Here is a 57,671-nt window from a genome sequence, read left to right on the forward strand (position 1 = left end):
TTTTGCAGGCCGCCGAGATCGGACAAGACGAGCGCTGCGGCTTTTGCGCGCGCGAGTGTGGCTCTTGCCTCCCCCAGAAACACCCGCCCCTCATATGTCAGCTCTATGCGGCGTCCGACACGGTGAAAGAGCTCGACGCCATAGGAGGCCTCGAGATTGCGGATGGCTGAACTGACGGCCGATGGCGTGAGGCCGATCGCCGAGGCGGCGTTGGTCAGGTGCTCGCGTTCCGCAACCGCGACGAAAATGGAGAGCTGTTCGAAGGTCATGATGCAATCATTCGATTTTATCGAATGAACTATATTAAACTATTCAATGGAAGTCGACAATTGAGTGTGGGACAGTACAGTCCTTCCGCAAGGTCTTGCCGATGCTCGTTTCCGTCTCACGTTCCCCGTCGCTTCCTGCCGTCCTGCCGGGGCTCATCCTTTGTGCGGCAGTCACGCTCCTTGCGCAGCTGGTTGAGCAGTTGCAACTGATGATTTTCGGCGCGCACTGGATCGAGAGCTTCGTGCTGGCCATTCTGATCGGTATTGCCGTGCGCTCCTCGGTCCGTCTGCCGCAGACTTTTACTCCTGGCATTCACTTCGCCGCCAAGACGCTTCTCGAGATTGCCGTCGTGTTGCTGGGCGCCTCGCTCAGCACGGCCGCCATCCGGCAGGCCGGATTGCCGCTTGTCGGCGGAATAGCCGTTCTGGTTGCTCTGTCCTTGGCCGGCAGCTTTGCTATCGGGCGGCTCTTCGGGCTGTCGACCAGCCTGGCGACCTTGGTTGCTTGCGGCAACTCGATCTGCGGCAATTCTGCGATTGCCGCGGCAGCGCCGGTGATCGGCGCCAAGCCGGACGATATCGCCGCCTCGATAGCCTTTACCGCGCTGCTCGGCGTTGGTGCGGTACTGACGCTACCGCTTCTGCATCTGCTGCTGGGTCTCAGCGCTGTACAGTACGGCGTTTTCGCAGGACTGACAGCCTATGCCGTCCCACAGGTCTTGGCGGCCACGGCCTCCGCCGGAGCCGTCAGCACCCAGGTGGGCACGCTCGTCAAGCTGATCCGCGTGATGATGCTCGGGCCTGTCATTCTTGTGCTCGGTGCGGTTCATGGTCGCCGTCCCGGCGGCTTCGCAGTCAATCTCCGCCATGTTCTGCCATGGTTCGTCCTCGGTTTTGCAGCCATGGCGACGCTTCGCTCCTTTGACGCGATCCCGGCGCCGCTGCTGACCGGGATGTCGGCTGTCTCCGCCGCTTTCACCGTCACCGCCATGGCCGCGTTAGGCCTCTCCGTCGATGTCAGGTCCATCGCCCATACCGGCGGCCGGGTCCTTGCAGCGGCGGCGCTGTCGCTGCTGGCTCTGGCGGCTCTTGGGCTATGTCTGATTGGGCTGCTTCACATCGGCTGATCGAGGTGATTGCCCAAAATACCGGCAAAGATTCCGGTTGCCTTCCAAACGATCGGCGGCTAGCCTGTATATACAGGTCGGGTGAAAGCAAAGATCGTCATGCGGGTCATCTCTTCACAGCAAGCTGCGGATCTCCTCGAAGACGGGATGACTGTGGCTGCTTCGGGTTTTGGAGGATGCTGCCATCCCGAAGCCATCACGGCTGCGGTCGAGGAGCGTTTCCTTGCCTCCGGAAAACCCCGCAATCTGACGCTCCTGTTTGCTGCCAGCACCGGCGATCGTCAGACGCGCGGCATGGGGCATTTTGGCTATGAAGGCCTCGTCGCCTGCGTGATCGCCGGGGGATGGCGGGGAACGCCGCGCCTTGGTAGGCTGGCGATCGAGGAAAAGATCGAAGCGCATTGCTGGCCGCAAGGCGTCATCGCCCAGCTCTATCGAGCGATTGCCGCCGGTCAGCCCGGGGTGGTCACTCATATCGGGCTCGGCTCTTTCATGGATCCGCTGCATGGCGGCGGCCGCATGAATGCGACGACGCCGCGTGCGCTTGTCGAGCGTGTGTCGTTGCGCGGCAAGGAATGGCTGCTTTATCCCTCCATGCCGCTCGACTGCGTGCTTTTGCGCGGAACGACGGCCGACGAAGACGGCAACATCACCCTCGAGGACGAGGCCTTCCCGCTCGACGTGCTCGCCATGGCGCAGGCAGGCCGAAATTCCGGCGGTATCGTCATCGTTCAGGTCAAGCGGATTGCCGAACGCGGCTCGCTGCAGCCCAACGATGTTCGCATCCCGGCGGCGCTAGTCGATTATGTCGTCGTCTGCGATGATCCGGCTCAGCACGGCGTCAGTTTCGCCGAGACGGACAATATCGCCTATACCGGGCGCGTCCGGATGGCGGTGAGCCGCCTGCAGCCGGCACCGCTGTCGGCCGATAAGATTATTCAGCGCCGTGCCTTCCTGGAGCTGGCGCCGCTCAATCGTCCGACGATCAACCTCGGCATCGGCATTGCGGCCGGGATCGGCCGTATCGCTAGCGAAGAGGGATTCGACGATTATACGGTGACGATCGAATCCGGCGTCATCGGCGGCGTGCCGGCCGAGGAGCTGTCCTTTGGCGCCGCCGTCAATCCGACCGCCATCGTCCCACAGGCTTCGCAGTTCGATTTTTACGACGGCGGCGGCCTCGATATCGCCTTTCTCGGCATGGCCGAGGTGGATCGGCATGGGGCGGTCAATGTCAGCCGCTTCAACAATTCCATCGTCGGGGTCGGCGGCTTCACCAATATTTCGCAGACGGCGGGGCGTGTCGTCTATCTCGGTACATTTTCGGCCGGCGGCGCGGAAATTGTGGTTGCCGACGGCAGGCTTGACATCATCCGGGACGGCAGAGTTTGCAAGATCGTCGATCATGTCGACCAGATCAGTTCGAGCCCCGCCTTTGCGCCGGAGGGGCAATCACAGCTCGTCGTTACCGAGCGGGCTGTCTTTCGGGTGATCGACGGATGCTTGACGCTGATTGAGTTTGCCCCCGGCATCGATCTTGCCGCCCATGTTCTCGACCGCCTGCCGAAGGGCGTCGCAGTGTCGGACCAGTTGAAGCAGATGGATGCGCGCCTGTTTTCGACCCACGCCATGAAGGACTTTGCCCCATGAAAATCGAGGGAGCCGTCATCATCGTCACGGGCTCGGCAACGGGCGTCGGGGCCGCATGCGTGAAGCAGTTCGCCGAGGGTGGTGCCCGGGTGGTCGTCAATTACAGCCGCAGCAAGAAAGAGGCCGATGAGACCGGCGATATCTGCCGCAGCCTGGGCGCGGAGGTGGAGATCGTCCAGGCCGATGTTGCCGATGACGCAGCTTGCCGCCGAATGGTCGCGACTGCCGTCAATCGATGGGGGCGGCTCGACGCCTTGGTGAACAATGCTGCAATGACGGTCAAATCCGATCCTTTCGATCTGGAGACGCTATCGGCCGAAGATTTCCAGAGTGTTTTCGGTGTCAACGTCATCGGCGCCTATCAGATGTGCCGGGCGGCGGTGCCTGCCATGCGTGACAGCGGCGGCGGTGCGATCGTCAATGTCTCATCCAATGTTGCCTTTACCGGCGGCGGCAGCTCGCTTGCCTATACGGCATCCAAGGGCGCGCTGAATGCGCTGACCTTGGCCCTGGCGCGCACCTGCGGCCCCGATATCCGCGTGAACGCGGTTTGCCCCGGCATCATCGATACGCGCTGGATGCGCGACACGCTCGGGCCGGATGCCTATGGAGCCATTGCCAAGCGATTTTCGGAAACCGCGCCGCTCGGCCGGGTCGCCACCCCGGAAGACGTTGCCGGCGCCATTGTCTGGCTTGTTCAGGGGGCTGACTTCGTCACCGGTGAATTGCTTTCCGTCGATGGCGGCATTCGCCTGTCCGGTGGCGTTCGCAAACCCGTGGCATCCGGCGGAGCCGCATCGTGACGCTGTCGGCCCAATCCATCCTCGATTTCCCGGTGCCGCAAGCAACACATGTGGTCACCGCAAGAGATGCGATCCTCTACGCCCTGTCGGTTGGCTACGGCACCAATGGGCTCGACGAAAGGGCATTGAACTACGTCTATGAACGCGATCTCGTGACCGCGCCGACCCTTGCCAATATCGTGGCGCATCCAGGCCCATGGATGCAGCAGACGGGCGTCGATTGGGCGCGTCTCGTGCATTCCGAACATCGCCTGACGATCCACCGGCCGGTCCCTCTCGATGTGCCGCTGATCTCCCGCTCGCGCGTCTTGTCGGTGGTCGATCGCGGCATTGAAAAAGGGATGTTCGTCAGCTTCGAGCGCCTGATCGTAACCAAGGACGGTGATGAGCCGATCGCGACGATCGTTCAGACGAACGCCTGCCGCGGCGACGGTGGATGCGGTTCGGCGGGATCTGCGCCTGACCCTCTGTCCAAAGTTCCGGACAGAGAACCAGATCTCGAATTCCATCTCGGCATCCCTGGTAACGCCGCTCTGCTTTATCGCCTGAACGGCGATCTCAATCCGCTGCATATTGACCCGCAGGCAGCCGGTAGGAGCGGGTTTGACCGGCCGATCCTGCATGGGCTGTGCAGCTTCGGTTATGCGGGCTACGCCATCGTCGCCGCCATCGATCCAGGCATGACTGTCGGCTTGAGAGCGATTGCGGCGCGTTTCAGCGCTCCGGTCTTTCCCGGCGAAACGATCACCCTGCAGATGTGGCGCAACGACGCCGAAATTCGCTTCAGGGGGATCGTTGCGTCACGGGGCACTATCATCCTCGACAACGGCGTGGCGAGGTTGTCATGATGAAAGCGGTCAAACCGGTCGCCGGCGAGGCGCACCATTATATCAGGATCAAGGAGCAGATCCTGGCCGAGATCGCCGAGGGCAAGCTTCAGCCGGGAGACCGGGTATCCTCCGAAAGCGAACTGGTGGCGGCATTCGGCGTCAGCCGCATGACGGCGAACCGGGCGCTGCGGGAATTGATGTTCGAAGGTGTCCTCAAGCGATCTGCCGGGATCGGAACCTTCGTGTCGCCAAAGCATCTCGATGTCGATCTGCTTCAAATCCGCAACATAGCCGACGAAATACTGGAGCGCGGTCACACGCATCAGGCGGCGGTCGTCAAGGCCGGCTTGATGCAGGCCGATGCCAACGTCGCCGACGCGCTCGAACTGACCCTCGGCGCTGAGGTGATGCATTCGCTGATCGTGCACATGGAAAACGACCAGCCCATTCAGGTCGAGGAGCGCTACGTCAATCCGCTGGTCGCGCCCGACTATCTATCGACCGATTTTCACAGCATGACGCCAAACGAATATCTGACGAAGGTGGCGCCGATAACGGCGTTCGAACATATCGTCCAGGCCGTCAAACCGGACACGGCGATCCGCAAATATCTTGGCCTGAAGAATGATCACCCTTGCCTGCGCGTCTTTCGAAGGACTTGGTCGGGCGAGGCCGTCGTGACCTGTGCGCTGTTATACTATCCCGGTGCGCAATATCGGCTGGAAGCACGGTCCACCAGGGGGCCTTCTAAACCCGTCGCCATTCTCGGAGAGAAACAGTGAGCGCCACCCATTCTCCATCGATCATCTTCAGCGCGGCGCCACCGACGATCGAGGACATCGCGGCAATTGCCCGTCGTCACGCCAGGATCGAAATCTCAGCCGAGGTCGAAGCCCGGATTGCGGCGGCGCGCGCCGTCGTCGATCGTTATACGGAAAAGGATCTGCCGGTTTATGGCCTGACGACAGGATTGGGAGCGGGGGTCGATACCCGACTTGCAACGGAAGATCTGGTGGCGTTTCAGATGCGCGTGCCGCAAGCCCGCGCGGTCGGCGTCGGCAAGCCGCTTACCCAGGAATCCGTGCGGGCGATGATGGCCGTCAGGGCCGCCGGCATGGCGGCGGGCGGCTCCGGCATTTCGTTGAATGTGTTCCGTGGTCTGATCGCCGCCATCAATGCAGGTGTCCATCCCGTCGTCCCGTCATTGGGCTCGATCGGTGCGGCGGATTTGGCTCCGCTTGCCCATATGAGCCGGGCGCTGCTTGGCTTCGGCGAGATCGAGCTTGGCGGCGACGTGCTGCCGGCCGCCGCCGCCCTTGAAAGGGCCGGCCTGAAGCCTCTCGAATTGGCGCCGAAGGATGGGCATGCGCTTGTCGTGGCCAACAGCCTCTCCATCGGCCTCGCCTGCCTGGCGCTTGAGGATATCGAGCGGCTCTTCGATTGGTCCCTGAAGGCGATTGCCGTTAATTTCGAAGCGTTCCGGGCCAATGTCAGCGTCTTCGACGATCGTGCTCTGGCTGCGAGACCGGCCTTCGGGCAGCGCCGCGTTGCCGCTCAGCTGATGGAGCTGCTTTCGGGAAGCAGCTTGCTTGCCGCCGATGCAGCAAGACGTCTCCAGGATCCTTTGAGCTATCGCTGCACGCCGCAGGTCTGGGGCGCGTTGAGACATGCGATCGATGAGGCAAGGCAGGCGACGGAGATAGATCTCGTCAGCTCCAGCGACAATCCGGTCGTGATCGCCTCCGAGGGCGTCATTCTTGCACACGGCAATTTTGACATGACAGCTTTTGTGCTCGCCTGGGAAAGACTGGGGCAGGCCATGGCGCATTGCGCGGCAGGCACCGCCTATCGGATCATGAAGATCATGTCGCCGGGCATGTCCGACCTCCCTCGCTTCCTGACCCCGATGGGCCAGAGCCGTACCGGTTTTGCGACGGTACAGAAGACCGTTTCGGCCATGGAAGCCGAAATCCGTCATCTCGCCATGCCGGTTTCGCTCTCGCCCTTTCCCGTCGCCGATGGTGTCGAAGACCAGGCGTCGATGGCCCCGAGCGTTTTGGCAAAGACGCAGGCGATCGTCGAGCGCCTGCGCTATCTGGTCGCCATCGAACTGATCGCGTCGGTACAGGCCGTCGAGCTCAGAGGCGTCTCGGGCGAATTGGGCAAGGGATCGGCGGAAGCCTATGCTTTCGTCCGCAGCCACGTTCCGGCGCTTGAAGAGGATCGCGCGCAGGGGCCGGATTTTGCGATGATTGCCGCATTGATCGGGCTCGGCCCGCAATAAGCCTGGTTCGCCACTGCTCCGGCAAGAAGGGCAGGGCGCTGACCGGTCATGCCGACGGTTATTCCGGGGAATGCCGGCGGTTCGTTCATTGAAAAGTCAACAAGAGGGAATGGTTATGAAAAAATGGACAAAAGGCATCTTTGCAGCGGGCATCATGGCAGCCGCCATGTTCCAGTCTGCATCCGCAGAGACCATCAAGGTCGGCAGCAAGAATTTCACCGAGCAGTTCATCCTCGCCGAAATGTATGCCGCCGTTCTGGAAAATGCGGGCTTGACCGTCGAGCGCAAGATCAACCTCGGCGGCACGCTGATTGCGCACCAGGCATTGGTGGCGGGCGAGATCGATCTTTATCCGGAATATACCGGCACGGCGCTGGCGTCCGTCGTCAAGGGTGAGATGTCGACCGACGCCGACAAGGTCTACACCCAGGTGAAGGACTTCTACTCCAAGCAGTTCAACCTCACCTGGCTGAAGCCGAGTGGCATCAACAATGGCTATGTCATCGTGGTCCGCCAGGAAACGGCGCAGGCCAACAATCTGAAAAGCCTGTCGGATCTCGCCAAGGTTTCCAAGACCCTGGTCTTCGGCGGCGGCGCCGAGTTTCCGGACCGCGCCGATGGCCTGCCCGGCCTGAAGCGCGTCTACGATGCCGAGTTCAGGGAGTTCAAGCAGTTCGCCAAGCTTGGTCTTCGTTATGACGCGCTGGAACAAAAGGACATCGACGTTGCCAATGGTGCAGCGACCGACTGGCAGATCGGCTCGAAGAACCTCGTGCCGCTGGCAGACGACAAGGGTCTGTTTCCGCCCTATTACGTGGCCCCCGTTGTCCGCCAGGACGTGCTGAAGGCCAACCCGAAGGTTGCCGAACTGCTGGAAGCGGTCGGCTCCCATCTCGACAATGAGAAGATGCGGGTCCTCAATGCCAAGGTCGAGACCGATCACGAGGAAGCCAAGGACGTGGCGGTGGATTTCCTGAAGGAAAACGGCCTGCTGCCGAAATAATTGTGCCTCCGCGGCCGGGTATCAATCCGGCCGCGGTCTGGCGTGGTGATCCTTTCACGGTATTTGTTCGAAAATCCGTCCGGTCAGCAGCCGGACAGGAATGTGGAGAAGCGGGAAATGCAGGAAATCTGGATCGATTATCTCAATGCCCTCGATGCCAAGGCGCTGGCGCTGACGAATGACGAGATTCTCGATGCGGTGTCGAAAGCGCTGGATGCGCAGGGCAGGGGCGAAACCGTCATCGAGCCGCGTGTTCATCTTGTGCCGGAGAGCTCCGATAAAGGCCATTTCAACGTGCTTCGCGGCTATGTCAAAGCGCTGAATTATGCCGGCGTCAAAGTCGTCGGCGATTTCGTCGACAATTACAAGGTCGATCTGCCCTCGGAGCTTGCGGTCCTCAACCTGTTCGACCCGAACACCGGCGTGCCGAAGGCCATCATCGACGCGACTGCCATCACCGACATGCGCACCGGCGCCGTGACTGCTCTTGGCGCAAAATATCTCGCCCGCAAGGACAGCAAGGTGCTCGGCCATATCGGTGCCCGCGGAACCTCTTACTGGAATGTCCGGCTTCTCGACCATCTCTTCGACTTCGAGGAAATCCGCGTGCATTCGCGCCGGCCGGAAAGTCGTGATGCCTTCGCCAAGCGTCTTGAGGCGGATCTCGGTAAGAAGATCGTCGTCACCGACAATTGGGAGGATTGCCTCAAGGGCGCCGACATCATGGTCGAGGCCAGCCGCCTGCCGGAACCGGCGCCGCTGTTCAAGACGGAATGGGTGAAGAAGGGTGCCTTCGTCGTGCCCTATGGCACGATGAGCGCGCTCGAATTCGATCTCACCGACATCATGGACAAGGTCGTCGTCGATGATTGGGGACAATGCGGCCCTGGCAAGCCTTTCGGAGCGCTTCGCCGTCACGTCGACGAGGGCAAGGTGACGGCCGAGAACTTGCATGCCGAAATCGGCCAGATCGTCTGCGGCAGGAAATCCGGCCGCGAGAGCGACGAGGAAACGATCCTGTTCTGGCATCGCGGCCTCAGCACGACCGACGTGGCGCTCGGCGCCGCCATGGTCGACAAGGCAAGAGAGATGAACATCGGCCAGCGGCTACGGTTCGCATAATTGCCATGGTGATGTCCAAGCCGATCGCCTGTTCGAGAATGTATAATCTCAGTCCGCGCATTCGCGGCCTGTGGGATGCGCTGTTTGCGCAGGTCAGCCTGCGGTCCGGCATTGAACTCGAGATCATCGCTCATGCAGCACCGGCACCGCTGTCGGAATTGTGGGCGAGGCCGGACATGGGCGCGGTCTTCATGTGCGGCTATCCGTTTTCACGCATGCCCGAGGCTGCGCGACCGGCGGTGCTTGCCGCACCCGTCTCGAGCGAGGCATGGTCTTTGGACCAGCCGCTCTATGCCAGCCACATTCTCGTCGCCTCCACCGGACCGGTGAATGCTGTGGCGGATCTCGCAGCGGTACGCTGGGGCTGGACCGTGCGCGATTCCCAGTCGGGCTACCACGCGGCGCGTTCCTTTCTTGCCGACCGGTTTGCCGGGAAAATGAAGCAGAGCATGACGGTCGGACCGCTGCTCAACCCGTCAGGTATCGTCGCCGCCCTCAAGGACGGCAGGATCGATGCGGGCGCGATCGACGCTTACGCCTTCCAATTATTGTCGATGCACGAACCCGACGCGATCGATGGTCTTCGTATTCTGGCGACGACCGATCCGCTTCCTGCGCCGCTACTGGTTGCAGCGCAGACATTGCCGTTGGACATCGCCGCAGCGTTGCAGCAAAGCCTCGTGACGTTGCATGAAACGCCTGAGGGAGCGGCGGTTTTGGTGCGGCTCGGCCTCAGGCGGTTTTCGACGGTCGTTCCCCCGGCCTACGATATTATGCCGCTGAAGGCCGACGACGCCGATCGCAGATTGGGGATCTCATGGTAGACAGGCGAATGAGCGCCCCGATGCGGAGGTCTCGACGATGAAATGGGTCCCTAAACATCTCGACCGGCTCTTCGAAGCGCTGTTGGAGCACCTGTATCTCGTTTTTTCCTCGGTCGGCATTGCCCTGGTGATCTCGCTGATCGTCGGGATATGGGCGGCAAGGCGGCCGCGGAGTTTTGCCGCCATCGTCATTTTCACCGGTATCCTGTTCGCGGTGCCGAGCCTGGCGCTGTTTGCGCTTCTCATTCCCATCATGGGCATCGGTGCGGCACCCGCCATAACCGGTCTTGCCGCCTACTCGCTGATGATCCTGATCCGCAATATCGGCATGGGATTTCAGGCTATTCCGCGTGACATACTCGAAGCCGCCGACGGCATGGGATACGGCACGGCACGGCGGATCTGGGAAGTCGAGCTGCCGCTGGCGATGCCCTATATCGTCGGCGGCATCCGCATCGCCATGGTGACGGTCATCGGCATTGCGACCGTTGCCGCCTATATCAATGCCGGCGGGCTTGGCGTCATCATTTTCGAAGGCATCGACCAGCGCTTTCCTGAAAAGATCATCGCAGGCGGACTGCTGACGTCATTTCTGGCGCTCTTTGCCGACTACTGTTTTGCATCGTTCGAAAAGCTGCTGCGCCGGCGCAGTGGGGGTAAAGCAGCATGATCGTAATCGATGCATTCAGCTGGATCTTCAACAACTCCGGGACCTTTTTCAACGCCTTCAATCGCCATCTTCTGATGTGCGTCCTGTCGCTCGGCATCGCCTTCGTCATTGCCGTGCCGCTCGGATTTGCCGTCGCACGGGCACCCCGCGCCGCCTTTGCAGTGGTCAATATTGCCGGCGCCTTGCGCTCCATCCCGAGCCTTGCGATCCTGTCGGCGACGATGCCTTTTCTCGGCATCGGATTGCTGCCGTCGGTGATCGCCCTCATCGTCCTGGCCGTGCCGCCGCTGCTGTTGAGCACGATCATCGGCATCCGCGAGATCGACGCCTCAGTGATCGATGCGGCCGACGGAATGGGCATGAGCGCCGGGCAGATGCTGTGGGAGATCGAACTTCCTCTGGCCGTTCCGTCGATTCTGTCGGGCGTCAGGACGAGCGCCATCCAGGTCATCGGCGGGGCGGCGCTGGCCTCCTTCATCGGCGGCGGCGGGCTTGGCGATTTCATCAATGCCGGCATTGCGATCATGAACATGCCGCGCCTTCTCGTCGGAGCGGTGCCGATAGCCTTGCTCGCAATCTTTGCGGAATTGGCCTTCGGCGCCCTGGAGCGCGTCTTCACTCAACGGCGCTAAGCGGCCGAAAGCGGATATCAGGATGATTCACCTCGATCATGTGACAAAGAATTACGACAGAAGCGGCCAGCATGCGGTCGACAATCTCGATCTCCTGATCGAGACCGGTACGACGGTTGCCCTGATCGGTCCTTCGGGCTGCGGCAAGACCACGACCATGCGCATGATCAATCAATTGGAGACACCGACGACGGGACGCGTGCTGGTCGATGGCAAGGATATCGCCCGGGTCGATCAGAAGGAGCTGCGCCGCAGTATCGGCTATGTCATCCAGCAGGTCGGTCTGTTTCCGCATATGTCAATCGCACGCAACGTCGCAACCGTCCCGCGGCTTCTCGGCTGGGAAAAGCCGCGCAGCGATCGCCGCGTCGACGAACTCCTGGATCTCGTCGGTCTTGATCCGGCCATCATGCGGCAGCGCCTGCCGCACGAATTGTCGGGCGGGCAGCGCCAGCGCGTCGGTTTCGCCCGCGCACTCGCAGCCGACCCCGCAATCATGCTGATGGACGAACCATTCGGCGCGATCGATCCGATCACCCGCGTCCGGCTTCAGGACGAATTCCGCGATGTTCTCAGGAAGGTGAAGAAGACCGTCGTCATCGTCACGCATGACCTCGACGAGGCGATCAAGATGGGTGATCGCATCGCGATCATGCGGGACGGCCGCCTCCTTCAATATGATAGCCCGCAGGAAATCCTCGCGCGTCCCGTCAATGAATTCGTCGAGAGTTTCCTCGGCCCCGACCGAGCCATAAAAAGGCTGAGCTTGATTGCCGTATCGACGATCATGACCGCGCCGGAACCGTCCAATGGCGATGCCCAGATTGCTGCTGACGCCACGGTTCACGACGCCTTGGCACTCATCCTCTCCGGTGAGATGCCAGGCCTGCATGTCAGAGCCGCCGATGGCACGCTTGCGGGATATTTGTCTCGTGACACCTTATTGCGTGCCAATCGGCTGTAGAGCTCACCTGCTACGCAGATGCGAGCGCGGCGCCGAGGGTTCGAGCGGTCGATATCGCGGCGCAACTTATTGACTCGCTCGCCGCGGCGCACACGCATACGAGGGGATCAACTACTAATGGTCCCCACGCGCGCTGAAAGGGATTGCCGATCGCCCTCCTCAGGTTGTAGATCGGTTTTACACAATGGGATTGTGCAAGCGGCCGGAATAACGTCAACTCCGCTGGTTCATTGCCGGCCGCTGTCTGAAGCTTTCCCAACGCACTGCGCTGTCACATGAGGGGTCCGACGCCATTGACTTCGCTTGTTATTCCTAGTCGCCCGCTCTCGTTGGCGCGCAACGTCATCTCCACCCCGAGCGCTTACTTCTGGTCAACGCCGATCATCCTGGCACTGTCTGTCTTTCTATTTGTCTCGGAAGCACCAGGCTTGATCCGCGATTTCCAGATCAGCCAGAATCCTTTGACGCTCGAAAATGGCGACGTGCAAAACGGGCGATGCACGACACGTAGGGCAGTCTTTACCGATTGCGAGGCACGCCTTGTCTACAGCTATGGCGGACGAGACTACGACACCGAGGTCGAGGTCATGTTCGTCGATTTCCATACTGGCGACTACGAAACCGGTCTTGTGATATCTGCCGATCATCCGGAACTTGCGACGATGAGCCTGGGCCTGGACATGCTCTGGAACCGGATCATCACGCTCACCGTGTTTGCGCTACTGTTTGGCGGCATGGGCTTGGGAATGATTTTCCTCGCGATGCGCATTTGGTGGGTCAAGGGCCAATTGCTTCGGCCTGCTATGCTGACCCCCGTTCCGGTCGAGGTCACCGCATTCGACCGCAGACGCGGCGTCTTTTCCATCACCTACAATGACAAGATTGCCAACGACAAAACGGGGCGATCGGCTTACACGCGCATGAAGAATGGAGAGGAGCCTCTGATCGTCGGGGAAGCCAATGGCAAAGCGATCGGACTGGCGGTTAGGCACGGCAATACTGCCCTGCCAGTGCTTCTGGACGATCGACTGCAGCGCGTGAAGCTTACCGATGATGAGCGCAACGCAGCTTTGCACCTTTCGCGTATCAGCAAGAAGGCGATCGGGGTGTGCCGGTTTTGATTGAAGACCCCAAGCAGGCGGGGGTATCGATCTGGAGGCGATTGCAGGTGTTCTTCGGTACGTTGCTTCTGATCCTCGTCGGTGTGGTCGGCTTCTGGCTTTGGTACGTCACGACCTCCACGACAGCATTCCAATCTCCTGGCATGGACATCAACAACCTCATGCCGGCGCCGTTAAACGAGTGGGGATGCGAGCAGCTCAAGAAGCGGTTTGGTCAGGATCGCGCGCCGCTTGGTTGCGTCGCAGAGGATTACACGAGCTGGAAATGAGGTTGCCCCTTTTTCGCCGAGTTCCGGTCTGCCAAGGACCGGTATCTTCGAACTTAGCCGTTTTCGTTGGCTGCACACTTGCCGGCAAAAAAAACTTGCGGATGGCAGGTAACACCCCGTTGCGGAACCAGGAGTGCTTCGGCAAATGTCACCTTACTTAGCGTGAGGTGAGTTTATGTCATTTCGGATCGAGCTTCTGGTTGCAAAACACGTCAGCGGCGCGGCCGATGTATTGGTAAACGCCTATGCCCTGCCTCCGTGGAACGAGAACTGGTCCCTTGAAGCGGCAGCTGAAAATGTGACCTATGTGCTCCAAACCCCTAGATCGGTTGCACTTGTGGCAGTTGATGAAGGCAAGGTGCTCGGGATTGCACTGGGCATAAGACAGCGGCGCCATACCGGCCCGGTCATTTACCTGGACGAGCTTTCAGTGCAGCCCGACGCACAGGGCAAGGGAATAGGGACCGCTCTGCTTTCTGCAATGTTTGAAACAGCCAAGGCTGAAGGATGTAGCAGCGTTTGGTTGATCTCACAGCGAGGAGGCGCGCTCTCGGAGTTCTATCAGCGTAGCGGATTTGCGATGAGAAGCGACCTTGGTATCTACTCAAGGTCGAGCGGATAACGCTCGATTGGGAATCTCCGATCCGCCGGCGAAAATCCTGGGCATGCATGGTGGAAGTGCGGGTGGCCGAGCATCGTTCAAAGGTTGCGCAACATCATCGGCGATCGCCGCTTTGGCTTGATGTGGATGGTGGAGCCTGCGGCGACTTCATGCCGCCACCGCGTATCGATCGAGAATTACGCCCTTCCGTACATCCGGCTCGCGCGCAGCAGGCGTTGCGAGTAGGGGTGTTCGACCGCACCTCTTCGGAGGGCGCCGACATCGACCTGTTCGACGATCTCGCCCGCTTCCATGATGGCGACGCGGCTGCACATGTGTGAGACGACAGCGAGGTCGTGGCTGACGAGCAGATAGGTCAGACCGCGATTGACGCGCAAATCCTGGAGGAGATTGAGGATTTCGGCCTGGACCGACACGTCGAGCGCCGATGTCGGTTCGTCGAGAAGCAGAACATCCGGATCCAGCATCAGCGCGCGGGCGATCGCCACGCGCTGGCGCTGCCCGCCGGAGAGCTGGTGCGGAAATCTGTAGCTCAGCGCCGGATCGAGACCGACCGATCTCAGGACGGCGTTCACGTCGATGGAATTCGTATCCAGGCCCTGGTTGCGCAGCGGTTCCTTCAGCTGCGAGCGGATGGTCTTGCGGGGATGGAGGGATCCGTAGGGGTCCTGGAACACCATCTGCACCCGGCGGAAGAATGGCCGACTGCGCCGTTGATTCAACGGCTCGCCTTGAAGCTCGATCCGGCCGTCATAATTGGCGTTGAGGCCGGAAAGCGCCCTCAGGACAGTGGACTTCCCACAGCCGGACTCGCCGACCAGGCCGAAAGCAGTTCCCTTTTCGATGGCGAAGCTTACGTCTCGAACGACAGGTCGCTGCCCGGGTCCGAAACGGACCGTAAGATTGTCGATTTTAATCACCGCGGCGGCTCCAATGCGAATTCTTCAAGCCAAGCGGGATCTCGTTTCAGGATCGGCAGCCGGGCAGGGGGATCTTCGATCGTCGGCAAGGATGCCAGCAACCCTTGGGTGTAAGGATGTCTGGCCTTGTCGAGATCGCGCGCCTCGAGCACTTCCACGACCCGCCCCGCATACATGATGAGCACGCGATCGCAGAAATTCCGGATGAGATTAAGGTCGTGGCTGATGAAGATCAGCCCGAGATTACGACGCAAGACGAGCTCGTCGAGCAGAGCCAGGATCTCGAGCCTCACCGTCACATCGAGCGCTGACGTCGGCTCGTCTGCGATCAGCACTTCGGGTTCGGCAATCAACATCATGGCGATCATCGCCCGCTGGCCCATGCCGCCCGAGATTTCGTGCGGATAAAGGCGGGCCACGCGCTCGGGATCACGGATCTGGACGGCTTCGAGCATATCGAGCGCTTGGCTGTAGGTCTTGCTCTTGCTCGCCCTCGGATGATGAAAGCGGTAGGTCTCGGCGATCTGTTCGCCGATCCGCATGACCGGATTGAGCGAATATTTCGGATCCTGCAGGATCAGGCCGATCCGCCGGCCCCTGATCGTCATCATCGCTTTTTCGTTCGCCTTGAGCAGATCGACGTCGCGAAAGCGCATTCTTTCGGCATTGACGATGGCCGTGGGTGGCAGCAGCTTCATGATGGCGCGGCCGACGGTCGACTTTCCCGATCCGGATTCGCCGACGATCCCGAGCTTTTCCTGTCCAAGCGAAAAGCTCACGCCGCGCACGGCCCGCACCTGTCCGCCGCCAAATGCGATTTCGAGATTTTGAATATCGATCAAGGGCTCTGTCATTCTGAACCTCGGGGATCGAGAACATCGCGAAGCGCGTCGCCGACGAGGTTGAAGGCGAGGCTGACGAGCGCAATGGCAATGCCGGGTGCTGCGATGACCCAGGGGCTATCGAGCATGAATTCACGTCCGCTGGCGGCCATTGAACCCCATTCCGGCCATGGCGGCTGCGCGCCGAGGCCGAGGAAGCCGAGGCCGGCGGCAGTGATGATGATGCCGGCCATGTTGAGGGTGACACGGACGATCACCGAGGGAATGCACATCGGCAGGATGTGACGAATGATGATCGCGATTGATGTCGCGCCCTGCAGGCGCACGGCGGCGATATAGTCCGCCTTGCGAAGGCTGAGCGTCTCGGCGCGCGCCAGGCGCGCGATCGGCGGCCAGGCCGTCAGTGAAATCGCGATGATCGCATTGGTGATGCCTGGACCAAGCGCTGCGGCAAAACCCAGCGCCAGCACGAGGCCGGGGAAGGAGAGAAAAATATCGGTGACGCGCATCAGGATTTCATCGACGATGCCGCCGAAATAACCCGAGACGGTGCCGATCAGCAGGCCGAGCGGGGCGACGATCACCGTGACGAGCATGATGATGTAGAGCGTCGTGCGGGCGCCATAGATCACCCGTGAAAAGACGTCGCGGCCGAAATTGTCGGTGCCGAGCCAATGGCTCGCCGATGGCGCGGCAAGCCGCCCGGCCATGTCCTGAACGATCGGATCGTAGCTCGTCAGCAGGGGTGCGGCCAGCGCCACGACGATCAGCAGCAGGATGATGGCCAATCCGGCGAGGCCAAGCGGGTGCAGGCTGAATTTCCGCCAGCCCTGATGAATTTGCTGCGCCGATGACTGGAACCAGCCTCGAGGTTCCGGTGCGAGCAGCCAGTTGCGAAGGCCGCCGGTGTTGACGCTGTCTGCGTGCTCAGAGGAGATCGTCATGGCGTCACCGTGTCCTCGGATCAAGAATGCGATAAAGGAAGTCCGACAGGATGTTGATCGTCAGGAAGACGGCGCCGATCGTCAGCACCGAACCCATGACCACGTTCATGTCGTTCATCTGCAGCCCCCGGGTCAGGTACTGGCCGAGCCCCGGCCACCCGAAGACGGTCTCGATCAGCACCGCGCCTTCGAGCAGACCGCCGAAGGTCAGCGCCATGATCGTCAGGAGCTGCACGCGGATGTTCTTGAATGCGTGGCGCCAGACCACCTTGCGGGTGCCGAGCCCCTTGGCCCGCGCCGTGATGATGTATTCCTGGCTGAGTTGCTCCAGCATGAAGCTCCGCGACATGCGGCTGATATAGGCGACGGAATAATAGCCGAGGATTGCCGCCGGAAGGATGATGTGGCCAAGGGCGTTGTAAAACACGTCCCATTGGCCTTGAATCGCCGCGTCGATCAGGAGAAAGCCCGTCATCGGCGTGACGAGGCCTTCATAGAAGACATCGATCCGGCCCGAGGCGCCGACGAGCTTCAGCTTCGCGTAAAAGACGAAGAGCGCCATCAGCCCGGTCCAGAAGATCGGGATGGAGTGGCCGGCAAGGGCGACGATCCGCGCGATGTGGTCGATAATGGTTCCGCGCCTGACCGCAGCGGTGATCCCTAAGGGAATGCCGACGATCGCTCCGATGATCATGGCGATGATCGCAAGTTCGATCGTCGCGGGAAAGATCGCCATCAGATCGGTGAGGATCGGCTGGCCCGTCGTCGCCGACATGCCGAGATCGCCTGTGGCGATCTTGCCGACATAGGAGAGGAACTGCATCCAGATCGGCTGCCCAAGACCCAGCTCGTTATAGACGCGATCGTAAACCTCCTTGCTGACTTCCGCCCCGGTAATGGCGAGCACCGGGTCAGCGGGCAGCAGGCGGCCCATCGAGAAGGTCAGGAAGAGCAGGCCGAGCAGCGTCGTCACAACGGCCACAATACGTCCCGCCAGGCGCCGCAGCAGGCTCAGTGCCGGGTGCGGGGCCGCCTCGGCGAACCCGCCCGCCGGGGAGTGCCGGCTGCTCTCCCGCTTCGATGTCATATCGGCGCTTGCCACGGCGTTCTACTCCTTGGTCACGTCATGCCAGCGCGTCGACCATGTCGTATGCCCGTGATAGCCCTTCACGTTGGCGCGCATGACATAGGGGTCGGTTCGCTGGAAGAAGATGACCAGCGGCGAAGCCATGCCGGCATAGATGCCGTCCATCTTCTTGAAGATGTCGGTACGCTTTTCCGTGTCGCGCTCCTTCATCGATTGGTCGATGAGCGTGTTGAGCTCGTCCACCTTCATGCCCGTGCGCCAGAGGTAATAGCTGCCGAGGCGTGCCTCGTCGCTATTGTCGGGGTTGAAGGCATATTGCGTGGCGACCGCGAAGGGATCGGGCAGACGGGCGCCGGAATTGCCGAGCAGCACTTCGAATTTGCGCTCGCGGAAAGCGGGCGTGAATTCGCCGGGCACGAGATCGAGATCGATGCCGGCGGCGCGGGCACTCGCCTGCAGCGCTTCGGCGAAGGGCAGGGTCGGGGCTCCCGACGGATTGAGCACCTTCTTCAGGCCATTGGGATATCCGGCCTCCGCCAGCAGTTGCTTGGCCTTGGCGGGATCATAATCGTAGCGCACCTCCCCTTCGCCGGGAGCGCCGATCATGCCGCGCGGGATCATCGACTGCCAGGGAAAGCCCGTATGGCGCATGATGTTGCCGGAGATCGCTTTCCAGTCGAAGGCATGCTGGAAGGCCTCGCGAACCTTCGGCTTCTGCAAATCCGGGTCTTTCTGATTGAGGGCGATATAGTAGAAGCCGAGCCCCGGGACATTCTCGATGACCATGTCCTTCCTGGTGGCGAGCGCATCGAGGTCGCCGCTTGCTACATACTGGCCGACATCGACGTCGCCAGCTTCGAGCTGTAGCCGGAGATTGCCGGATTCAGGGATGTGACGAGCGACGACGCGGGCCATGGCCGGCTTGCCGCCCCAATATTTCGGCTGCGCATTGAAGATCGCGACATCGTTCGGCCGCCACTGCGCCAGACTGAATGGGCCACTGCCGGCGGAATTGGCGGAAAGCCAAGCGCCGCCGAAATCGCCGTTCGCCTCGTGCGACAGAACCGTCTTCTTGTCGACGATGCCGATCGACGAGCCCGCCAGCGAATAGAGCACCAGATCGGTATTGACCGACTGCGGCAGCTCGATCTCGAGCGTGTGTTCGTCTTTTGCGCGAACGAGCTTTTCGACGTTTTCAGGCGTGAAGCCCCAGAGTGCCACGTCGGTGGAGCCGACCTGGCCCATCTTGATGACGCGCTGGATCGACCAGGCCGCATCCTCGGCGGTCACCTTGTTGCCGCTCTGGAAGACCGCGTCGTCGCGTAATGTCAGCGTGATGATCTTGCCATCCGCCGAGACGCTCCATTGCGTTGCGAGCATCGGCTTCAGCGTTTTCAGATCGTCCGGCGACAGTTGCACGAGGTTGTCGTAGAGATTCGAGATCAGCTCGGAAACCGTGCGGGCATTGTTCTGGGCCGGATCGAGCGTCCTTATGCCGGTGAGATTGGTGCCGATCACCAGCATGTTGGGCGGCGACGCCGCAAAGCTGGGCTGCGCCGTCGTCAGGGCGCCGGCAATTGCGATCGTTGTCAGTACTTGTCTCAGCATCTCAAGACCTCCCAATCCTGTTGTTTGCGGAAATGGAGCAATTCCAGGAAAAGTGCGAAGCGGTTTTCCGTCTGGAATTGCGTAAAAACAAAGGGTTAGAGCGGCTCTGCGCTTCCATGAAAAGCTTTAGCCGCTCTCGTGTCGAAATCAGCCGGCCGCCTTTACGGCCGGCTGGTCTGAATGAGTTTGAATGTCGCCTTCGGCCTCCCAGCCTTGAAGCAGCCGATGAAGCTCCTCGCGGTCATACTGGTCGAGCTGCGGCAATCCCGGCACACGCACGGGGCCGACATCGAGACCGGAATAGGTGACGGCTTCCTTGACGACGGTCACGTTCGCGCCATTGCGGAATTTGGTTCGCATCCGCTCGAATGGCTCAAGCTTGTTGACGATCGCCCTGGCGGCGGCAAAATCGCCTTTTTCAAGCGCAGCGTGGACCGCAAGCGAGAGCTTCGGCGCGACATTGACGAGGCCGGACGTGAAGCCGCGGGCGCCCGCAGCCGTAAATGTCGGCGCCCAGCTCTCCGCCAGGCCGCAGACGAACAGCGCGCCGCCGGGGCTCGCCGCCGGGATAGCTCTCGACAACAACATCAGATCGGTCGTGGCGAATTTGATGCCGGCAATATTGCCGTGACTTGCGAGGCGGACGATATCGGCGACGGCGAAACCATCCGCCCTGACATAGGCGATGAGCGGCAGGGCGGAAGCATCCGCAAGATTGCAGAAATAGTCGATCTGGGCCGCAGGTGCTGCGAAAGGATCGACGGGTTGATGCGACATGACGGCGGATGCACCGATCGCGGCCGCATCTTTCGCCATGCCGATCGCCTCGCGCAGCGACCGGCCGATTGCCGCCGTCACCGGCGCCTTGCCGGCAACGCCTGAAACCGCCGCCTCATGGACGATCCTGATTTCCTGCGGCGTCAGAGCATAGAATTCCCCGGTATTGCCGGCAGCGACGATGTTGTGAATGCCCGCTGCCGCCACCCGCTCATAGACCTTCGCCGTGATCCGGGGTTCAACTTCACCCTTGCCATCATAGGCGGTCACCGGAACACCCGATACGCCTGTAAGCGCCTTGCGCATGGTTGCGATGCTCATCTTTCTCCCCCGTTATCTTTCCATCTATTCGCTGTCATCGCGATGGGATGATCCCCGAAGCGGAAGGGCGGCAGGCCCTCTGCATCCACGTCGAAGGCGATGACTGTCCCCGCCTCGAAACGCCCGCTGCGATCCGTCGACAGGCTCGTGACGAAGAGGGTGCGCAGATCCGGTCCTCCGAAACACGGCATGGTCGGTGCGGGGACCGGCAGAATGTAGATTTCGACGATTTCGCCTTCGGGCGATATTCGGTTGAGGCGACCGGCGGAAACGCCGGCACTCCAGTAGAACCCGTCACGATCGGTTGTCGCTCCGTCCGGCCGACCCTCGTCTTCCGTGAAGCTGCGGAGCCGGCGCCCATCGCCGAGGTCGCCCGTATCAGGATCGAAGTCGAATGCCTGCAGGAAGCATTGCCGGCTGTCGGAATGATACATCCGCCGGCCGTCCGGCGACCAGGCAAGGCCATTGGAACTCGTCAGTCCGGTTGCAACGGTTCGCGTGCGACCATCGGCGCCCACGCGATAAAGTGCGGCCTCATCGGTCTGCGGCTTGGCTTCGCTGAACGAGCCAATCCAGAAGTGCCCGTCGGGGCCGACCTTTCCGTCATTGAGGCGGCAGTTGATGTGGCGCCCGACTGGATCCGACACAAGCTCGAAATCTCCGGAGACAGGATCGAAGAGATGGACGCCTGTCTGGAGCGCCACGACGATCCTGTGATCGCGGCAAAGCCCGAGGGCGCCGATTGCAGCCGGCATGTCGAAGCGGTCGATCTTTCCAGAAGCCGAGAGCCGGACGAGCGCCGGCGCCAGAATATCGACGAACCACAAAGTGCCGGTCTCCTCGTCCCATACCGGCGATTCACCAACCGTCAGCGGCTGCTGGATCACGGAACGGACGTCCGGGCGGATGATCCGCGGGGCCGTCATTCAACCGTCTCCAGGCTCTTGGCCAGGCCCTCGGCGTCGCGCATGCGGATGGTGCCGTCGTGATTGATCTCACAGAACCCACCGCCCTGGAACGTCAGCGCGACCGGCCCTTCGGATCCTTCTTCGATCAGGGCGTGGTCGCGCGGCCGGTCCTGTGGCTGGTAGCCCAATCGTGCCGCCAGATCGTTCTCCCACCACATCTCCTCGGTGTCGGAAACGCCGTAGACCACTGTTGCTGCGATCGACGGGTGCGAAAGGCCGATCCTGACCAATTGCGCCAGGTCTCGCGCGCTGATCCAGATCGCAATGGATCGCTCGCTGTTGGGATAGGTGCCCGCATTGCCGATGCGGATGGAAAGAGAGCGAATGCCCGATGTGTCGTAATAAAGCCCCGCCACAAGTTCGCCCCAGCATTTGGAAAGTCCATATGGGCTGTCGGGGCGCATCGGGTCGAGCGGCGACACGAGCTGGCCGCGCGGATAAAAGCCCGTGGCATGATTGCTCGATGCATAGACGACCCGTCGGACCTTGTTGATCCGCGCCGCTTCATAGAGATTGTATGTTCCAAGCACGTTCGCGTGCAGAATGGCGTTCATGTCGGTGCCGCTTGCAATGCCGGCGAGATGAACCACACCGTCGACATCCTTCAGCGCAGCCGTCGCCTCGTCGAGCTTTGTAAGGTCGGCCCTTACGAAAATCTCGTTTTCGCCAAGCCCGTCAGGTTCCTGGAGATCGATCAGGCTGAGGTGCTCGACATGCGACCGAAGAAGCGGGCGCAGCAGCGTCCCCACACGACCGGCAGCACCCGTCATAGCGACCCGTTTCATCGTCTCTCCTCCCATATCGCTCAAACGCCCTGGAACATGCGGGCACGAGCATTCAGTATGTGTCTTTTCATCGCATCGTGAGCTTCAGTTTCCTGCCGCGCGAAGATCGCCTCGACGATCACCGCATGCTCATCCTGGACGCTGCGGATCTGTTCCGGCGTCCGCTTCAAGCTCAAGCTTCGTGTAACGGAATGCCCGATGGCGAAATGCGGCTTGAACCACTCGCGCAGGGTGATGTGGAACTGGTTACCGGTCGCCATGGCAATTGCATCATGCAGAGCCTGGTCCTCCTCGGCGCCAAGCTGCCCGTTGCGCAAACATTGCTCGATCGAAAGAAGCGCTGCCGTTATCCGTTCCTTGTCGACCGGTTGCCAGTTTCGCGCCGCAAGCTCCGCCGCCTCGGCTTCGAGACCGGCGCGGAATTCGAAGAACCGCTGGACATCGGCCAAGGAGCCGACCGGCACCATTTTCAGCATCGACGAATCCGGCCTTTGCCTGACATAGGAACCGGAACCCTTGCGCGAAACGACCAGGCCATCGGCTCTCAAGCGTTCGAGCGCTTCGCGCACGACGGGTCTTGATGCGCCGAAATCAGCGGCGAGTTTCGTCTCCGGCGGCAGCCGTTCGTTCACCGGAAAGTTGCCGTCGGCGATCATCCCCACGATCTTCTCGTAGATGATGTCGCTGAAGCGCGTTGCGCCCCTATTCGAAACGGCATCGACGGCGAATGTCATCATGGTCCTTTTCTCTCAACGCCGCGTCAGCGGCCGCACCCTGGCTGTCGCCGGCCATGATGTTCAGGGCGGCGACAGCATCTGACAAATCCAACGTTTTTCGTCCTGCTGGCAGGCGCAACGTCGCATTTCAATGCAGCATGGCTACAAAATTTGTAATTATCTGTCAACTCTTGTAATCATTTGAGAACGTGTCTATGGTCTCGATCGTAGCGCCGAGGAGGGCGCCAGCGTCGGGTCGGGAGCCCGCCGCATCAGCCGGTGCAAAGGCTGCGCCGGCACAAAAGGGAGGAATTCGATGGCCAAAGAAATACTGTCGCGTGGCGTCACCCGCCGCGCCGTGCTTGGTGGCATGGCTGGTGTCGCGGCGCTGTCTATCGCCGGTCGCGTGTCTGCCGCAGGCGGCGAAGCGCCGGCCCTTGCACAGCTCGCCAAGGATGGAAAGCTGCCGCCGCTGGCTGAGCGCCTGCCGAAAAAGCCGATGGTCGTGACGCCGTTCGAGAAGGTTGGCACCTATGGTGGTTCGCTGCGCCGCGGACTTCGCGGTTCATCCGACCATAACGGCATCCTGCGTATGGTCGGCAACCAGAGTCTCGTGCGCTGGAACCTCGATTTTACCGCCGTGCAGCCGAACCTTGCCGAGCGCTGGGAAGTCAGCGACGACGCAACACAATTCACGTTCCATCTCATCGAAGGCGTGCGCTGGTCCGACGGTCATCCCTTTACGGCCGATGACGTCGTTTTCGCGATCGAAGACTGCGTCAAGAATACCGAGCTCTACAGCTCGACGCCGGCGCAGCTTGCTGTCGCCGGCAAGCCGGTCACCGTCGAGAAGATTGACGACTATACGGTGAAGTTCACCTTTGCTGCGGCCAACGCGCTTTACCTGGAAAACCTCGCCACACCGCTTGGCCAGCATCCGACGCTGTTCCCGAAGCATTACTGCAGCCAGTTCCTGCCGAAATATAATCCCAATATCGAGGCCGATGCGAAGAAGGCCGGCGTCACCAGCTGGACGGAGCTCTTCCGCAGCCGTTGCGGCGACATCGAGATCCCATCGCGATGGGGCAATGTTGACAAGCCGACGCTCGATCCATGGGTGGTCAAGGAGCCCTATGCCGGCGGCGCGACGCGCGTCGTCATGACCCGCAACCCTTATTTCTGGCAGGTCGATACCGAGGGAAACCAGCTCCCCTACATCGATGAAATCAACTTCGGCATCTCGCAGGACGTCGAATCGCTGATGCTGAACGTCATCTCTGGAAAGATCGACATCCAGGAACGTCACATCAGCGTTCTCGCCAACAAGCCGACGCTGTCCAAGAACATGGAAAAGGGCGATTATCGGCTGCTGACGCTCGTGCCTTCGGCCTCGCAACAGTGCCAGATCTACTTCAACATCACCCACAAAGATCCTGCCATGCGCAAGATGTTTGCCGACAAGTCGTTCCGGCAAGCGCTCTCGATCGGCATCAACCGCCAGGAGCTCATCGACATCGTCTATTTCGGACAGAGCGAGCCCTACCAGGCCGGGCCGCGTCCGACCCATCCCTGGTATAACGAAAAATACGCGCGCCAATTCACCGAATTTGATGCCGACAAGGCAGGCGCGATGCTCGATGAGGCCGGCTATAAGAAAGGCGGCGACGGTTTTCGCCTCCGGCCCGACGGCCAGAAGGTGTTCTTCTCGATCGACGTCATTCCGACGCTCTATCCCGACCTCGTCGATGCCCTGGAACTGGTCAAGGCGCATTGGGCTCAGATCGGTGTAGACATGAAGGTCAACACGATCGAGCGGGCGCTCTATTACACCCGCGGCGACGACAACGCCCATGATGCGGCGGTGTGGCCGGGTCCTGGCGGCCTCGATCCGATGCTCGATCCGCGCGATTTCTTCGCCTTCCATCCGCAGGGTTCGCGTTACGCCATTCCGTGGACGCTTTGGTACACCTCCAACGGTGCACGCGGCGAAGAACCGCCGGAAAGCCAGAAGAAGCGCATGAAGCTCTTCGACGAAGCGCGTTCGACGGCCGATCTCGACAAGCGCGGCGCGATCATGAAGCAGATCTTCGACATCGCGGCCGAGGAATTCGAGACCGTCGGCCTTTGCCTTGCCGTCGGCGGCTTCGGCATCATCCGCAACAATCTGCGCAATGTTCCCGAGAAGGAGCCGGATAGCTGGTCCTGGCCCAATCCCGGCCCTGCAATGCCGCAGCAATTCACCTTCACGAGCTGATTTTCGTCTTGAGCGCCGTACCATCAGGTAGGGCGCTTTCTTTCAGTTCGCCCTCCGAGATGCCTTGTCGGTACTAACGGTCGACAAGGCCCGGAAGGCGGCGTTCAACGCAAGAGGCGCCTCATGCTGGTCTTTATCGTCAAACGCTTCCTATGGATGATTCCGTCGCTGTTTGCCGTCAGCTTCTTGGCTTTCGTGCTGATCCAGCTGCCGCCGGGCGATTATGTCACGACCTATATTGCGACGCTGGCAGCCTCCAACGAAATCGTCGATCAGAACACGGCGGCGCAATTGCGTGAGCGCTTCGGCCTCGGCGACCCGATGCTCGTCCAATATTTCAAATGGATATGGGGCATTCTCACGCGCGGCGATTTCGGCATCTCCTTCGAATGGCAGCAGCCGGTCTCGGACCTGATCTGGGAGCGCATGGCGCTGACGCTCGTTTTGGCCCTTTCGACATTGATCGCCACCTGGGCGATCGCACTGCCGATCGGCGTCTTTTCCGCTGTGCGCAAATATTCGATCGGCGACTATTTCTTCACCGCCTTCACCTTTTTCGGCCTGGCTGTTCCATCCTTCCTGCTGGCGCTGGTGCTGATGTACATCGCGGCGGTCGAATTCGGACAGGATGTCGGCGGGCTCTTTTCGCCGGAATATGAGAACGCGTCCTGGAGCTTCGCCAAGATGGTCGACCTCTTCTCGCATCTCTGGCTTCCCGTCATCATCCTTGCCGTCTCCTCGACGGCGAGCCTCATCCGCGTCATGCGCGCCAACATGCTCGATGAACTGCCGAAGCCTTACGTGACCACGGCACGGGCAAAAGGGCTCTCTGAGTTCCGGCTGCTGATGAAATATCCTCTGATGATCGCCCTCAATCCGTTCATCTCGACGATCGCCTGGCTGCTGCCCAATCTCATTTCCGGCTCGGTCGTCGTTGCCATCGTCCTCAATCTGCCGACGGCGGCTCCTTTGCTGCTGCAGGCGCTGATGGCCCAGGACATGTATCTCGCCGGCGCCTTCGTCCTGCTGATCTGCGCGCTGACGCTGATAGGCTCTCTGATCAGCGACATCCTGCTTGCGCTGGTCGATCCCCGCATCCGGTTGGAATAGGAGCCTCACATGGCCGACATCACCGTTACAAACATTCCCCCGGATCGCGCCGCCGTTGCATCGCAGTGGCAGCTCATCTGGTGGGCTTTCCGCCGGCACCGGCTGGCCATGGTGGCGCTTGTCGTCACCGTGCTGATGTATATCGTCGCCCTCATTCCTGGCTTCTTCGCCATCAACGATCCGTACCTGCAAAATGCGCGGGCGACCTTTCACCCGCCGCAGAAATTGCATCTGATCGATACTGAGAACGGGTTCTCCTTCGGCCCGCATTATTATCCGATGAAGCTGACCCGCGATCCGGAAACGCTGGCCGCCATCTACAAGGAAGACACGACGAAGCGTGTCGATGTCCAGTTCTTCGGGCGCGGTTATGAATATTCCGTGTTCGGCCTGTTCAGGACCAACATCCATCTGATCGCCTCGCCCGACAAGACGACGCCGCTGCTTCTCTTCGGCGCCGACAGGCTTGGGCGCGACGTCTTCAGCCGAACGGTGCAGGGCTCGCAGATTTCGTTGTCGATCGGCCTCGTCGGTGTCTTCTTCTCGCTGATGCTCGGCATCGTGCTCGGTGGCATTTCGGGCTACTACGGCGGCCGCATCGATTTCTTCTTGCAGCGGGTGATCGATTTCGTGCTGTCGCTGCCGACGATCCCGATCTGGCTGGCGATGGCCGCCGCCCTGCCGCAGGACTGGCCTGCGACGCTGCAATATATGATGATCACGATCATCCTGTCGCTGACCGGCTGGGCGCAGCTCGCCCGCGTCGTTCGCGGCCGCTTCCTGTCTTTGCGCACCGAGGAATTCGTCGCCGCCGCGAGGCTCGACGGCGTTCGCGAAAGACGCATCATCTTTCGTCACATGCTGCCGAGTTTCGCCAGCCATATCATCGCGTCGATCACGTTGGCGGTGCCGGCAATGATCCTTGCCGAAACCTCTCTCTCCTTCCTGGGGCTCGGTCTGCAGCCGCCGACCATTTCCTGGGGCGTGCTTCTGCGCGAGGCCCAGAACATTCGTTCGATCGCCACCGCGCCATGGCTCTTCATGCCGGGCTGCGCCGTCGTGGTCGCCGTGATGGCGCTCAACCTTCTCGGCGACGGCCTGCGCGATGCGGCCGACCCCTACAACAAATGAGGCCGGCATGACCGATATCCTTCCCATTGCCGGCAGGCCTCTGTTGCAGGTGAAAAATCTGACGGTCGAGTTCCCACTGCGCACCGGCGTCTTTCGCGCCGTCAGCGATCTGTCTTTCTCGATCGAGCCGGGCAAGACGCTCTGTGTCGTCGGCGAAAGCGGATCCGGCAAGTCGGTGACGGCGCGTTCGATCCTACAGATCGTCGATGCGCCTGGCCGCATATCCGGCGGGTCGATCATCCTGAACGATCAGAACGGCGGCTCGATCGATCTGACCAGCCTCAATCCGCGCGGGCGTCAGATCCGAGCGATCCGCGGCCGAGACATCGCCATGATCTTCCAGGAGCCGATGTCGTCGCTGTCGCCAATCCACACGGTGGGCAACCAGATCGTCGAAGCGCTTCGCCTTCACACCCGGATGAGCAAGGCAGAGGCGCGCGCGGAAGCTATATCGCTGCTCAGCCAAGTCGAGATTCCCTCGCCGGAAAAAGCACTGGACCGATATGCCTTTCAATATTCCGGCGGGATGCGCCAGCGCGCGATGATCGCCATGGCGCTTGCATGCAAACCCCAGCTGCTGATCGCCGACGAGCCGACCACGGCCCTCGACGTGACGACGCAGGCCGAAATTCTCGACCTGATCGCCCGGCTGCAGAAGGCCAAGGGCATGGCCGTTCTCTTCATCACGCATGACATGGGTGTCGTGGCGCAGATTGCCGACGATGTGCTGGTCATGCATAACGGCGTCGCCAAGGAATATGCGCCAGTCGAGCAGATTTTTCATGCGCCGAAAGACGACTATACCCGGATGCTGATTGGCTCGGTGCTGAAGCTGGAAGCGAAGGCCGAAATCCGGCTGGCGCGCGCGCCGCTCGACACGACGGCCCCACCGATCCTCGAACTCCGCAATGTCTCGATGGATTTCGGCGAGGTGAAAGCGCTGGACGATGTTTCCATTTCGCTTCTGCCGGGCGAAACGCTCGGCATCGTCGGCGAGAGCGGATCCGGCAAGACGACGATGGGTCGCTCGATCATGCGGCTGATCGATCCGACTGCAGGTGAAATCCTTTATCGCCGCGCCGACGGCGACATCATCGATCTGGCAACGGCAAAAGGTCAGACGCTCGCCGCCGCACGGCGGGAATTGCGGATGGTGTTTCAGGATCCTTTCGGCTCCCTCAACCCGCGCATGACCGTCTCCCAGATCATTGGCGAGCCGTTGCTCGTCAATGGCGTCGCAAAAGGGCGGGCGCTGGAGGAGCGCGTTTGCCATCTGATGGAGCAGGTTGGCCTCGACCCGAGGGCGCGCGAACGCTACCCGCACGCATTCTCCGGCGGCCAGCGCCAGCGCATCGGCATTGCCCGCGCCATCACGCTCAATCCGCGCGTCATCGTTGCTGATGAAGCTACCTCGGCGCTCGACGTCTCGGTGCGCTCGCAAGTGCTCGATCTGTTGATGCGCCTGCAGGACGAACTCGGGCTCGCCTATATCTTCATCAGTCATGACATCGGCGTTATCCGCTACATGTGCGACCGTGTCGGCGTCATGTACAAAGGCCAGCTCGTCGAAATCGGCGACGCGGAGAAGGTCTGCCGCACACCCGAGCACGCCTATACGCAGGCGCTCATATCAGCGATTCCGCGCCCTGATCCGCGTGATCGCGATCAATCGCGGCGCTTCCGCTACGTCGCGCCGGACATTTTGAAGAATGGGAGTTTTCAGCGATGAAAATCACCGGAATCCGCACTTTTCTCATGCATGTCGGTCAGCCCGATCCCGCCAACTGGGCTTCCGACCAACGCTCCGGTAGTGGCGTCTCGAAACAGTTCGGCGGCACCAGAAACTGGCTCTTTCTGAAGGTCGATACCGACGAGGGCATCACCGGCATCGGTGAATGCTCAGGCTGGCCGCGCGTCGTCGAGACGGCGATCCATGATCTCGCCCCACTCCTCATTGGCGAAGATCCGGCCCATACCGAGCGGCTGTGGCAGAAGATGCATATCGCGATGATGGGCCATGGCATGCTCGGAACGGTCGGAGGCGGTGCGATGACCGGCATCGACATGGCGCTATGGGACATCAAGGGCAAGGCGCTCGGCGTGCCTGTCTGGATGCTGCTCGGCGGCAAGGTGCGCGACCGGATCCCGATCTATTCGCATGCGAATACGCCCGAGCGCGCGCTTGCCATCAAAGCGCGAGGCATAAAGGCGATCAAATGCGGCGGCGTCGCCGATCCGGTCCGCAAGGTTGCTGCGCTGCGTGACGCCGTCGGTGACGACATGGACATCGCCATCGATCTGCATGGGCCGCCGTGGCTGACGCCTGCGGATGCCTGCCGGCTGGTGCGGGCGCTCGAACCCTATGAATTGATGTGGGTGGAAGATCCGATTGCGCCGGAGAATATCGACGGCTACCGGCGCATCCGCGACGCAGCACATGTGCCGCTTGCCGCCGGCGAGCGCTCGGCGACCATCTTCGGCGAGCGTGAGCTCATAGAGAAGGAACTGGTCGACATCATCCAGCCGGACACCGGCCGGGCCGGCGGCATCACCCAGATGAAGAAGATCGCGGCCATGGCCGAAGCCCATCATATCCAGATGGCGCCGCATTCGGGTTCGCTCGGGCCGGTGGCGGAATATGCGGCTCTGCATCTGCTTGCAGCGATCCCCAACGCCCTCATCCTTGAGCGGCTCGACGACGACTGGGACGGCCGCCGCCAGACGATCGTGCCGCACCCGCAACAGGTCGACGGCTTGATTGCCGTTCCTGATGGCCCGGGACTTGGCTGCGATATCGACGAGGCCTTCGTGGCGCGCTTCCCCAGCAACGGCAATGTCTCGGTGCCGCAAAGTGCCGGTGCCTACAATCCCGGAACCGACAACGAGAATCTCTACGTGCAGACGCGACAGTCGCGCCGCACCTATTTCAATCGCTAGAAGGACAGAAAGATGAAGATCGACCGCATGCGGGTTTTCATGACCCGCGACAAGGACCGTCCGCGCGTGATCGTCGCGCTCGACACCGATGACGGGCTGACGGGTTGGGGCGAATGCTACAATCACGGCCCCGACAAGGCGCTGCCGCCGCTGCTCGATTATCTCTACGAATTTGTCTCCGGCCAGGACCCGACACGCGTGGAGTATCTCGTCAATCTGCTGATCCAGCAGAGCCGGTTTCCGCCGGGCGCACTTGGCCTTGCCGCGATCTCCGCGCTCGATCACTGCCTGTGGGACCTTGCGGCCAAGGCGGTGAATGTCCCGGTCTACAAGCTGCTCGGCGGCGAAGTGCGCGACCGCATCAAGGTCTATGCCGGTGTCTACACCGCGCCGGATGCGCCGGCGGCGCGCGACGAGTTCGATCGTCTGAAGGAGGGATGGGGGTTCACCGCCTTCAAGCTCAGCCCCTGGCGGATCGACATGCACTCCAACCGCTGGGGTAATGTCGTCAAAGCCTCGGCGGATTATTTCCGCTCGCTGCGCGAAACGGTCAATGACGAATACGAGATCGCGTTCGATGCCCATGCGAAGATTTTCGAGCCGATCGCCGCTCGCCAGCTCGGCAATGCGCTGGCGCCCTATGATCCGCTGTTTTTCGAGGAGCCTCTGCGTCCTGAAAATATCGAGGCCTGGGGCGACCTGAAACAGGGGCTCAACTGCACGCTGGCGACCGGCGAGTCGCTCTATAACAGAAACGAGTTCCTGCGCCTGCTGCAGGTCAAGGGCGCCGACCTCATCCAGCCCGATATCTGCGTCGTCGGCGGCATCAGCGAAATGCGCCGCATCGCCACCCTCGCCGAAGCCTTCTTCGTCGGCGTGGCGCCGCACAACCCGATGGGGCCGCTTGCGACGGCGGTCAATGTCCATTTTTCGGCGGCGGCACAGAATTTCCGCATCCTCGAATACCGGCTGCCGAAGGGACAGGCCTATGTCTATGGCGGCCTCGATATCGAGAAGCGGGAGGGAGAAACCCGTTACGTCGTCGATCCCTATCTGCCGAAGGACGGCTATCTGGAACTGCGTCCCGACCGGCCGGGCTGGGGCGTCGAAATGGACGAGAAGGCGATGGAAGAGGAAGGCTACATCCATTGGCAGCGACGCGTGCCGAAGCGGCCCGACGGCTCCTACGCCTTCGCCTGAGGGCATTGCCCGCTTTAAAAAACAGGAGCTGACCGCCCGGATGGCGCGGCCAGCTCCTGTAGGGCGACGGCTCTAGGCATCTTTCGGCAGCACTGAGCGAACCCTTGCGATGAAGACATGGAAGTCCCGCATGTAAGTGCGAAGGAAATCGGCGGTTTTGTCGTTGGTGACCTCGCCGTCATCGGTGATCAGCCCCGGTGTGAACTGGATGTAGGCTTCCGGGGCATTCATCTGGGGAGAGTTGCAGAAACTGAGCACGCTGCGCAAATTCTGCTGGGCGACTGCCGTGCCAATCGCGCCCGGCGACGTGCCGATCACCGCTGACGGCTTGCGTGTGAACGAGTTGGTGCCGTACGGGCGGCTCGCCCAGTCGATGGCGTTTTTCAGCCCGCCGGGTATGGATCGATTGTATTCGGGTGTGACGAACAGCACGGCGTCGACGGCCGCGATTGCCGCCTTGAATGTCTTGCCAGCCGGAGGGTAGTCGGCGTCATAGTCGTAGCTGTAGAGCGGCAGGTCCTTGAAGGATATTTCCGACATTTCAAGTTCCGGCGGGGCGAGCCGCACCAACGCCTTAGCGAGCTTGCGGTTGATCGAGCCCTTGGCGAGGCTGCCGATGAGATAGCCTACTTTATGCGTGGTCATGGGGTTCTCCAATATCTCGCGTGATAAGGGACGTATCATACGCAAGAATCATAGAAGGGGTTCCTGTCCTTCGATCGCAAGTCACTCATCTCCGAGGAACGTGACCGTCTCGTCGAGCGGGGCGCGGCCTGTTCGGGCGTAACTGACCGTGGGATCTTCGTACCCGATCGACATGCCGCAGAAGAGGATGAGCCCGTCCGGGGGTGACAGGACCTCTGCGACCGTCTCGCGAACCTGCGACCACGCCATCTGCGGGCAACTGTGCAGACCTTCGGCGCGGAGCAGCAGCATGACGGTCTGCAGATACATGCCGACGTCGGCCCATTGGGGTAGGCCCAGGTCACGGTCGATGTAGCAGAACAGGGCGGCGGGCGCGCCGAAACAGTTCCAATTGGCGATTGCTGCCCGCTGGCGCGCCTCCCAGTCCTCGCGGGCAATGCCGAGCGCGCTGTAGCGCTCCTTGCCGAAGGCGGACCGGCGCTCCCCATAGGGGGGCTTCAGCGCGGACGGGTACATCTCGTACTGCCGCTTGTCCCAGGCGTCGCCATGGGCCACGCGCTCGACGGCGGACGTCTTGAGTTCTGCCAGCGGTGCGCCGGTCATCACGTAGGTGTTCCACGGCTGGATGTTCGATCCTGACGGCGACCAAGCTGCGGCGGACAGCACACGCTCAAGCACCTCCCTCTCCACAGGCTCGTCTTTGAATCCGCGCACCGACCGTCGACTTTTGACTGCCTCATATACGTCCATGATCGCCTCCATGGCGCTGGCCGTTCGTTACGTCCATACTCATGGCCGCTTCCTCCTGACTGTTCCGTTCCTGATGTGGTTCATTATCTCCATTCGCAATGGAGGCGTAATCACACCGTGGTGTAGGAGGCGTACATCAAACGTACATCAGGGATCGATGCGTTCGGGGGTATGTGGGCGAAGCATCGCGGGACTCCCGCGCCACGGGCATCCCGGCCTGGAATTACGCCCCCGAACGGCCTCAGTTTGGCGCTTGCTCTCAAGCCGCAGTCATCTCTTCGGAACCGCCTTCTTCGCCATTGCGCTGCTCTTGCCGCGGCGCGCCGATCCTGAGTTGCCTACAAGATCATCTTCCGCAGAATTGGACGCCAATCATGAGCCGCAAGAGCGACGCTTCATCATTTCGTCAGGTGCTCGCGGCTCGGACGCGTTCCACTGGGGAGCGAGGATGCCATCCGAAGATGTCGGCGAGCGTATCGAGCATCGCAGTGGCTGCGGCGGATTGAAGTGAATAGTAGATCGTCTGGGCAGCCCTTCGCGTCTGCACCAGCTCCTGTTCTCGAAGAATTGCCAAATGCTGGGAAGTCGAAGATTGGCTCAATCCCACCTCGTCGGCCAGGACGCTTACTGACATTTCTCCTTCGGCCAACAGATGCAGGATGTGAAGCCGTTTGGCATTCCCCATAGCCGACAGGAAGTTTGCTTCGTTGTCGAAGGCGTTGGTTTCAGGGGAAAGCGCGGCTGACGATTGATTGTTCAAGGCGAGATCTCCTTTGGGGGAACCAAAGCCGGGCACCTGATCATATCCCCGAGCTTTAATTTAGAGATAACGCATGCGTGCGGGGCCGAAACCCATTATCGGCGCCGCATCGTCTTTTCCGGCGCGAATCGGATACGGCGTGCATCAAATGGACAGCGGCGGCAGATCATGTTCGAGGCCGGCATCCTTCGCCTACTACCGCGGGCCGACCTGGCGCATTTGTGCGGGCAGTGTTTCCCAGGCCCGGATCAGTTCGCCGATGGAGGCCGCCTCCATTTTGTGCATGACATTGCTGCGATGCAGCTTGACCGTCACCTCGCTGATGCCGAGGTCGAAGGCGATCTGCTTGTTGAGGCGGCCGCGCGCCACTTCATGTAGGACCTCGCGCTCGCGCTGCGTCAGTGTCTCCAGGCGCTTGATATTGCGCTTGGTGACCGCCGCTTCGGCTCGCCGTTCGGCGTCCATCGCAATGCCGGCGGTCACGGCGTCGAGCAGCGTCTGGTCCCGCACCGGTTTGGTGAGAAAATCCACGGCGCCGGCCTTCATCGCCTGGACGGTCATCGGGATGTCGCCATGCCCGGTCAGGAAGATGATCGGCTTGGAAATGCCGTTTTCGGCCAGATGGCTCTGCAGGTGAAGGCCGCTTGCGCCTGGCATGCGCACGTCGAGGATCAGGCAGCCGGGGCTATCCAATATATCGGCGTCAAGCAGTTCGCGGGTCGAAGCAAAACTGGTCGACTGGAAGCCCGCCGACAGGATCAGCTCCGACAGCGCCTCGCGGACCGATGCGTCGTCATCGACGATAATGACAAGCGGCTGATTTTCGTCATAACTGTGCTGCAATGATAACGGCGCCGATCTCCGCAGCAACGGCTGGTCAACTCTCATGTCACCCTCCATCTGTCGATTTATGCAAAGCGTTGGCAATGGCCGTCAGCAGGGCCTGGGCATCGAAGGGCTTGCGGAAAAATCCACTTGCGCCTTGAGCACGTCCCTGGTCGGCTATCTCGTGGCGGCCCGTGATCATGAATACCGGCAGCTCCGGACGCGACTTCCTCACCAGGTCACGAAGTTCGAAGCCGTCGATGCCAGGCATTCCGATATCGGTGATCAGCAGGTCGAGGTCCGACAGCCCGTTGACGAGCAGCGAGCCCGCTGATGAGAAGCTGCGGGCCACATAACCCGCAGATTCCAGAAGGTCGCCCATCGATTCAAGCAACCTTGGATCGTCATCGACAATTGCCACGACGTGTCTTGTCTTGTTCATGTTTCAATTCCCTCCCACTCGGCGCGAGTGGGTTATCGGTATTTCCAATCTCTCCGCGATCCGCACCAGATCGGCGAGTGATGCCGCCGCCATTTTGTGCATCACGTTTCTTCTGTGGATCTGCAGCGTGACTTCGCTGATCCCCAATTCGGCTGCGGCCTGCTTGTTGAGAAGGCCGCTGACGACCAGCGGCAGCACCTCGCGCTCGCGCGGCGTCAGGTCGAGATAGTGTTGTCTGAGCATGTCGATCTCGGCGCGCTCGGCTCTCTTTTCCCGATCCTGAGCAATCGCCGCATGGATTGCCGCCATGAGATCCGCATCGCTGAACGGCTTGGTCAAGAAGTCCACCGCGCCATGCTTGATCGCACGCACGGAGGAGGGAATGTCGCCATGTCCCGTAATGAAGACGATTGGCGGATGATCCCTGTCGGCGATTTGTCTCTGCAGATCGAGACCGTTGATGTCAGGCAGCTCGATATCCAGAACGAGGCAGGCGGGCACATCCGGCTTGTCCGCTCTCACGTAGTCGCAGGCCGATTCAAAGGCAATGGCGTGCATGCCGTGCGAGTCCAGCAGCTCGACGAGCGCTTCCCGCATACGTTCATCGTCGTCCACGATGAAGACGATATGGTCGTCGGCCGTCATAGCGCCGCCTTCGTTTCAATAGGCAATGTGAAGATCAACGTCGCTCCGCACGGATTGTTCTTCTCGGCCCACAATCGCCCGCCGTGCAGTTCGACGATCGAGCGGCAGATGGCCAGCCCCATGCCCATGCCTTTTTCCTTGGTCGTAAAGAACGGCTCGAACATCTTTTCGGGAAATTCGATGCCCTGGCCGCGATCGCTGATCTCGGTCTGGAGGATATTCCCGATCTGGCGTACGCGGATTTCAATGACCCTGTCGCCTGTCGTGGCGTCCATTGCCTCGATGCCGTTGCGGATGAGATTGATCAGAACTTGCTGGATCTGGATGCGGTCGATTGCGATGAGCGGAAGGGTGGCGTCGACCCCCACCTCCATCCGAACGTGACGACGCCAGGCCTCGTCGGCCATGAGGTTGCGCGCTTCGTTGACGATACCGGAGAGCGTCGATGGGGTCCTCCTGTCTACGGATTGCTTGAACAGAGCGCGAATGCGGCTGACGACATCCGCCGCCGAGTTGGCATCCCGGATGATGCGCTCGACCGTCCTCTGTGCCCGCTCCATATTCGGCGGCTCGGCCATGAGCCAGCGCTGGCAGGCGTGTGAGTTGGCCACGACGGCCGCGAGCGGCTGGTTCACCTCGTGCGCAATGGAGGCTGAAAGCTCGGCCAGGCTCGCCACTTGGCTCGCCCGTGCCAGACCCTCCCGCGCTCGACGCAGATCTTCCTCCGCGTGAACCTCACCGTCGATATCAAGGCAGATGACATTCCACTGGACGATGGCGCCTTCGGCATTGCGCATCGGTGCCGCACGCGTCTCGACCCAGCGATATTCACCATCATGGCGCCGCAGACGGTGCCTGCGCGCATAGGGCTCGCCAGTGGACAATGAATGGGCATAGTTTTCCTTGACCCCTGCCAAATCGTCGGGATGAACACCGGCATCGAGTGTGCCGTCCAGCCGGGTTTTGCCCGTTCCATCCAACTCTTCGAGATTATAACCGAGGAAGTCCCGCAGTTGCTGGCTGCGATAGATCGGTTCTCCATCGGGTGCTGCGCAATCGATCATTGCCGGCAGCGTTTCAACGAGCTGCCAGAGCGATCGTTCTCTCTCCCGCAGTGCCTCCTCGACGCGCAGTTGATCGTCGATGTCATGCGACAGACCATACCATTGGACGATCCGGCCGCTCTGATCCCGCAGCGGCTCCGCGCTGCCCTTCACCCAGCGGTAGACGCCATCGGCGCGCCGCAGGCGATACTGGCTGGAGAAGCGCTCTCCCGTAGCAAAGGAATGGTTGAGCGCTTGCTCGAGGCTGGCTGCATCGTCGGGATGGACCGCGGCCGCGATGAGCGCCGCCAGTCGGCCGACGCCCGGCTTTTCCATATCGGCAATGTCGAGACCCAGAAAATCGATCAGGCGCTGGTTGAAGAAGGTCGGAGCGCCTTCCGGATTGAGCCGCCAGAGCAGGCTCGGAACCATGTCTACGAGTTGCGAAAGCTCCCGCTCCCGGTCGCGCAGTGCTTCCTGCGCGCGCATTTCATCGTCGATATCGACGGATATGACATACCATTGCATGATCGCGCCGCTTTGATCGCGTAGCGGCTCGGCTCGGCCATCGACCCAGCGATAGGCTCCGTCGAAACGGCGCATGCGATATTTTATCGAGAAGGGATCGCCGCTGGCGAGGGAATGATGAACCGTCTCGAGCAACCTTGATGCGTCGTCGGGATGGACGAGGGTGTGGATGACCGAGGAGAGGCGGCTCATGCCGGGCCTATCCATATCGCCTACGTCGAGACCGAAAAAGTCGATCAAGCGCTTGTTGAAGAAGACCGGTTCGCCTTCCGGCGTCAGGCGCCTGATCTGGGCCGGGACCATGTCCACGAGCTGCGACAGCTCGCGTTCGCGGTGGCGCAACGCTTCCAGCGCGCGCACCTCCTCGTCGATGTCGAGGGAGACGCCGTACCATTGCACGACCGTTCCGTCGTCATCGCGGCGCGGCTCCACCCTGCATTCGGCCCAGCGGTAGACGCCATCCTTTTCAAGCCAGCGGAACCGCATGGCGGTGCCGCCGCCGGTTTCGAAACAATTACGCAGCGTGCGCTGCACGTCGGACGCATCCTCGGGATGGACCAGCTGCTGCAGGAGCTCGTCGATGCGCGGTTCGGCCTGCGCGTCAAAATTGGCGATGACGGCGTGGAAATGATCCTGGTAGCGTTTGTTGAAGTAGATCGATCCGCCTGTCGGTTCCACGCTCCATATGCGGACCGGCACGGCGTCGATCATCTGCTGAAGCTGCCGTTCGCTCCGGCGCACGGTCTCTTCGGCATGCACCTGATCATCGATATCGTGACAAAGGCCGTACCACTGGACGATGTTTCCGGCCTGATCGCGCATCGGCTCGGCACGGCTCGACATCCAGCGATAGAGACCGTCGGCGCGGCGCAGCCGATACCGCATGACGAAGGTCTCGCCGGTGGCGAGGCAATGGCGAAGGGCGTCCCTGAAACCGGCAGTATCATCGGGATGAACGGTGGCCTGCAGGACGGCCTCCAGCCGGCTCATGCCTGGTCTGTCGGAGTCCGCCACGTCAAGACCGAGGAAATCGACCATCCGCCTATTGAAGAAGGTCGGCTCGCCCTCGGGCGTCAGACGCCAGACATGACTTGGAACCATGTCCACGAGCTGCGAGAGCTCCCGTTCCCGGTCGCGCAACGTCTCCACGTTTTGGTGCAATCTGAGCACTGCCAGCTGGTGCTGTCGCGATATGGCGGCGACAATCAGCGCCGAAAATGCCGAGATGGCCAGAAACAGCTGCAGCATGATCTGATTGTGTCTCTGGGATTCAGGATCACCGGCAAATTGGCTGGCGCCTGTTATCGTGAATACCGCCGTGATCAGAGCAAGCAGAGCGAGCGATACGGCGGCGCCCTTGAACTCGAAACGGACCGCGGCCCAAAGAAGAGGTGGCATGATGATATAGGCGAAAGGAAGGTAGCCGCTCAGCGAAAGAGCTGCGACACCGAGAAAGATCAGCCCCAGGACGCAGGCTTCCACCCATTGCGCGGCCGAGAACTCCGTCTTGCTGCGCCAGCTGTGAAAGAGGACCAATGCCAGCGGTGCGACGATGAGGACACCGGTTGCGTCGCCGATCCACCATAGCGGCCAGGCCGTCGTGAAGGATTGCGATTGGATCGCGAACCAGGCAAGCGTGGCACTTCCCACGGTCGCGCTCACGATCGGTGCAATTCCGGCAGCCAGGATGACGAATGTGAGAACTTCCTGCAGAGTTTCCAGCTGACCCGGATGCTTCAAGGTCCGGTTCACCAGCCATGCCGCGACCATTGCTCCCAGAGCGTTGCCGACATAAATCAGGAAGGCCGCAGCCACGGGGCTATAGAACCACAGGAAGTTGCTGAACATCTCTGCCAGGCAGCCCGCCAGGATCCACCATGGCCAGCTGCGCCTGGAGGCGAGGATGAGCGTAGCGACGAAAAGCCCGCCCGGAGGCCAGATGGAAATACCCGTTCCCGGCACGATTGCCAGCGACTGTGCGAAGCCGCAGGCGAGTACATAGGCGAGAAAGAAAAGCCCCAGATGCAGGAACTGGGGACGGTGCGACCAGACGCTCAGCATCAACTGCTCCTGCCGGACAGAGAGAACCGGGGGATCGTCGGCATTTCTTGCAGCAGTCGTTCTCGATTTCGGGGCTGGCGAGCTCATGTTACGAAGCGTAATCCCGCCGCACCACAACCGCAACTCATGGAAACCCATGCATTGCGCGGGAATGTAGCCGGAATTTTCGGGAGAACGACGGATCGGAAGACTGTCCTGTTTCCCGATGGCGGATCCTAGACTTCAGGCTGGTTCCGCTATGCCCTATGGCTGGGGCGCCCGACCTCGGGCACGATTGAAGGCGTCCGGCTTTCCGGTCATTGTCGATGCGCGCGAGACATCGCAGTTGAGATGCAGCAGAGGATGCCGATATGAAAATCACGGTGGTGGGAGCAAGCGGCCTCATCGGAACGAGGCTCAGCGAGAAGTTGCGCCGATCGGGCCACGACGTCGCGGCCGCATCATTGTCGCTTGGCGTCGACACGGTTACCGGCAAGGGTCTGGACGTGGCGATGGTGGGAACCGAAGTCGTTGTGGACGTGACCAATGCCGCATCGTTCGGTGACAGTTCGGCGTTCGATTTCTTCAAGGCGTCGACGAAGAATTTGCTCGCAGCTGCGGCGGAAGCCCGTGTCCGGCACTATCTCGCACTCTCCGTCGTTGGCACGCCGCGCCTCGTGGAGAGCGACTATTTTCGCGCGAAAATGGTGCAGGAAAATCTCATCCGGGCGTCAGGTCGACCCTACACGATCCTCCGCTCCACGCAATTTTACGAGTTCATAAACGGATTGATTGACATCGGTGCTGACGGCAATGTCTTTCGGTTGCCATCGGCCTTCATGAGGCCGGTCGCAGCCGGGGATGTCGCCGCATTCCTGGCGGAACTGGCAGCCGGCGCTCCCTCGGGCGATGTCGTCGAAATCGGCGGCCCGGAGCAGTTCGGCATCGATGAAATCGCCCGGATCTATCTCGCCGCGAACGAAGACGAACGGCAGGTGATAACCGATCGATCCACGTCGTATTTCGGAGTCGAACTGACCGACGACGCTCTGATTCCCGGCGCCGGTGCCCGCGTGGCGCGCCAGACGCTTCCCGACTGGCTCTACCAATCGATGGGGGAGTAGGCCGTGCGGCTTTTCTTCCGGCCGGTAGGAGACTTAAAATCGACCCGCCACAGAACGTCCATCTGGCTGCGATTAGAACCCTCAAAGGCTCACCGCAATCTTTAAATTGAGATGAGCGGGGGTTTCAAGGCTTGCCTCCTGAAAGATTGGCGGCGGGTACAATAATGAGCGAGCATATTCCGTGTCGGTTGAGCAGCGTCTAACCCAGCCGCCTAGATCAGTGCTTCGGGGATGCCCCAAGGTTGACAAAAAGACATCCATTGCCGATCTCTATCTGGGTCAGAAGGTCGGCCCTTACCTCTTCGCCAACAACCGCTTTTATGTGCCGCCACTTTTGGCTCTTCGGATGTGCGGGCACCGGTACGCCTTCTCGCAAGAACAGCGTCACTTCAGGAGCTTCATCTGATTTGTAGATGCAAATTCTCACCGGCTCACATCCCTATTAACAGCAAATATTGTGCACTGCAAAACAAGGGATGGCAAACATTCATTTGCCGGGTAAGTCAAGTTTGGGCCGGTGTAGACCCGTGATCCTGAGGCGCCGCCCGATGCTGAGGACGGCGTCCGTAGGTCGAGGGGCGCGACGCCGGAGGTTCGGATGTTTTCACCTAAGTCGCCGGGGTTCATCACAACGAAGCACTCAAGAAACCTTCATGAAGCTCAGGGTTGAAATGGCCGCGACCGGCTCCAAATCCCGTCGGCGGTAGTCGAAACGCGAGGGGAGGGCGCATGGGCAACGCGCATATCGATCGGATCGGCCGGGGCAAATCGGCCTTGGGCTTCATTCTCGTCATTTTCTGCCTTCTGTCCTGCTGTCAGGTATTGGCGGCGCCCGCCGATATCGGCGGCCTGACGGTGACCCTGCCCGATGCCGCTTCCGGCTGGAGGAAAGCGGGCAAGGGCAATCTCTTCATGCTGCAGAAGGATTTTCCGGAAACGGAGGATGACAAGCGCGGCAGTGCTTTAATCCAGATCACCAAGCCGCTCTCGGCAGCGCGCAATTCTCTGCAGGCCGGCATGAAGACCTTCGTCGCGACGCTTCCCGACATGGCGAAGGAAGATATCCTGATCAAGCATTATGGGGTCACGGTGAACGGCTACGACATTCGCGTGGAAGAACGCTGCTGCGTCCATCAGAAGAACGTGACCATCGACCAGATCGTCGTCGGCATCGCCGGCGACAAGCGGCAGACCTATCTGCAGCTCGTGCTGCTGAATGTGAACGGCGACAGAAGCAGTAGCGCCGAGGCCGATTTCGCAGCGCTTGTGCGATCGGTGAAGCTTGATCCTGCCGACAAGGATTTCGATCTCGTGCCGGCGAGCGACGACGGCGGGCTGGACGGCGTTTTCACCCATCTCGATACCGGTCTCCGGCCGAACGTCTTCGGCGGCATGGATTTCTATTCGGACAGCACGATCACCATGTTCGATCCGAAGGGCCAGTTCAGCACGGAGCTGCCGAGGGCCGGCCGGAGCATTGCCGAACATTGCAGGGAGACCCCGACCGATTGCGGCCTCTACAAGCTTGCCGGCGGCGGTTTCTTCTCCTCCGTCGGGTCGATCGAAATGCGCCGCGTCACCTCTGCCTACGGCACGATCGAGATCGAGACGAAACCGTTCTCGAAAAAGGGCGAAGACCTGGTGATTGCCGACGCAGACTATCGCGTCGTACCGCCATTTGATGAGGGCACGACGCTCGACGGCGAATGGGTATCCACCTTCGCCTCGAGCGGCATGACCGCGACCTCATCGGGATCGGTGGCGTCCAGCCATACGCTGACGCTTCATCGAAACGGTACTTTCGAACGCACAGGCTGGTCCGGCGCCTCGATGACCAACGAAATCGGCGGATCGCGATCGGGCGTCACCACATCAGGCAACCGGCCGGGCGCAAGCGGACGCTACAAGCTTTCCGGCTACCGTCTCGACCTGACCGACGCGAGCGGCAAGACGGAAAGCATGAGCATATTCGAACCGGACAAAGGTTCCGACGGGCTTCTGGTGATCAACGGCAACAACTACCTGAAGGATGACGGGAAATAGCCGGACAGCGCCCAACATATTGACGAATTTGGATTTCTACGGCGAATTCATTGACCTCCCGCTCGGCTTGAAAGCCACCCGGCTTATCAGTCATTTCGTGCCGATGGACTTGCTCATACCGCTTGAATCTGCCTGACGTCGCCGGCCGTCTCGGCGGGCTGAAACGGGCGGTTTGGTTAAGCATTTGTAAATTGGTAACGAATCGAGGCATATAGTAACTGCGCAACTGAAGCGCTTTCGTTCAGAATTGCGCAGTTACTTGGGAAAAAGATCATGCAGCCGAGTCTTGCTCTTCAAGACGATCAAGAGCACCTCCCGTCGCTTCTGGCAACAGATGCGAAGGAGTTATCCTATCAACTTCAGCAGCATCAGGCAAAAATCTTCCCCCCGCTGTCGCAAAAAACCATCAGAACATTTTCGCCGGCGGAAGCTGCGGCCTTCATCGGCATCGGTGAAGGTTATCTCCGCCAGGTAGCCGCCGACGGCCATGGGCCTGATCCGCTCGCAAACGGACGGCGGCTTTACAGTGCAACGGATATGGACCGGATTCGCAGGGTCCTCGATGAGCGAAACGGAACGCCAAAATATGTGCCGGCCCGCCGGACGGGCGAAAAACTCCAGATCATCTCCGTGATGAATTTCAAGGGCGGCTCAGGCAAGACCACCACCGCGGCCCATCTGGCGCAGTTCATGGCGCTCAGGGGCTACCGCGTGCTCGCCGTCGACCTCGATCCGCAGGCCTCCTTGTCCGCCTTGTTTGGCCACCAGCCGGAGTTCGACGTTGGAGAGGGCGAAACGATCTACGGTGCGATCCGATATGAGGAGCCGCGCCCGATCGCTGACATCGTGCGCGCCACCTACACGCCCAATCTGCATCTCATTCCGGGCAATCTCGAGCTGATGGAATTCGAGCACGAGACCCCAAAGGCGATGGCGTCGGGGACGGCGGAGACGATGTTCTTTGCCCGCATCGGCGAGGTCCTGACGGAAATTGAAAGCCTTTACGACGTCGTCGTCATCGACTGCCCGCCGCAGCTGGGGTTCCTGACGATGTCGGCGCTCTGTGCGGCAACCTCAGTCTTGATCACGGTCCACCCGCAGATGCTGGATGTCATGTCGATGTCGCAGTTTCTGACGATGACGAGTGAGCTGATGTCGGTCGTCGAAAAGGCCGGCGGGCGTACCAGCTATGACTGGATGCGCTATCTCGTGACGCGGTTCGAACCGAATGACGGACCGCAAAGCCAGATGACCGGCTTCATGCGGGCGATCTTCGGCAATCGAATGCTCCACAACGCCATGGTGAAATCGACGGCGGTCGCCGACGCCGGCGTCACCAAGCAGACACTCTACGAGGTCGAGCGGTCGCAGTTCACACGCGGAACCTACGATCGGGCGCTGGAATCCCTCAACCTCGTGAATGGCGAGATCGAGGCGCATATTCGCTCCACCTGGGGGAGGAAATAGATAGATGGCGCGCAAAAACCTCATCGAAATTTCCGCTCCGAGCCCGGCAAGGGCGGATGCGGTCGCGCCGCGCGATAATCGTCCGATCGCCGGATTCGTGCCGCAGGAGCGCAGTGCCGCGCCGGTCGGCGGCATTACCAAGACGCTCGGCAACATTACCGAGAAAATGGAGCGGGCGAGTGAGCTGGAACGGCAGCTTGCCACCGGCCAGACCATCGTCGAACTCGATCCCGGCCTGATCGACGCTTCCTTCGTCAGCGACCGATTGGCGATCGATGCGACCGAACTTGCGCAGCTCGTCGAGCAGATCCGCGAGCATGGGCAGCAGGTTCCGATTCTTGTCCGCCCACATCCCGAAACCAGGGGACGCTATCAGGTCGCCTACGGCCATCGTCGCTTGGCTGCCGCCCGAGAAATTGGCATCAGGGTGCGTGCGGTCGTCCGCGATCTCACCGACGGTCAGCTGGTCGTCAGCCAGGGACAGGAAAACAGCGCTCGAACCAATCTCTCCTACATCGAGCGTGCGCTCTTCGCATCGCGGCTCGAGGAACGCAGCTTTGGCCGCGATGTCATCATGGCGGCTCTCGGCGTGGACAAGGCGGCGCTGTCGAGAATGCTGATCGTCATACGACAGGTCCCCCTGGGGCTCGTCAACGCCATAGGTGCGGCACCTGATATCGGCCGCCGGCGATGGTTGGAACTGGGCGAGCGGCTTGAGAAAGCCGATGTCGAAAAGATCATCGCGGAGTTGTCCGCGGACGACGCGCGCAAAATTTCGAGCGACGAGCGGTTTCAGCGGGCACTCGTTCTGGCAACGAAGAAGACGACTGCACCGAAGCCGGTGGTGGCTAAAACCCAGGTTAGTGGCGTGCCTGTCATGATCAAGAAGACAGCATCCGGTGCGACCTTCGTCTTCGACGGCAAGACGGCGCCCGGTTTCGATCAATTCGTCCAGGAAAGGCTGAAGGGCCTGTTCCAGGAGTTCAACAAGGACAGAGGAGCGTAGCGCGCAAAAGAAAAAGGCCCCCAACGACGACGCCGTGGAAGCCCTTCTCAGATCTTAAGCACATCGAGAATCGCATTTCCCCGAATCACAGTCAAGCGTCTTAGGCACCAAATTGGTGGATGGTTTTCTTTTGCCTGAACGAAGGTGAAGGCAAATGGAGAGTGGATATGTGACGACGCCCTTTGGGCGGCGGCCGATGTCGCTTGGCATGCTGGCAAGCCAGCAACTGGCCGAGACCATCGAGCCGGGAATGAAACGCAGCAAATGGAAGCTGTTCAGGGCGATCTGCGAAGCGCGACCGGCGCTTGGCGTCACCGATCGGGCATTGACGGTGCTCGACGCGCTTTTGACCTTTTACCCTGACGACGAAATCTCCGAGGAAAAGGGACTGATCGTCTTCCCGTCGAATGCGCAGCTTTCGTTGCGCGCTCGAGGCATGACCCCAGCCACCCTCAGGCGGCATCTTGCCGTCCTGGTCGAGGCCGGCCTGATCCTGCGCAAGGACAGCCCGAATGGCAAACGCTATGCGCGCCGCGACAGGGCAGGGGCCATCGGCGAGGCCTTCGGCTTCAGCGTCGCACCGCTTCTGGCCCGTGCTGTCGAAATCGAAAGCCTGGCCGCCCAGGCGGTTGCCGACCGGGAGCTGTTACGGGTGACCAGGGAACGCTTGACGGTCTGCCGGCGCGATATCTCCAAGCTGATTGAGACGGCCCTCGAAGAGGAGGTTTCCGGTGATTGGGAAGGTATTTCGGCGATGTTTCGCACGCTCCTTGCCCGAATTCCGCGAGTTGCGACGGCCGAAGCACTGGCGCCGTTGCTCGACGAGATGGGGCTGCTGCGCGACGAGATCGTCAACGCATTGGAAAGACGGATAAAAACACAAAAAATAGACTCCAATGAGTCTCAAATTGAGCGTCACAAACAGAATTCAAACCCTGACTCCACTTATGAACTTGAACCAAGCTTCGAAACGAAGCAGGGCGAAAGGGCGGTGGCCGATAATGAGCCGAACGCCGAAGCGCCGGACGAGCGAAGATTGAAACAGCCGAAGCCTTCCGGAGGGATGGCCAACAAGGCGAAAGACACGGCCGATCCAGGGGCCGTGCATAGCCTGAAATCGTTCCCGCTTGGCCTCATCCTCCAGGCCTGCCCTCAAATTCTCGATTATGGCCCCGGCGGGACGATCGGCAATTGGCGAGACCTTATGTCGGCCGCCGTCGTCGTGCGCTCGATGCTCGGCGTCAGTCCCTCGGCCTATGAGGAAGCCTGCTCGGGCATGGGGCCGGAAAATGCCGCAACCGTGATCGCCTGCATCCTGGAAAGGGGAGGGCATATCAACTCGCCTGGCGGTTATCTCCGCGATTTGACCCGAAGAACCGAGAGGGGCGAGTTTGCTATCGGCCCGATGCTGATGGCGCTCGTGCGGGCTAACAGTGGAGTGCGGCGACATGCCGGTTGATCGTAAGGAAGCTGCGGCTACGACAATGATCCGCAACGCTGACAAAGCGGCAACAAGGCAAAGAAAAACCAGCCGGTGAGGGCGGGTTTGGTTGGCGTTCCCTTCGATGGAAGGATCCGGCTCTGTTGCGGCGACGCTCGAGAGGACGCCGGCCGGACGATCCGCGTTTTGACTGTCGACTACAACGTGCGCGTTCGCCCGAACGACCGCAGATAATCAGCGCATTGAAAATTAGTAGACAGGTGATGGTCGCAAGCCTGCGGAAGAAACAGGTCGGCTCTGGACGAAGCGCTGCATTGAAAGTCTACAGCGCCTGTTCGATCAGGGGCTTGTTCCGGCCAACAGAGTGTATGCGCTGCAGCGGGAGGCTGCAAACGCCTCGGAGCGATTGGGACCTTTTGCGGTAGAACACGCAGCATCGCTCGGCTATAAGTTCACGCCACGTTGGCCTTTTGGCGGTAATCGATGCCTAATCCTCCCGAATCTTCAGCCGAAAGCGTTGGCAAATCGAGCACGGGTCGCAATCAGCAAGCAGATTCGGCAGCGCAAGTGACTGCCTCGGATTCGCCAGGAACCACCCAGGCCGACAGCCCGCAACTCCCCCACCGACCCTTCGTCCAAACTCGCCAGGCCGCGAGCAATCTATTACGTGCGCTGCGCCACGATTTGCAGGCAAGTTCTGCGCTGGCGAAGGTCAAGACGATGGCTTCGTTTTTGAGAACGAAGCTAACGAGGTCGATGCGGCTGGAAAGCACATCAGCTCTCACCAAATGGATGACGACTGCTCCGATCAAAGCCGGGCGCGGCATTCGCCATTGGCGTAGCAAGCCGCGCGAAAGTCGCCGGGGCCGATGGCTTCCGGCGAGCTGGTGGAAATTCGCTATGGGGTCGGCCCTGCTTGTGTGCCTCCTCATATGCAGCGTGCTGGTGTGGGCACTAAAAGACGTGCCCTGGAGCGAGATTCGTGACGGAACGCTAAAGCCGATTGTTGTGCTGGAAACCGCTGACGGTGCGCCGCTCGTAAGGCAGGGACCTTATCAAGGGCCATATGCGCAGTACGACCAGTTCCCGCCTCGTCTGATCGAGGCCGTCCTTTCGATTGAGGATCGCCGGTTCATGGATCATTTCGGCGTCGATCCCAGAGGGATCGGGAGGGCGTTTCTCCGGAATTTGGAGGCTGGCTCGGTGGTGGAGGGGGGCAGCACCATCACCCAGCAACTCATCAAGCTGCAATACCTGGACAGTGATCGAACGATTAAGCGAAAGATACAGGAGGTTGTGATCGCAGTCTGGCTGGAGTGGAAGCTCGGCAAGCGGCAAATCCTGACGCGCTATCTCAACAGCGTCTATCTTGGCGCGGGCGCTACCGGCATGCCTGCCGCCGCGCGAATCTATTTCAACAAGGATATCGGCGCCCTTAACCTGCCGGAGTCGGCGATGCTGGCGGGATTGCTGCGAGCGCCGAGTCAATGGAACCCCATCGACAATTTCGAAGGCGCCCGGCAGCGCACCACAGTCGTTCTCGACGCGATGGCGACCAATGAAAAGATCACCGCGCCAGAGGCGGCGGAGGCCAAGGCGAGCTTTGCCAAGCTGCATCCAACGACGCCGACGCCGCGCTCGGGAAGCTGGTTTGCGGACTGGATTTCGCCGCAAGCGAGCGAAATCGCCGGCTCCTCGCCAGGTTCGACGACGGTGCGAACCACGATGGTGCCGCAATTGCAGCAAATCGCCGAAAGGGTCGTGAAAGGAGCGTTGGACGGTGAAGGAAAGACAGTCGGAGCATCGCAGGCCGCGCTGGTTGCGATGACGCCCGATGGCGCGGTCGTCGCGATGGTTGGCGGGCGCGACTACAAGGCAAGCCAGTTCAACCGCGCCGTCACAGCGATGCGCCAGCCGGGTTCCACCTTCAAGCTGTTCGTCTACTACGCAGCATTGAAGGCTGGGTTCACCTTGTCTGACCAGGTTCTGGACGCGCCAATTGACATCGCTGGCTGGTCGCCAGAAAATTCCGGCGGCAACTATCGCGGTTGGGTAACGCTTGCCGAGGCGTTCGCGCGATCGCTCAATGCCGCTTCAGTGGCGCTTGCCGAAGAGGTTGGTTTAGAGAATGTGATTGCCGCAGCGCGTGAACTCGGCATCGATGCACCACTTGCCAATACGCCGTCTTTGGCGCTTGGGACATCCGAAGTAAATCTGCTTAACCTCACCAGCGCCTATGCGTCCGTCCAACTCGGTAGGGCACCTGTCAAGCCCTGGGGCATCATCGATTTTCAAGCGGCAGGGCAGCCCAAGACGTTTCGAGTTGGCTCACAATCAAAGCCGAATGTCGATCTTTCGCCCTACCAGTCCGATCTCCTCGGCCTGCTGCAGTTAGTGGTCGAGCGAGGTACTGGGCGTGGAGCGGATCCCGGCACGTTTGCGGCCGGCAAGACCGGCACCAGCCAGAACAACCGGGATGCCTGGTTCGTCGGCTTCACGGAATCGCTCGTCGTCGGTGTGTGGGTTGGCAATGATGATGACGCGCCGATGAAGGGGGTGACGGGCGGCGCCCTGCCAGCGCATATTTGGCGGGATTTCATGCGCCAGGCGACGGCCGAACCCACGCTGAATGGAGTGAGATCGACAGAAGCGGCAAGCGATGGTCAAGGCGCACCGCAGTCCTGTAACATCACCGCCTGCTCGCGCAGTTACCGCTCCTTCCGGCCTTCCGACTGTACCTATCAGCCATATTCCGGCGGCCGACGGCTCTGCGAAAAGTGACGTGGCGCGCGTAACGAGGTGGTCTGCAATCATCTCTTTACAGCTAACATGTTAGTCTGATACATCTAATCTCAATAATCGAGAGGAAGCATATTTGACCCAGAAATTCGGCCTGTCAGTCGCTCTTGCTACGCCGTTTGACGGCAATGGCGATATTGCGATCGATGCGATGATCGTGCAGGCAAGGCGAAGCCTCGCTGCCGGATGTTCCAGCGTAACCCTGTTCGGAACGACGGGTGAGGGCTCCTCCATCGGAAGCCGGGAACGTGACCGCGTCCTCGCGTCTTTCCTCGACGCCGGGATCGCGGCAAAAAACATCATCGTCGGTGTGCTGGTCGATGCCGCTGAGGATGCGGCGATTCAGGCAGATCATGCTCTTTCCCAGGGCGTTCGTAATATTCTTCTTGCCCCGCCGTCCTATTTCAAGAATGTCAGCGACGACGGTGTCTTCCAGTGGTATTCGGCCGTCTTCGCCATTTTGGGAGACAAAGCGCGGGACATCATCGTCTACAATCTTCCCTCGCTCACCATGGTTCCGCTGACCGTGTCGCTGATCGGACGGCTGCGGACCGCCTTCCCCAATATCGTGACAGGTGTCAAGGATTCTTCCGGCGACTGGCCGTACAGCGAAAGCCTGCTCAAGGCGCATAGCGATCTCATTATCCTGGTGGGCGATGAACGGCATCTTGCCAGGGGCGTGCGGCTCGGTGGCCAGGGGGCGATCTCCGGCATGGCGAATTTTGTGCCCCGCGACGTCAAGCTGATGGCCGAAGAAGGCAAGGACGATCCCCGCATCGAGGGTTTTGTGGCTGAACTGCTGAAATATCCTGTTGTCTCGGCCGTGAAAGCCATGGTGGCGCATGTGACGTCGGAGGATATCTGGCTTGCGGTTCGCCCGCCGCTTGCTTCAATATCCGCCGAAGGGCAGGCGCAGCTTGCTCTTGCTTTCGATCGTCTTTTCCAGTCGAAAGCGGCATAGGTCAGGCATGTTTTGGGAAGAGGCGATGGACGAAACGGACGAGCAGCCGACGCTGCGGGAAAAGGCGTATGCGAGCTTCACACGCCACCTTCTTGCGCGTGACGTGCGCCCCGGACAGTTCGTTTCGCAGCGCCGCCTCGTCGAGCTGACAGGGCTGACGCTTGGCGCCATCCGCGAACTCATCCCGAGGCTCGAAGCCGAAGGGCTGATCAAGACGGTGCCCCAGCGGGGTTTGCAGATTGCGCATATCGACCTCAACCTCATTCGCGAGGCGTTCCAGCTGCGCGTGTTCCTGGAGAAGGAAGCGGTCGCGCTTTTCACCCGCTCTGCGTCTGACGAGACAATCGCCGGACTATTGAAGCAGCATCGGGATATCGCCGACGCCATTCGAAGCGGCGATGGATCGCACGAATTGGAATTGCATGCGCAGGCTGTCGATTGGGGCATGCACGACGCCTTCATCGATGCCCTTGGAAATACCATCATCTCGAACGCCTACCGGGTGAACTCGATCAAGATGCGCCTGATCAGTCAGGACCGTTTTCGCATCGAAGGTCACGTCGGGCCTGTCATGGCTGAGCACCTGAAGGTGCTCGAGGCGATCGAACGACGATCGGCGGAGGACGCCGTCAACAGCCTTGTCGCACATATCAATCATGCAAGAGATCGTGCGCTCAGGATATAATCGGAATAAACAGCCGGGGATGAGGAGATCGCCGGCAAAAGGAGGAGGAATCACATGTCATCGTTTTTGAATCCGACGAGACGCGGCTTTCTGGCAGGTACGGCCGCTTTTGGCGCCAGCAGCATGCTCGGCGTGCGGTTGGCATCGGCTGCCGTCGATTGGAAGCGCTTTGCCGGCACGACGCTCGAAGTCAACCTGGTCAAGAGCCCGCGCAGCGAAATACTTCTGAAGTACTTGTCCGAATTCGAGGAGCTGACCGGCATCAAGGTCAATGCCGAAGCGACGCCCGAACAACAGCAGCGTCAGAAAACGACCATCGAGCTGAGCTCCGGCAAGCCCAGCTTCGATGTCGTGCACATGAGCTACCATGTCCAGAAGCGGCAGTTTGAAAAGGGCGGCTGGCTTGCTGATATTGGCGGGTTTCTCAAGGACCCCTCTCTGACCGACCCGTCTCTGGTTGAAAGCGACTTCGCCGAAGCCGGCCTGACTTTTGCCAGAGATCCGGACGGCGTCCTGCGTTCGCTTCCATTCTCGGTCGATTACTGGATCATCTACTGGAACAAGACGCTGTTCGAGAAGAAGGGGCTCGCCTACCCGACGACGTTCGAAGAACTCGCCAGTGCTGCGGAGGCGCTCACCGATCCTTCCACCAACACCTACGGCTTCGTCGCCCGCGGCCTGAAGAACGCCAATACGCCGGTCTGGACGTCGCTGCTGCTTGGGTATGGTTCGAGCCCGCTCGGTCCGGATGGCAAGCTGCGTACGACATCGCAAGAAGCGATCGATGCAGCCAAGCTCTATCAAAAGCTGATGACCAAGACCGCCCCTCCCGGCGTTTCTGGCTTCAACTGGGCCGAGGCGCAGTCGGCCTTCCTGCAGGGCAAGATCGGCATGTGGCTGGACGGCGTCGGTTTTGCGCCGCCGATCGAGAATCCGGAAAAGTCGCGCGTCGTCGGCCAGGTCGGTTACGGCATCATGCCGAAAGGTCCGAAGGCACAAGCCGCGGGCACCTTTGGCGACGGCCTTGGCGTCGTCGCGGCAAGCCAGAAGAAAGAAGCCGGGTACCTCTTCTGCCAATGGGCAATTTCGCATGAAATGGGCGCACGTCTGCTGCAGGCCGGCGCCGGTGTTCCCTTCCGGCAGTCCGTCCTCGAGGATGCGAAGGTCCGCGAAGGCGTCAAGATGCCGGGCGCCTGGCTTGATGCCGTCGTCGGTTCAGGCAAGATCTCGCAGCTCGCGCTGCCGGTCATCATTCCGGTCACCGAGTTCCGCGACGTCTATGGTGTTGGTCTCACCAACATGATCGGCGGCGCCGATCCCGAAACCGAGCTGAAGGCAGCGACGGCACAGTTCGAACCCGTCCTGGCGAAAAGTGAGGGATAATGGCCTCGACAAGCATCGAAACGGCCGCAGTGGCCAAGACGGCGAAAGGGAGGAGCAAACCAGACCGGTTTGCTCCCAACTATTGGCCTTTCGTCATCCCGGCGCTGATCGTCATTGCGGCCGTAATTGTTTTTCCATGGGTTTTTACGCTTTGGATGAGCGTCAACAGCTGGACGCTTGGCCAGTCCCAGGTCTTTGCGGGACTGGACAACTATGCCCGCCTGGTCGGGGACATGCGCTTCTGGGACTCGCTGTGGCATACGGTGCTCTATACGACGCTTTCCGTGGTGGTCCCCCTTTTTCTAGGGACGCTCGCCGCGCTGATCTTCGATGCTCAATTTCCGTTGCGCGGTCTTATCCGCGGCATATTCGTGATGCCGATGATGGCCACACCCGTCGCCATCGCACTGGTCTGGACGATGATGTACCATCCGCAGCTCGGCGTCCTCAACTATCTCCTCTCTTTCATCGGCATCGGCCCGCAGGAGTGGATCTACAATCAGAGCAGCGTCATCCCGTCGCTGGTATTGGTCGAGACCTGGCAGTGGACGCCGCTTATCATGTTGATCGTGCTCGGCGGTCTGGCGGCGGTTCCACGTGAGCCCTATGAAAGTGCTGAAATCGACGGAGCCAATGTCTGGCAGAAATTCCGCTATCTGACGCTGCCGATGATCGCGCCGTTCCTGATGATTGCCGTGATCATCCGCAGCATCGATGCGGTGAAAAGTTTCGACATCATCTATGCCATGACCCAAGGCGGTCCCGGCACGGCGTCGGAGACGATCAACATCTACCTCTACAACACCGCTTTCGCCTACTACGATATCGGCTATGGCTCGGCCATGGCGGTTGTCTTCTTCATCCTCATCGTCCTGCTCTCCTTCGTCCTTATGATGCTGCGGCAGCGCGTGAACTGGTCCGACGGGGAGGCACGCTGATGAAGCGCAAGACGCTCGATCGCATCGGACTGCTGTTTGTTGCCCTGGTGATGATCTCGCCGGTCGTCCTGTTCTTCCTCTGGATGATCTCGCTGTCGCTGAAATATGAGATCGACAACGGCGCCTATCCGCCGGTCTTCATCCCGGAGCGCTTGGCCTGGTCGAATTATCTGAAGGTTTTCGAGGAGAACAATTTCTTCCTCTATCTCTGGAATTCGGTGCTGGTGACAGGTGCCGCCACGCTTCTGGCGCTGCTGATCGGCGTGCCGGCCGGATATGGCATCGCGCGGCTGAAGGCGGAGAAGTCCGCGATGGTTATCATGATCGCGCGCATGACGCCTGGCCTTTCCTTCCTGATACCGCTCTTCCTGCTGTTCCAGTGGCTGAACCTGCTCGGCACGCTCATGCCGCAGATCATCATCCATCTCGTGGTCACCGTACCGATCGTCGTGTGGATCATGATCGGTTATTTCGAGACGACGCCGATGGAGCTGGAGGAGGCTGCAAGCATCGATGGCGCAACACCCTGGCAGGTTTTCCGCCTGGTCGCCTTGCCGATCGCCAGGCCGGGCATTGTTGTCGCCTTCATCCTGTCGGTCATCTTCTCGTGGAACAACTTCGTCTTCGGCATCGTGCTCGCCAGTCGCGAGACGCGCACGCTTCCTGTCGCGGTCTACAACATGCTCTCGTTCGAGCAGGTCAGTTGGGGTCCGCTGGCGGCAGCGGCGTTGATCGTCACCTTGCCCGTGCTGATATTGACGGTGTTTGCGCAACGGCAGATCGTGGCGGGCCTGACGGCCGGAGCCGTCAAGTGAGCGGGTGAGACAACGGCTTTGACGACGTCCTCTGCCTTCGATGTACCTCCCGATCGGGCGCGCCGCGTTTTGTGTGTCGGCGCGGCGGTCATGGACACCCTTTTTCGGGTGCGCACGTTGCCGACCGGCCAGGGCAAAATTCTGCCCTACGATATGCTGCAGATCGCCGAGGGCATGGCGTCGAGCGCCGCCTTTGCGGTCGCCCGGCTGGGCGGTAATGCCAGCCTCTGGGGCGCAGTCGGCAACGATGCCACCGGCGAACGCATCATTGCCGACCTCGGCAACAGCGGCATAGACACGAGCTGCATGCTGCGCGTGGACGGCGCCCGCTCGGCCGTCTCGACCATTCTCGTCGATGATCAGGGCGAGCGCCTGATTGTGCCTTTCTACGATGCGGGCCTGCACGAGACGGTCAAGCCGGTCACAAGAGAGGACGTTTCTTCTTTCGATGCGGTGCTAGTCGACGTCCGGTGGCCGAAGCTTGCGCTGCGGACGCTGTTGGCCGCCCGAGAGGCGGGCAAACCGGGCATTCTCGATGGCGATGTCGCAGGCGATGGGGTGATCGAGATGCTTGCACCGGCGGCCAGCCACATCGTATTCTCGCAGCCGGCCGCCGAGCGCCTTGCGGGTGCAGCCGAGCTGGTGAAGGTCGTCGGCCTTCTGAAGCGAAAGTTCGAGCATGCCTTCATCAGCGTCACCGCTGGCGAAAAGGGCTCTTTCTGGTTCGATGACCGAACCGGCGAAATCGTCCATCTTACCGCTCCGAAGGTGAGGGCGGTCGATACGCTCGCAGCCGGCGATATTTTTCATGGTGCTTTCGCGCTGGCTGTCGCAGAGGCCTTGCCGATCGAAGAGAGGATGCGCGTGTCATCCATCGCAGCGGCTCTCAAATGCAAGGTGTTCGGCGGTCGTACCGGCGCGCCAACCAGGGCCGAGGTCGGCGCTGCCCTGCGGGAATGGGACGTCGGCGTTAGCCGCAGCACTCTGCTCCCGCTATGAGTTTCGAGCGCGATCAGCGCTCCATCAGCTCTTGACCGAGCCGGCGGTCATGCCCGCCAGGAAATAGCGTTGGGCAACCAGGTAAAGGACCAGAAGGGGAAGGGAACCGAGCACGCTCATCGCCATCATCTCGTTCCATTCGAAGGCGTGCTGGCCCATCAGAAGCTGAATGCCGATCGGAACCGTCCGGAGGTCCATCGATTTTGTCAGCGTCAGCGCAAAGAGGAATTCGTTCCAGGCCAGCAGGAAGGTGTAGACCGCGGTGGCGACGATCCCGGGGATGGAAACGGGAACGATGACGCGCCAAAGCGCCGTCCAGCTTGAACCGCCGTCGACAAGGACGGCCTCATCCAGCTCTTTCGGCAGAGTGTTGAGGTAGCCTGTCATCAGCAGGACGGCGTAAGGCAGTGTGAAGACCATGTAGGTGAGGATCAGCGCCAGATAGGTATCGAAAATCCTGAAGGCGACCACCATTCCGAAATAGGGGATGAGAAGGGTGATCGGCGGAACGGTCTGGGTGCTGATGATGAAGATGTTCAAGGTGTTCTTGAACCGGAACTGGTAGCGGCTGAAGCCGTAGGCGGTTACGATCGCGACAATCAGGGTCAGGGCGGTGACGACGCCGGCGACGAAGTAACTGTTGATGAAGAAGCGCACTTTCACGGGATCGTTGAAGATCGTCAGATAGGCGGCCACCGTAAAATCATCCGGCAACAGCCGCGGCGGAAGGGCGAAGATTTCCGTATTCGATTTCAGCGAACTGAAAAACATCCACACGATCGGAAAGGTCGAAAAGACGAGGCCGATCGCCAGGCCGAGATAGGTCAGGATGGTCGGCAATACCGAGCTCTTGAAGGAACGCTTTGCCATGGATCACCTGCGCTGCTGGTGTTTGATGTAGAAGTAGGTGACGCTCATCGAGATGATGAGGATGATCATTGCGCTCGCCGAAGCCAGCGAGAATTCGTACTGGGAGAAGGCGAGTTTGTAGGTGAAGGTGGAGAGCACCTCCGTCGAATAGATCGGGCCGCCGCCCGTCGTCATCCATACGAGTGGAAAAACCTGCATCGTCCAGATGAAGTCGAGGAGCGCGATGCTGATGATGATCGGCATCAGCTGCGGAATGGTGATGTACCAGAACTTTTGGACTTCGTTCGCGCCATCGATACCGGCTGCCTCGTAAAGCTCCTTCGATATACCCTGGAGGCCGGCGAGCAGGCTGACCATGTAGAGCGGATAGCCCGCCCAGATGTTTGCGAAGGTCAAAGCGTGGATGGCCGTGCGTGTCGAGGAGAACCACTCGACCTTGAAGTTGATGATATGGAGCGCCATCAGCACGCTGTTGACGACGCCGTTCGGGTCGAGCAGCAGGCGCCAGATGATGGCGATGATGACGGCCGTGAACAGCCAGGGCAGGATGAAGAGCACGCGCAGGATGCTGCGAATGAGCGGATCGACGCGGTTGGTGTTCAACAGCAGCGCGAAGGCCAGGCCGATGATGAAGTGGAAGATGACGCTCATGATCGTGAAATAAAGCGTCTGCACGACCGACTGCCAGAAGACCGGATTCTCGAAGATGGTCATGTAATTCTGGACGCCCGCGAAGGCAGCGTCCTTTTTCATGATGGCGCCGTCCATCAGTGAATATTTGAAGACCATCACCATAGGAAACAGCATCAGCAGAACAAGCAGCAGTGTCGCCGGCGAAACGTAGAAATACGGCACCAGCTTCCTCAAGGTGCTGTAACGAAGCCATCCTTTTCTTCGCGCTTTGGCTTGCGCGGCGACCAGAGCCGTAGCCGAATGATTCATGAGCTGTGACTTTCCATTCTGCCGAGATTTGACGACTTGCACCGGCAGCGCATGGTTGCGCTGCCGGTGATCCGTGAAAGCGGCGTGCTTAGAACTTCGCCAGCCAAGCCTTCTCAGTATTGGCAGCTGCCTCCTTGGCTGACTGCCCGCCGTCGAACATCTTCTGAACTTCGACGTTCATGTCGCGCATCAGCTCTTCGGCAACCGGAAGGCCGACGAATTCGTTCGCCGGATAACCGCTCTGGAAGATTTTGAAGGCTTCCGCGAAGATCGGGTCCGAGGCCACGAAGTCCGGCTTGGCATGGACGTTGCCGGGGAAGGCATTGGCAATCGAGACGAGACGGCCGTTGACGTCAGGGCTCATCAGGTATTCGACGAGCTTCCAGGCTTCTTCCTTGTGCTGGCTGCCCTCGCTGATGCCGATGCCCCAGGACGCATAGGGCATGCCGCGCTTGCCGGTGTAGCCATCAGTGGCCGGCAAGGCGGAGATGCCGAAATTGAGCTTCGGATTACGCTCGCGGATGAGGTTCACATGGGCGAGGGAATCCACCATCATTCCGACGCGGCCATTGACGAATTCCTCGACCTTGTCCTGTTCCTTCTTGGCAAAAATGCCGGGAGAAATAACGCCTTCCTTGTTGAGAGAAGCGATATAGTCGAGCGTGCCGACGACGGCTTCATTTTCGAGGTCAGGTTTGCCGTCCTTCAGCATCGAGGCGCCGGAGGCCCA

General features: G+C 60.6%; 51 protein-coding genes and 1 pseudogene (2 of these 52 running past the window's edge). 32 read left to right on the forward strand and 20 right to left on the reverse strand.

The genetic code is table 11. The annotated features are described in order from the left end of the window. Nucleotides 1–269, reverse strand: partial view of a LysR family transcriptional regulator gene (locus G9X68_RS19820; protein WP_171603835.1) — the start only. The gene continues 655 nt to the left of window position 1, outside the view; only the first 269 of its 924 coding nucleotides appear in the window; the start codon lies at nt 267–269; the stop codon falls past the left edge of the window. A 101-nt stretch (nt 270–370) separates the two neighbouring features. On the opposite strand from G9X68_RS19820, the gene G9X68_RS19825 reads away from it, so the two are divergent. From G9X68_RS19825 to G9X68_RS19890, 14 genes and pseudogenes are all read left to right on the forward strand, one after another. Beyond that, entirely contained in the window at nt 371–1,396 is a 1,026-nt protein-coding gene (locus tag G9X68_RS19825; protein ID WP_171603836.1) for a YeiH family protein, read from the forward strand. A gap of 99 nt (nt 1,397–1,495) precedes the next feature. Further along, nucleotides 1,496–3,046: an acyl CoA:acetate/3-ketoacid CoA transferase gene (locus G9X68_RS19830; protein ID WP_171603837.1), complete on the forward strand. Its 1,551-nt coding sequence runs from the start codon at nt 1,496–1,498 to the stop codon at nt 3,044–3,046. Continuing rightward, nucleotides 3,043–3,849 (forward strand): SDR family NAD(P)-dependent oxidoreductase, encoded by an 807-nt coding sequence (locus G9X68_RS19835; protein ID WP_171603838.1) that lies wholly within the window; start codon nt 3,043–3,045, stop codon nt 3,847–3,849. The genes G9X68_RS19830 and G9X68_RS19835 overlap by 4 nt, the downstream gene beginning before the upstream one ends. Further along, a complete protein-coding gene (locus G9X68_RS19840) occupies nt 3,846–4,697 on the forward strand; it encodes a MaoC/PaaZ C-terminal domain-containing protein (protein WP_171603839.1) in 852 nt (283 codons plus the stop codon). Before G9X68_RS19835 ends, G9X68_RS19840 begins: the two co-directional genes overlap by 4 nt. Further along, a complete protein-coding gene (hutC, locus tag G9X68_RS19845) occupies nt 4,694–5,461 on the forward strand; it encodes a histidine utilization transcriptional repressor HutC (protein ID WP_171603840.1) in 768 nt (255 codons plus the stop codon). Before G9X68_RS19840 ends, hutC begins: the two co-directional genes overlap by 4 nt. Beyond that, nucleotides 5,458–6,963 carry an aromatic amino acid lyase gene (locus G9X68_RS19850; protein ID WP_171603841.1) on the forward strand — a complete coding sequence of 502 codons (1,506 nt, stop codon included), beginning with the start codon at nt 5,458–5,460 and terminating at the stop codon, nt 6,961–6,963. Before hutC ends, G9X68_RS19850 begins: the two co-directional genes overlap by 4 nt. Before the next feature lie 70 nt (nt 6,964–7,033). Beyond that, nucleotides 7,034–7,966: a glycine betaine ABC transporter substrate-binding protein gene (locus tag G9X68_RS19855; protein WP_171603842.1), complete on the forward strand. Its 933-nt coding sequence runs from the start codon at nt 7,034–7,036 to the stop codon at nt 7,964–7,966. A gap of 117 nt (nt 7,967–8,083) precedes the next feature. Continuing rightward, on the forward strand, nt 8,084–9,088 hold the full coding sequence (locus G9X68_RS19860; protein ID WP_171603843.1) for an ornithine cyclodeaminase family protein: 1,005 nt from the start codon (nt 8,084–8,086) through the stop codon (nt 9,086–9,088). A 5-nt stretch (nt 9,089–9,093) separates the two neighbouring features. Continuing rightward, the gene (locus tag G9X68_RS19865) at nt 9,094–9,912 is read left to right on the forward strand and encodes a phosphate/phosphite/phosphonate ABC transporter substrate-binding protein (protein ID WP_171603844.1); all 819 of its coding nucleotides are present in this window, start codon (nt 9,094–9,096) and stop codon (nt 9,910–9,912) included. A 37-nt stretch (nt 9,913–9,949) separates the two neighbouring features. Next, nucleotides 9,950–10,582 carry an ABC transporter permease gene (locus tag G9X68_RS19870; RefSeq protein ID WP_112907086.1) on the forward strand — a complete coding sequence of 211 codons (633 nt, stop codon included), beginning with the start codon at nt 9,950–9,952 and terminating at the stop codon, nt 10,580–10,582. Next, nucleotides 10,579–11,214 (forward strand): ABC transporter permease, encoded by a 636-nt coding sequence (locus G9X68_RS19875; RefSeq protein ID WP_171603845.1) that lies wholly within the window; start codon nt 10,579–10,581, stop codon nt 11,212–11,214. The genes G9X68_RS19870 and G9X68_RS19875 overlap by 4 nt, the downstream gene beginning before the upstream one ends. Before the next feature lie 22 nt (nt 11,215–11,236). Further along, nucleotides 11,237–12,178 carry an ABC transporter ATP-binding protein gene (locus G9X68_RS19880; RefSeq protein WP_171603846.1) on the forward strand — a complete coding sequence of 314 codons (942 nt, stop codon included), beginning with the start codon at nt 11,237–11,239 and terminating at the stop codon, nt 12,176–12,178. A 275-nt stretch (nt 12,179–12,453) separates the two neighbouring features. Further along, nucleotides 12,454–13,568: pseudogene (locus G9X68_RS19885) on the forward strand (hypothetical protein). 175 nt (nt 13,569–13,743) lie between these two features. Further along, nucleotides 13,744–14,190: a GNAT family N-acetyltransferase gene (locus G9X68_RS19890; protein WP_128402364.1), complete on the forward strand. Its 447-nt coding sequence runs from the start codon at nt 13,744–13,746 to the stop codon at nt 14,188–14,190. A 176-nt stretch (nt 14,191–14,366) separates the two neighbouring features. Here G9X68_RS19890 and G9X68_RS19895 read toward each other — a convergent pair whose 3' ends face one another. From G9X68_RS19895 to G9X68_RS19935, 9 genes are all read right to left on the reverse strand, one after another. After that, nucleotides 14,367–15,110 carry an ABC transporter ATP-binding protein gene (locus G9X68_RS19895; protein WP_171603847.1) on the reverse strand — a complete coding sequence of 248 codons (744 nt, stop codon included), beginning with the start codon at nt 15,108–15,110 and terminating at the stop codon, nt 14,367–14,369. After that, the gene (locus tag G9X68_RS19900) at nt 15,107–15,964 is read right to left on the reverse strand and encodes an ABC transporter ATP-binding protein (RefSeq protein WP_171603848.1); all 858 of its coding nucleotides are present in this window, start codon (nt 15,962–15,964) and stop codon (nt 15,107–15,109) included. The genes G9X68_RS19895 and G9X68_RS19900 overlap by 4 nt, the downstream gene beginning before the upstream one ends. Continuing rightward, nucleotides 15,961–16,896, reverse strand: a complete 936-nt coding sequence (locus G9X68_RS19905) for an ABC transporter permease (RefSeq protein ID WP_171603849.1) — start codon at nt 16,894–16,896, stop codon at nt 15,961–15,963. Before G9X68_RS19905 ends, G9X68_RS19900 begins: the two co-directional genes overlap by 4 nt. Nucleotides 16,897–16,900: 4 nt before the next feature. Next, a complete protein-coding gene (locus G9X68_RS19910; protein ID WP_171603850.1) occupies nt 16,901–17,998 on the reverse strand; it encodes an ABC transporter permease in 1,098 nt (365 codons plus the stop codon). Between the two features lie 6 nt (nt 17,999–18,004). Then, entirely contained in the window at nt 18,005–19,591 is a 1,587-nt protein-coding gene (locus G9X68_RS19915) for an ABC transporter substrate-binding protein (protein ID WP_171603851.1), read from the reverse strand. A gap of 147 nt (nt 19,592–19,738) precedes the next feature. Next, nucleotides 19,739–20,689 (reverse strand): dihydrodipicolinate synthase family protein, encoded by a 951-nt coding sequence (locus tag G9X68_RS19920; protein WP_171603852.1) that lies wholly within the window; start codon nt 20,687–20,689, stop codon nt 19,739–19,741. After that, nucleotides 20,686–21,615, reverse strand: a complete 930-nt coding sequence (locus G9X68_RS19925) for an SMP-30/gluconolactonase/LRE family protein (RefSeq protein ID WP_171603853.1) — start codon at nt 21,613–21,615, stop codon at nt 20,686–20,688. Before G9X68_RS19925 ends, G9X68_RS19920 begins: the two co-directional genes overlap by 4 nt. Further along, entirely contained in the window at nt 21,612–22,442 is an 831-nt protein-coding gene (locus G9X68_RS19930) for an NAD-dependent epimerase/dehydratase family protein (protein WP_171603854.1), read from the reverse strand. Before G9X68_RS19930 ends, G9X68_RS19925 begins: the two co-directional genes overlap by 4 nt. Before the next feature lie 20 nt (nt 22,443–22,462). Next, entirely contained in the window at nt 22,463–23,176 is a 714-nt protein-coding gene (locus tag G9X68_RS19935; protein WP_171603939.1) for a FadR/GntR family transcriptional regulator, read from the reverse strand. A 298-nt stretch (nt 23,177–23,474) separates the two neighbouring features. Here G9X68_RS19935 and G9X68_RS19940 point away from each other — a divergent pair, with 298 nt between their 5' ends. The 6 genes from G9X68_RS19940 to G9X68_RS19965 all read left to right on the forward strand — a co-directional run bounded on the left by G9X68_RS19940 (nt 23,475) and on the right by G9X68_RS19965 (nt 31,790). Beyond that, a complete protein-coding gene (locus tag G9X68_RS19940) occupies nt 23,475–25,412 on the forward strand; it encodes an ABC transporter substrate-binding protein (protein WP_171603855.1) in 1,938 nt (645 codons plus the stop codon). A 123-nt stretch (nt 25,413–25,535) separates the two neighbouring features. After that, nucleotides 25,536–26,522 carry an ABC transporter permease gene (locus G9X68_RS19945; protein ID WP_168308234.1) on the forward strand — a complete coding sequence of 329 codons (987 nt, stop codon included), beginning with the start codon at nt 25,536–25,538 and terminating at the stop codon, nt 26,520–26,522. Nucleotides 26,523–26,531: 9 nt separating this feature from the next. After that, nucleotides 26,532–27,653, forward strand: coding sequence for an ABC transporter permease (locus G9X68_RS19950; protein WP_077976955.1), 1,122 nt, complete (start codon nt 26,532–26,534; stop codon nt 27,651–27,653). 7 nt (nt 27,654–27,660) lie between these two features. Continuing rightward, a complete protein-coding gene (locus tag G9X68_RS19955; RefSeq protein ID WP_171603856.1) occupies nt 27,661–29,382 on the forward strand; it encodes an ABC transporter ATP-binding protein in 1,722 nt (573 codons plus the stop codon). Beyond that, nucleotides 29,379–30,590, forward strand: a complete 1,212-nt coding sequence (locus G9X68_RS19960; RefSeq protein WP_171603857.1) for a mandelate racemase/muconate lactonizing enzyme family protein — start codon at nt 29,379–29,381, stop codon at nt 30,588–30,590. Before G9X68_RS19955 ends, G9X68_RS19960 begins: the two co-directional genes overlap by 4 nt. Nucleotides 30,591–30,602: 12 nt before the next feature. Further along, nucleotides 30,603–31,790 (forward strand): galactarate dehydratase, encoded by a 1,188-nt coding sequence (locus G9X68_RS19965; protein ID WP_094088189.1) that lies wholly within the window; start codon nt 30,603–30,605, stop codon nt 31,788–31,790. A 72-nt stretch (nt 31,791–31,862) separates the two neighbouring features. Here G9X68_RS19965 and G9X68_RS19970 read toward each other — a convergent pair whose 3' ends face one another. From G9X68_RS19970 to G9X68_RS20000, 7 genes are all read right to left on the reverse strand, one after another. Then, complete coding sequence (locus G9X68_RS19970; protein WP_171603858.1) at nt 31,863–32,435, reverse strand: NADPH-dependent FMN reductase; 573 nt, start codon at nt 32,433–32,435, stop codon at nt 31,863–31,865. Between the two features lie 81 nt (nt 32,436–32,516). Then, nucleotides 32,517–33,185 (reverse strand): nitroreductase, encoded by a 669-nt coding sequence (locus tag G9X68_RS19975; protein ID WP_171603859.1) that lies wholly within the window; start codon nt 33,183–33,185, stop codon nt 32,517–32,519. A 406-nt stretch (nt 33,186–33,591) separates the two neighbouring features. After that, nucleotides 33,592–33,945 carry an ArsR/SmtB family transcription factor gene (locus tag G9X68_RS19980; protein ID WP_171603860.1) on the reverse strand — a complete coding sequence of 118 codons (354 nt, stop codon included), beginning with the start codon at nt 33,943–33,945 and terminating at the stop codon, nt 33,592–33,594. Nucleotides 33,946–34,140: 195 nt separating this feature from the next. Continuing rightward, entirely contained in the window at nt 34,141–34,833 is a 693-nt protein-coding gene (locus G9X68_RS19985; protein WP_171603861.1) for a response regulator transcription factor, read from the reverse strand. A 1-nt stretch (nt 34,834) separates the two neighbouring features. Continuing rightward, nucleotides 34,835–35,212: a response regulator transcription factor gene (locus G9X68_RS19990; protein ID WP_168267667.1), complete on the reverse strand. Its 378-nt coding sequence runs from the start codon at nt 35,210–35,212 to the stop codon at nt 34,835–34,837. A gap of 3 nt (nt 35,213–35,215) precedes the next feature. Then, on the reverse strand, nt 35,216–35,857 hold the full coding sequence (locus G9X68_RS19995) for a response regulator transcription factor (RefSeq protein ID WP_171603862.1): 642 nt from the start codon (nt 35,855–35,857) through the stop codon (nt 35,216–35,218). Next, a complete protein-coding gene (locus G9X68_RS20000; RefSeq protein ID WP_171603863.1) occupies nt 35,854–39,489 on the reverse strand; it encodes a PAS domain-containing protein in 3,636 nt (1,211 codons plus the stop codon). Before G9X68_RS20000 ends, G9X68_RS19995 begins: the two co-directional genes overlap by 4 nt. Before the next feature lie 350 nt (nt 39,490–39,839). Here G9X68_RS20000 and G9X68_RS20005 point away from each other — a divergent pair, with 350 nt between their 5' ends. The 12 genes from G9X68_RS20005 to G9X68_RS20060 all read left to right on the forward strand — a co-directional run bounded on the left by G9X68_RS20005 (nt 39,840) and on the right by G9X68_RS20060 (nt 55,129). Further along, nucleotides 39,840–40,592 carry an SDR family oxidoreductase gene (locus G9X68_RS20005; RefSeq protein WP_171603864.1) on the forward strand — a complete coding sequence of 251 codons (753 nt, stop codon included), beginning with the start codon at nt 39,840–39,842 and terminating at the stop codon, nt 40,590–40,592. 729 nt (nt 40,593–41,321) lie between these two features. Continuing rightward, nucleotides 41,322–42,635: a hypothetical protein gene (locus tag G9X68_RS20010; protein ID WP_171603865.1), complete on the forward strand. Its 1,314-nt coding sequence runs from the start codon at nt 41,322–41,324 to the stop codon at nt 42,633–42,635. 273 nt (nt 42,636–42,908) lie between these two features. Then, nucleotides 42,909–44,102, forward strand: a complete 1,194-nt coding sequence (gene repA, locus G9X68_RS20015; RefSeq protein WP_171603866.1) for a plasmid partitioning protein RepA — start codon at nt 42,909–42,911, stop codon at nt 44,100–44,102. Nucleotides 44,103–44,106: 4 nt separating this feature from the next. After that, on the forward strand, nt 44,107–45,108 hold the full coding sequence (repB, locus tag G9X68_RS20020) for a plasmid partitioning protein RepB (protein WP_171603867.1): 1,002 nt from the start codon (nt 44,107–44,109) through the stop codon (nt 45,106–45,108). A gap of 154 nt (nt 45,109–45,262) precedes the next feature. Then, a complete protein-coding gene (repC, locus tag G9X68_RS20025; protein ID WP_171603868.1) occupies nt 45,263–46,567 on the forward strand; it encodes a plasmid replication protein RepC in 1,305 nt (434 codons plus the stop codon). Nucleotides 46,568–47,032: 465 nt separating this feature from the next. Then, nucleotides 47,033–49,330, forward strand: a complete 2,298-nt coding sequence (locus G9X68_RS20030) for a PBP1A family penicillin-binding protein (RefSeq protein ID WP_171603869.1) — start codon at nt 47,033–47,035, stop codon at nt 49,328–49,330. Between the two features lie 94 nt (nt 49,331–49,424). After that, a complete protein-coding gene (locus G9X68_RS20035; protein ID WP_171603870.1) occupies nt 49,425–50,309 on the forward strand; it encodes a dihydrodipicolinate synthase family protein in 885 nt (294 codons plus the stop codon). Nucleotides 50,310–50,316: 7 nt separating this feature from the next. After that, the gene (locus tag G9X68_RS20040; protein ID WP_171603871.1) at nt 50,317–50,994 is read left to right on the forward strand and encodes a GntR family transcriptional regulator; all 678 of its coding nucleotides are present in this window, start codon (nt 50,317–50,319) and stop codon (nt 50,992–50,994) included. Between the two features lie 54 nt (nt 50,995–51,048). Further along, on the forward strand, nt 51,049–52,377 hold the full coding sequence (locus G9X68_RS20045; RefSeq protein WP_168308219.1) for an ABC transporter substrate-binding protein: 1,329 nt from the start codon (nt 51,049–51,051) through the stop codon (nt 52,375–52,377). After that, a complete protein-coding gene (locus G9X68_RS20050) occupies nt 52,377–53,315 on the forward strand; it encodes a carbohydrate ABC transporter permease (protein WP_168308218.1) in 939 nt (312 codons plus the stop codon). Before G9X68_RS20045 ends, G9X68_RS20050 begins: the two co-directional genes overlap by 1 nt. Beyond that, nucleotides 53,315–54,130: a carbohydrate ABC transporter permease gene (locus tag G9X68_RS20055; RefSeq protein ID WP_020047105.1), complete on the forward strand. Its 816-nt coding sequence runs from the start codon at nt 53,315–53,317 to the stop codon at nt 54,128–54,130. Before G9X68_RS20050 ends, G9X68_RS20055 begins: the two co-directional genes overlap by 1 nt. Nucleotides 54,131–54,148: 18 nt before the next feature. Then, the gene (locus G9X68_RS20060) at nt 54,149–55,129 is read left to right on the forward strand and encodes a sugar kinase (RefSeq protein ID WP_171603872.1); all 981 of its coding nucleotides are present in this window, start codon (nt 54,149–54,151) and stop codon (nt 55,127–55,129) included. A gap of 24 nt (nt 55,130–55,153) precedes the next feature. Here the strand turns inward: G9X68_RS20060 and G9X68_RS20065 are convergent, their stop codons facing one another. The 3 genes from G9X68_RS20065 to G9X68_RS20075 form a co-directional block, all read right to left on the reverse strand. After that, entirely contained in the window at nt 55,154–55,999 is an 846-nt protein-coding gene (locus tag G9X68_RS20065) for a carbohydrate ABC transporter permease (RefSeq protein ID WP_171603873.1), read from the reverse strand. A gap of 3 nt (nt 56,000–56,002) precedes the next feature. Continuing rightward, nucleotides 56,003–56,941, reverse strand: coding sequence for a carbohydrate ABC transporter permease (locus G9X68_RS20070; protein ID WP_164049153.1), 939 nt, complete (start codon nt 56,939–56,941; stop codon nt 56,003–56,005). 88 nt (nt 56,942–57,029) lie between these two features. After that, on the reverse strand, nt 57,030–57,671 hold the 3' portion of the coding sequence (locus G9X68_RS20075) for an ABC transporter substrate-binding protein (protein WP_171603874.1). It continues 606 nt past the right edge of the window; only the last 642 of its 1,248 coding nucleotides appear in the window; its start codon lies beyond the right edge, outside the window — the gene reads right to left on this strand; its stop codon occupies nt 57,030–57,032.

The organism is Rhizobium changzhiense (genome assembly GCF_013087625.1).
In the GTDB taxonomy this organism is placed as follows: domain Bacteria; phylum Pseudomonadota; class Alphaproteobacteria; order Rhizobiales; family Rhizobiaceae; genus Rhizobium; species Rhizobium sophorae.

Bases quoted from the DNA above. Each gene is read 5' to 3' on its own strand.
- G9X68_RS19925 (WP_171603853.1), bottom strand. From the start codon at position 21,615: ATGACGGCCCCGCGGATCATCCGCCCGGACGTCCGTTCCGTGATCCAG.
- G9X68_RS19905 (WP_171603849.1), bottom strand. From the start codon at position 16,896: ATGACGATCTCCTCTGAGCACGCAGACAGCGTCAACACCGGCGGCCTT.
- G9X68_RS20050 (WP_168308218.1), top strand. From the start codon at position 52,377: ATGGCCTCGACAAGCATCGAAACGGCCGCAGTGGCCAAGACGGCGAAA.
- G9X68_RS19830 (WP_171603837.1), top strand. From the start codon at position 1,496: ATGCGGGTCATCTCTTCACAGCAAGCTGCGGATCTCCTCGAAGACGGG.
- G9X68_RS19855 (WP_171603842.1), top strand. From the start codon at position 7,034: ATGCCGGCGGTTCGTTCATTGAAAAGTCAACAAGAGGGAATGGTTATG.
- hutC (WP_171603840.1), top strand. From the start codon at position 4,694: ATGATGAAAGCGGTCAAACCGGTCGCCGGCGAGGCGCACCATTATATC.
- G9X68_RS19985 (WP_171603861.1), bottom strand. From the start codon at position 34,833: ATGAGAGTTGACCAGCCGTTGCTGCGGAGATCGGCGCCGTTATCATTG.
- G9X68_RS19995 (WP_171603862.1), bottom strand. From the start codon at position 35,857: ATGACGGCCGACGACCATATCGTCTTCATCGTGGACGACGATGAACGT.
- G9X68_RS20000 (WP_171603863.1), bottom strand. From the start codon at position 39,489: ATGCTGAGCGTCTGGTCGCACCGTCCCCAGTTCCTGCATCTGGGGCTT.
- G9X68_RS19930 (WP_171603854.1), bottom strand. From the start codon at position 22,442: ATGAAACGGGTCGCTATGACGGGTGCTGCCGGTCGTGTGGGGACGCTG.
- G9X68_RS19870 (WP_112907086.1), top strand. From the start codon at position 9,950: ATGAAATGGGTCCCTAAACATCTCGACCGGCTCTTCGAAGCGCTGTTG.
- G9X68_RS19945 (WP_168308234.1), top strand. From the start codon at position 25,536: ATGCTGGTCTTTATCGTCAAACGCTTCCTATGGATGATTCCGTCGCTG.
- G9X68_RS19950 (WP_077976955.1), top strand. From the start codon at position 26,532: ATGGCCGACATCACCGTTACAAACATTCCCCCGGATCGCGCCGCCGTT.
- G9X68_RS19990 (WP_168267667.1), bottom strand. From the start codon at position 35,212: ATGAACAAGACAAGACACGTCGTGGCAATTGTCGATGACGATCCAAGG.
- G9X68_RS19940 (WP_171603855.1), top strand. From the start codon at position 23,475: ATGGCCAAAGAAATACTGTCGCGTGGCGTCACCCGCCGCGCCGTGCTT.
- G9X68_RS20010 (WP_171603865.1), top strand. From the start codon at position 41,322: ATGGGCAACGCGCATATCGATCGGATCGGCCGGGGCAAATCGGCCTTG.
- G9X68_RS20040 (WP_171603871.1), top strand. From the start codon at position 50,317: ATGTTTTGGGAAGAGGCGATGGACGAAACGGACGAGCAGCCGACGCTG.
- G9X68_RS19965 (WP_094088189.1), top strand. From the start codon at position 30,603: ATGAAGATCGACCGCATGCGGGTTTTCATGACCCGCGACAAGGACCGT.
- G9X68_RS19825 (WP_171603836.1), top strand. From the start codon at position 371: ATGCTCGTTTCCGTCTCACGTTCCCCGTCGCTTCCTGCCGTCCTGCCG.
- G9X68_RS20065 (WP_171603873.1), bottom strand. From the start codon at position 55,999: ATGGCAAAGCGTTCCTTCAAGAGCTCGGTATTGCCGACCATCCTGACC.
- G9X68_RS20005 (WP_171603864.1), top strand. From the start codon at position 39,840: ATGAAAATCACGGTGGTGGGAGCAAGCGGCCTCATCGGAACGAGGCTC.
- G9X68_RS19875 (WP_171603845.1), top strand. From the start codon at position 10,579: ATGATCGTAATCGATGCATTCAGCTGGATCTTCAACAACTCCGGGACC.
- repA (WP_171603866.1), top strand. From the start codon at position 42,909: ATGCAGCCGAGTCTTGCTCTTCAAGACGATCAAGAGCACCTCCCGTCG.
- G9X68_RS19865 (WP_171603844.1), top strand. From the start codon at position 9,094: ATGGTGATGTCCAAGCCGATCGCCTGTTCGAGAATGTATAATCTCAGT.
- repC (WP_171603868.1), top strand. From the start codon at position 45,263: ATGGAGAGTGGATATGTGACGACGCCCTTTGGGCGGCGGCCGATGTCG.
- G9X68_RS19900 (WP_171603848.1), bottom strand. From the start codon at position 15,964: ATGACAGAGCCCTTGATCGATATTCAAAATCTCGAAATCGCATTTGGC.
- G9X68_RS19880 (WP_171603846.1), top strand. From the start codon at position 11,237: ATGATTCACCTCGATCATGTGACAAAGAATTACGACAGAAGCGGCCAG.
- G9X68_RS19955 (WP_171603856.1), top strand. From the start codon at position 27,661: ATGACCGATATCCTTCCCATTGCCGGCAGGCCTCTGTTGCAGGTGAAA.
- G9X68_RS19935 (WP_171603939.1), bottom strand. From the start codon at position 23,176: ATGACATTCGCCGTCGATGCCGTTTCGAATAGGGGCGCAACGCGCTTC.
- repB (WP_171603867.1), top strand. From the start codon at position 44,107: ATGGCGCGCAAAAACCTCATCGAAATTTCCGCTCCGAGCCCGGCAAGG.
- G9X68_RS20030 (WP_171603869.1), top strand. From the start codon at position 47,033: ATGCCTAATCCTCCCGAATCTTCAGCCGAAAGCGTTGGCAAATCGAGC.
- G9X68_RS19890 (WP_128402364.1), top strand. From the start codon at position 13,744: ATGTCATTTCGGATCGAGCTTCTGGTTGCAAAACACGTCAGCGGCGCG.
- G9X68_RS20070 (WP_164049153.1), bottom strand. From the start codon at position 56,941: ATGAATCATTCGGCTACGGCTCTGGTCGCCGCGCAAGCCAAAGCGCGA.
- G9X68_RS19835 (WP_171603838.1), top strand. From the start codon at position 3,043: ATGAAAATCGAGGGAGCCGTCATCATCGTCACGGGCTCGGCAACGGGC.
- G9X68_RS19975 (WP_171603859.1), bottom strand. From the start codon at position 33,185: ATGGACGTATATGAGGCAGTCAAAAGTCGACGGTCGGTGCGCGGATTC.
- G9X68_RS19970 (WP_171603858.1), bottom strand. From the start codon at position 32,435: ATGACCACGCATAAAGTAGGCTATCTCATCGGCAGCCTCGCCAAGGGC.
- G9X68_RS19960 (WP_171603857.1), top strand. From the start codon at position 29,379: ATGAAAATCACCGGAATCCGCACTTTTCTCATGCATGTCGGTCAGCCC.
- G9X68_RS20045 (WP_168308219.1), top strand. From the start codon at position 51,049: ATGTCATCGTTTTTGAATCCGACGAGACGCGGCTTTCTGGCAGGTACG.
- G9X68_RS20055 (WP_020047105.1), top strand. From the start codon at position 53,315: ATGAAGCGCAAGACGCTCGATCGCATCGGACTGCTGTTTGTTGCCCTG.
- G9X68_RS19860 (WP_171603843.1), top strand. From the start codon at position 8,084: ATGCAGGAAATCTGGATCGATTATCTCAATGCCCTCGATGCCAAGGCG.
- G9X68_RS19920 (WP_171603852.1), bottom strand. From the start codon at position 20,689: ATGAGCATCGCAACCATGCGCAAGGCGCTTACAGGCGTATCGGGTGTT.
- G9X68_RS19915 (WP_171603851.1), bottom strand. From the start codon at position 19,591: ATGCTGAGACAAGTACTGACAACGATCGCAATTGCCGGCGCCCTGACG.